Raw genomic sequence first — 55,904 nt, 5'->3', positions numbered from 1 at the left:
CGTGGCGCGCATAGAAGGCGCTGGTCTTCTCCAAGTGATCGCGGCGGAAGATCTTCGAGTGGGGATTTTGAAACAGCTTCTCACCGAAGAAGTGGCCGATGGTGTAGTTGACCACGTTGCCGAGCACCGCAGCGATGATCAGCACGGTAGCTAGGGTGTGCACGTCCAGCACGCTACCCACCGTCAGGGCGCCGGCGGCGAACAGCAGGGAGTCACCCGGCAGGAAGGGGGTCACCACCAGGCCAGTCTCACAAAAGATGATGAGAAACAAGATGGCGTAAACCCAGATGCCATAGTTCTCGAACAACTCCCTGAGGTGGACATCCACGTGGAGAATGAAATCGATAAGAAAGAGGATCAGATCCATGGTGCTCACTCGCTAAAAAACCGCAGCAGAGTCTACCCCGCCCCCTGCATCCCAGCAATCGCCCTCCCAAGAGAATTTTCCCCTGCCCGAATGGGGGAGCCCACGATCCCTGCCGGATCCGGCAATTGCGTCACAGGGCAGGGAGTGAGAAGGTACAGAGATTCCATCGAGGACTGATTTCATGAACCGCTTCGAGATTTGGAGCCAACGCGGCCAGAGCTGGGTCTATGACGTGGCGGCCCTGCGCCGTCAGGTGCTGGCCCTTGAGGGTGAGGTGATGGTGCGCTACGTCAACCGCCTCGGTGCCCCGTGCAGCCTATTTCTGGTGATTGAAGGGCAGACGGCGAGGCAGCGTTTCAAGCCGGGCATGCCCCCCCTCGACTGGGAGTGGCTGCGTCAGGCGCTGCACGAGCCGGCACTGCCCCTGAGTCTGGCCCCCCGCAACCCCTACCCGCGTCAGCCCTAGCCTCTCTCGCTATCCCAGGTGCAGCGCCAACCAGACCGCCAGTGGAATGATCACCAGCGAGAGCGCGTTGCCCCCCAGCACGATACTGGCCACCTTCTGCGGCTGGCACTGGTACTGCTCGCACAACATGTAGTTGAGCACGGCCGGTGGCAGTGCCACCGACACCAGCAGCAGTGGCACCCACTCGGGATTCAGCGGCAGCAGCCACCACACCAGCAGCAGTGACATGCCTCCTGCCGCCAGATAAAGCAGATTGACCCGGATGGCGAGCCCCAGATCGTCCCATCCCCCGTCCAGCAGCCGGATCCCCAGCGCAAACAGCATCAAGGGCACCGAGATCTGGCCAAGCAGAGAGGCCGTCGTCACCACGAAGGCCGGCAACGAGATCCCCAGATTGGCCACCAGCAAGCCGGCCGCCGCCGCCCACAACATGGGGCTGCGCAGCCAGAGCCAGCGGCTCCCCTCCCGGCCCCCGGAGAGCAAGGCGATCCCCACCGAGAAGTGCAGCAGGTTGGAGAGCACGAACAGGATCACGATGGCGCCGAGCTGCTGCTCGCCGAAGGCCAGCACCATCAGCGGAATGCCGAGATTGCCGGTGTTGCGGAACATGGCGGGCACCATGCGTGCCGGCCGAGAAAGGCCGCCAATGGGGCACAGGGCCAACAGCAGACCGGGCAGCAGGATCACCAGGGTGCCGGCCAGCAGCAGCGCCATATGCTCGCCGAGGGCCAGCGGGTATTTCACCAGCGCCGAGAAGACCAGGGCCGGAGTAAACAGCTCGATGTTGGCACGATTGACGAACCCGAGCTCCCCTCCCGGCCGGCGATGGCCGTAGAGGGCGCCAAGGGCCACCACGGCAAACACCGGGACTACGATGTCGAGCAGGGCGGCCAGCATATCAGGCGTGGCTGGGGTGGCGTTGCAGGAACTGGGGGTCCAGGGTCACCTCACCATGACCATTGCTCAGCCAGAGCTGCCCCTCGCTGATGGTGCAGGTGAGCTGCATGGTGCGCTCGGCCAAGGCCGCCAGCGCCTGGCTCTGCTCATCGGACAGCTCGATCACCGTCAGGTTGTCGTGCTGGGCGAGCTTGCCCTGATTTTGCTTCCACCACACCGATACCCCGCGCCCGCCATAGGCATAGAGCACCACTTCACGGGCGCGGTTGCACGCCTTCTTGAGGCGGCGCTCGTCGGGCAAGCCGAGCTCGACCCACAACTCAATCTCGTCGCTGTAGCTTTTGATCCACAGCTCCGGCTCGTCGTCGGCAGACAGCCCTTTGGTAAATTCGAGACGCTCGGCCGCATGCCAGGCAAAGGCCGCCAGGCGGATCATCATCCGCTCGTCGGTTTCGGAGGGGTGGCGGGCCAGGGTGAGGGAGAAATCCTGATAGAGGCCCCTGTCCATGTCGGAGAGGGAGAGATGGGCCTTGAATACGGTTGCCTTGAGGGCCATAACGCACCTGGGTCAGTGGGAACGCCCGGCAGTGTACCCGATTGCGGCGCGCCTGACGATGGCACTCAAGGCAACAAGGGGATCAACGCTCGACCGGCTTCACGCCGAAGGCATTGAGCAGGACGCAGCTCACCACCGCCACGGCAAGAAAGCCGCTTAAGAAGATGAAGGGCATCACGCCGTATCCCAGCACGGTCCAAATGGTTTGCTCAAGCAGGCTCATGGTTTTCTCCTCGTTCGATTGCGCCTTCATTGTCACCCTAGTCCGATGGCGTGAGCCATGCCACCAAAGGAGTAAACCCGACCCGGTTTGCGCTGGATCAAGGACGCTGGCATAAAAAAGGCGGCCCGCAGGCCGCCGATCCGATGAGAGGGCTCAGTAAAAGGTGCGCCCCTCGGCCGCCATGCTTTTAAGCCGCTCGCACGGGGCGAAACGATCGCCAGCGCGCTGTTGGTAGTGCTCAAGCCGCCCGACCAGATGGGCGATACCGAGGCAGTCCATATAGCGGAACGGGCCACCGAGGAAGGGGGGAAAGCCGATGCCGAAGATGGCGCCGATGTCACCGTCACGAGGCGAGGCGATCACCCCGCCATCGAGCGCGATGGCCGCCTCGTTGAGCATCATCAGCACGCAGCGCTCGGCCAGCTCCGCCTTGGGCAGCTTGGCCTGCGGCTTGACCCCGAGCAGATCGTAGACACTCTCGTCCACCTGTTTCTTGCCCTTCTTGGCCGCCTTGCCATAGAGGTAGAACCCCTTGCCGTTCTTGCGCCCCTTGCGATCGGCCTTGAGCAGCTTGTCAAACGCCGCCGGCGCCTGGAAGCGCTCGCCGCCGAGCTCCTGCTCCAGGATCGGGGAGATCTTGGCCCCCACGTCGATGCCCACTTCGTCGAGCAGGTTGATGGGGCCAACCGGAAAGCCAAAATCGAGCAGGGCCCCGTCGAGCACCTCCACCGGCTCCCCTTCCAGCACCAGGCGCGCCGCCTCGTTCATGTAGGGGGCCAGGATGCGGTTGACGTAGAAGCCCGCCTCATCCTTGACCACGATCGGGGTCTTACCCTGGGCCCTCGCGAACGCCAGGGTGGTGGCCACCGTCTCGGCACTGGTGCCGGCGTGGGGGATGATCTCGGCCAGCGGCATCTTGTCGACCGGGCTGAAGTAGTGCAGCCCCACCACCCGCTCGGGATGCGCCGCCTTAGCGGCAATCTGGCCGATCGGCAGCGACGAGGTGTTAGAGGCAAAGATGGCCTGCTGGGTCTCGCGCTCGATGTCCGCCACCATCTGCTGCTTGAGGGCGAGATCCTCAAACACCGCCTCGACCACCATGTCGATACGATGAAAGCCCGAGTAATCCACGGTGCCCGACAGCATGCTCATCTGCTTTTCCAGCTCGCTGCGCAGAATGTGGCGGCGCTTGAGCTTTTTGGCCAGCAGATCGTAGCTGTAACGCAGGGCATTGCTGATCCCGCCCTGGGCCACGTCCTTGATCCGCACCGGCAGCCCCGCCTTGCTGGTGGTGACATACGCGATGCCGCCCCCCATCAGGCCGCCGCCAAGCACGCCCACATGACCCACCTTACGCGGGGCGGCCCCCTGGTAGCTCACCTCTTTTTTCATCTCTGTGGTGGCAAAGAACAGGGAGCGCAGGGCGGCGGACTCCGGCGTCATCACCAGCTCGCCGAAGCGGCGCGCCTCGGCGGCCAGCCCGGCCTGCATCCCCTCCTCCACCCCGATGCGGATCACCTCGAGGATGCGCTCCGGCGCCGGGTAGTTGCCGCGGGTCTTGGCCATCACCCCCTTGCGGGCCTGATCAAACAGCACCTTGCGGCCCAGCTTGTTGGTCTCGAGCAGCTTGCCTTGCAGATCGCGCTTGAGCTCGCGCTTGGGCTTGCCCTGCTTGACTCGCTTGATGGCGGCTTCGAGCAGTATGCTCGGCGCCACCACCTCATCGACCAGACCGAGCTTCTTGGCCTGCTTGGCACGCACCTGCTTGCCGGTGAGGATGAGATCGAGCGCCTTGGCCACGCCGATGAGACGCGGCAGGCGCTGGGTGCCGCCGGAGCCCGGCAGCAGGCCGAGTTGCACCTCAGGCAGGCCCAGCACTGTCTTGCCGTGATCGGTGGCGATCCGGCCGTGGCAGGCCAGCGCCAGCTCCAGCCCGCCGCCAAGGCAGGGGCCGTGGATGGCGGCGATCACCGGGATCGGCAGCGCCTCGATCTCGCCAAACAGGAGCTGCCCCTCACGGGCCAGCTGCTCGGCGTCATCGGCGCTCTGGCAGGCTGCCAGCATGCCGATATCGGCGCCGGCGATGAAGGAGTCCGGTTTGCCGGAGCGGATCACCAGGCCGATGAGATCCTTGTTGGCCCGGATCTGGGCCAGCACGCCACGCACCTCGTCAGCGAAGGCGGCCTTGAGGGTATTCATGCTCTCGCCCGGCACATCCATGGTGAGCAGGCCGATGCCGTCTTTGCGGATCTCGAGGGTAAAGCTCTTTTGTTCCATCTTGGTTCTCCTGCCCTTATTCCACTTCCAGCACCATGGCGGCGCCGAGGCCACCCGCCGCACAGGCGGTGTTGAGCCCCAACCCGCCGCCACGACGGCGCAGCTCGTTGAGGGTCTGGGTGATCATGCGCGCGCCAGTGGCGGCGAAGGGGTGGCCATAGGCCAGCGACCCGCCCAGCACGTTGAACTTCTCCATGTCCACCTCGCCGATGGCCTGATCCCGGCCCAGCTTGTCACGGGCAAACTCGTGGCTGGCGAACATCTTGAGGTTGGCCAGGGTCTGGGCGGCAAACGCCTCGTGCATGTCGATGAGGGTGAGATCGCTTAAGGTGATGCCGGCGCGATCCAGCGCGAGCGGGGTAGCGTAGGAGGGGCCCATCAGCATGTCTTGCCACACGTCGATGGCCGAGAAGGCGAAGCTGCGGATGTAGCCAAGCGGCTCGAGGCCAAGCTCGCGGGCGCGCCCCTCGCGCATCAGCATGACGGCGGCGGCGCCGTCGGTGAGCGGGGTAGCGTTGGCGGCGGTCACCGAGCCATGCACCCGGTCAAACACCGGTTTGAGCTTGGCGTAGCTGGCCAGATCCGACCCTTCGCGGATGTTGTTGTCACGCTCGAGGGCGGCGCGGTAAGGGGGCACGTGGGCGGCGAACACCTCGCCGGCCAGCTTGCCTTCGGCCCAGGCCTGGGCGGCCAGGGTGTGGGAGCGGTGGGCCAGCTCATCTTGCGCGGCGCGGCTGATGCCGTGGGTCTTGGCCATCTGCTCGGCGGTCTGCCCCATGGAGAGGCCGGTGGAGTACTCGGCCACCGCTGGCGGCACCGGCAGCAGATCCTTTAGGCGCAAGCGGCGCAGAATATTGAAGCGCTGCTGGAGGTTGCGCGCCTTGTTGAGATCGACCAAGGCACGCGCCAAAGACTTGCTCACACCGATGGGCAGCACGGAGGAGGAGTCGGCGCCGCCAGCGATGCCGATGTCGATGGTGCCGGCCATGATCGACTCGGTGACGTTGGCGACCGCCTGGAAACTGGTGGCACAGGCGCGCGACACGCTATAGGCATCGGTCGAGACGCTCATGCCGGTACCGAGCACGATTTCGCGGGCGATGTTCGGCGCCTCGGGCATCTGCACGACCTGACCAAAGACCAGTTGTTCGATGAGGGCGGGATCGAGATCCACCCGGGCGAGCATCTCGCCCACCACCAGCTTGCCGAGATCCACTGCCGGCACGCCGTGGTAGGCGCTGGCCTGTTTGGCAAAGGGGGTACGCAGCCCCGCCACAACGGCAATCCGTTCGCCCTGGCGGGTGGTCAGTTTCAATGGCTTGTTCATCCTGGCTCCTTGTTGGAAGAGGTCTGACCTCACGGGCGACATGTTAACAATCCAATCACAAGTTTCATACAGGTGATTGAAACAATTTTGCCATCGATCACTCTATGCCGATTGCGCGGCTCGGCACTGGTGATGCGAGGGGCCCTGGAGTATAAAAAGAGCAACCCCGATAAAAAACAACGAGTTCCACTATGCCTCAGCCCCAGTTCAGCCAACTGCGCCAGCGCCTCAACGAACAGGTGCTGGGGCAGCCCGATCTTGTCGACGGCCTGCTCATCGCCCTGTTGTGCGAGGGGCACGTGCTCATCGAGGGGGCGCCTGGTTTGGCCAAGACCCGGCTGGTCAAGGCGCTCGGTGCGGCGCTTGAGGGGCGCTTCGCCCGTATCCAGTTCACCCCGGATCTGCTGCCGGCGGATCTCACCGGCTCCGAGGTGTTCCACCCCCAGGATGGCAGCTTCGTGTTTCAACCCGGCCCCCTGTTTAACCACCTGATCCTCGCCGACGAGATCAACCGAGCGCCCGCCAAGGTGCAATCAGCCCTGCTCGAAGCCATGGCCGAGCGGCAGATCACGGTGGGCAAGAAGAGCTGGCGCCTGCCGCCGCTGTTCATGGTGGCGGCGACCCAAAACCCCATCGAGCAGGAGGGCACCTACCCCCTGCCGGAGGCCCAGCTCGACCGCTTCCTGCTCAAGCTCAAGGTGAACTACCCGGATCCGGCATTGGAGCTGGCCATCCTGCGCCAGCACCGCCAGGGGGAGCCCGCCCCTGACGCCAGCCGCCAACTGGGACTCGAGAGCCTGCAAGAGGCGCGCCGCCAGGTGCTCGCCGTCGAGATGCAGCCGCGCCTCGAGCAGTACATCGTCCACTTGGTGTGCGCCAGTCGCCAGGACCCGAGCGGCCTCATCGCCTACGGGGCCAGCCCGCGGGCTACCCTGGGGCTGGCCCGCGCCGCCCGTGCCCGCGCCTGGCTCGAAGGGCGCGCCTTCGTGCTGCCCGAGGACATCTCGACGCTGGCGCTCCCCCTGCTGCGCCACCGGCTGCTGCCCAGCTACCCGGCGCTGGCCCAAGGGCTCGACGGGGACGCGCTGGCCCGCCAACTGCTGGAGCGGGTGCCATGCCCCTGAGCGAGGCGGCCCTGCTCGGCGATCCCCTGCTGGCCCTGCCGCTGGCGCGGCTGCTGGCCACCCGCTCGCTGGCTCGCCTCGCCCCCGAGCGGCATACCCCGCAGCACAGGGGGCGCTTCGCTCGCCAGCCCGGCCTCACCTTCAAGGAGCTGCGCCCCTACCAAAGCGGCGACGAGGTGCGCCACATCGACTGGCGGGTCACCGCCCGCCTCGGCCGCCCCCACACCCGCCTCTATCACGACGAGCAGGAGCAGACCTGCGCCGTGTGGCTCGACTTGGGGCGCGACATGTATTTCGGCTCCCGCGTGCAGCTAAAAGCGCGCCTCGGCGCCGAGCTGGCCGCCGCCCTGCTCTGGCAGGGGCTGGGGCGCCCGCTCTGGTTGCAGGCCGGGGATGGCCCAGCCCTGGCCCACGCCCGCCGCCCAGAGCCACTGCTAGCCGAGCTGTGCGCTCGCTACACCCAAGGGCTGGCCCACCGCGAGGCGGCCCAAGCCCTGCCAGCGCACCAACGCCTGCCCGATGGCTGCGCCCTGCACCTCATCACCGACCGGCGCACACCTCCCCCCTTATTGCACTGGATGGGCCAGCTAGCCCGGCGCCACCCGCTGCGGCTGTGGCAAATTGTCGATCCCCTCGAGCTGGCGCTGCCGCCCCACGCCAGATTGCCGGTGACCAGCCACACCGGGCGCGGCTGGCTCGATGGCGAGCGCCGCCATGACTATGCGGCGGCGGCCCGCGCCCAGGATGAGGCGCAACTGGCACAACTGCTGCCCTTGGTCAAGCGCCTCTATCGCCTCGACAACGGCCGGCCGCTGGCCGAGCAGTGGCAGGAGGGGCCATGTCGACTGATCTGAGCTGGCTCGCCCAGCTGCGCGATATCCACCCAGCCCCTCCGCTCGACGAGGGGCGCCTCACGGCGTTATCACTCCTGCTGGTGCTGCTCGCCTTGCTGCCGCTGCTCATCCGGGTGCGCCAATGGCGGCGCCGACGTGCCTGGCTGCGACACTGGCAGGCGGCCACCTGGCCCGAGCGCCACGCCGCCCTGCGCCGCCTCACCGCCAGCCGCTGGCCCGATCTGGCCACCCAGCCGACCCCGGCTTGGCTCGCCGCCCTCGAGACCCGCTGCGGCGCCCGCCTCAGCGGCTGGGCTCCCGAGTGGGATCGCTGGATCTATGGCGCCCTGCCGGTGCCACCTTCGGCGGCGCAGGCGATCGAAGCCGCCCTGCCGCGCCTGCTGGCGGCCTGCCCGGCCCCGCTCAGGTGGCAGCCATGAGCGGCGCCCTCACCCTGGCCTGGCCGTGGGCGCTGCTGGCGCTGGCCCTGCCGCTGCTGATCCGCTTTGGAGCGCCGCCACGGCGCCACGACGCCCTACACCACGACGGCTTTGCCCGTCTGTGGCGCGCCCCGGATGGCCGAGAGTGGCCTGCCCTGCTCGCCTGGTGCGCCCTGGTGCTGGCCCTGTGCCGGCCGCTGTGGCTGGCGCCGCCACAGACCGAGTGGACGCCCAGCCGCGATCTGCTGTTGGCGGTCGATCTCTCCGACAGCATGCGGGCCGAAGACATGCTCGACGGCGCCCGTCAGCAGAGCCGACTTGAGGCGGTGCGTCGACTGGTGGGGGAGCTGATCCGCGCCCGCCCCGGCGATCGCATCGGCCTCATCGTGTTTGCCGATCACGCCTACCTGCTGGCGCCGCTGACCCGGGACCATGCCGCCCTGCTCACCCTGGCCGACGAGCTCGACTTCGATCTAGCCGGGCGCACCACCGCCATCGGCGAGGCGCTCGCCGTGGCCCGCCAACACCGCACCCGCGCAGCCCCCACCGCCGTGCTGCTCATCACCGATGGGCGCAACACGGCTGGGGATGCCGATCCCCTTGAGCAGGCCAGGGCGGCGGCCCAGGAGGGGCTACGCCTTTACACCCTGGGGGTGGGAGCCGATCCCGACGCCCCCTTGCTGCCCCCCGAGCAGCGCGATCCTAGCAGCGAACTGGACGAGCCCCTGCTGCGCGAGCTGGCCGCCATCGGCCAGGGACGCTACTTTCGCGGCCGCTCGGCCGGGGATCTCGGCGCCATGAACCGTACCCTGACCCACCTCGAGCCCACCGCCGCGCCGCGACTGCGCGCCCAGCCAAGCCAGGAGCTCTACCCCTGGCCACTGGCGCTGGCCCTGCTGCTGCTCACCCCCGGACTTGGCCGCTGGCCGAGGAGGCATCATGGGTGATCTCACCTTGCTGCGCCCCCTGTGGCTGCTGGCCCTGATCCCCTGGCTGATCTGGTGGTGGCAGGCTCGCCGCCGCCCTCCCCTGTTTGCCCCTGTGCTGGCCCGTTACCTGCGCGCCCCCGAGCAGGCCACCCCACCCTGGCGCCCGCTGGCCGCGCTGCTGATGATCCTGGCCCTCAGCGGCCCCGCCCTGCCCGGCGCGGCGCCCCCCCAAGCCGCGCCGCCTCTCGATATCTGGCTGCTCGATCTCTCCCGCTCCATGCTGGCGACCGATCTCTCGCCCGATAGAGCCACCCGGGCCCGCCTGCTGCTGCAAGCCCAGCTCGATCAGCCGCAGGCGCGGCGCATCGCCCTCATTCTGTTTGCCGCCGACGCCTATCTGGTGCAACCGCCAAGCGAGGACAGGGAGGCGCTGCGCCGCCTCCTGCCGGATCTGCGCCCCGACGTGATGCCAATAGCCGGCAGTGCCCCCGAGCGCGCGGTGCAGCTGGCCCTGGCGCGCTTTGCCGATCAGGCCCCAGCGCGCCTGCTGCTGGTGACCGACGCCATCACCGCCCCCCAGCGCGACGCCATCCGCGCCAGCTGGCCCTGCCGGGGGCTCAGCCTGCTGCGCTGCCAGGCGCCACGCCTCGATATCGTGCTGCTTTCGGGCGACGGGCCGGTGCGTCTGGCGGGTGAGCCGGGCCGCCCCCGCCTGCCGGCGCCGGATCGCGCCGCCATCGCCGCCTTGGCCGAAGAGACGGGCGGGCGCCTTATCACCGATCCCCAGACGCTCACCCTCACTAGCGCCGGCCCCCTGAGCGCCCCCCCGCAGCAGGGCTGGCGCGAGCTCGGCCCCTTCCTGCTGCTGCTGTTGCTCCCCTTTGCCTTACTGGCCCGCCGTGGCCAGCTCTGGCTCCTGCTGGCAGCGCTGCTGCCGCTGGGAGTGCCCCACGCCGATGATGCCCATGGCCTGCTTTTTTATCAGGAGGGGCACTACCGGGCCGCTGCCGAGGCCTTTGATGACCCCCTCTGGCGCGGCAACGCCTGGTACCGCGCCGGGGAGTATCAGCGCGCCGTTACCGCTTACGGCATGAGCCAGAGCGTCACCGCCCACTACAACCGGGGCAACGCGTTGGCCCGCCTCGGTCGGCTCGACGAGGCGATCGCCGCCTATCTGGTGGCGCTGGCCCTCGACCCCGCCCACACCGATGCCCGCTTCAACCTCGCCCTGCTGCAACGCCGTCAGCAGCAACAGGCGCACAGCGCCGCCACAGCGCCATCCGATCAACCCGAGCCCGCCACGGCCAAGGGGGCTCCCCCCCTGTCGGCACCGCCGGTCATCCTGCTCAAGGAGCGACTGCGCAAGCTGGCCGAGCGAGCAGCGCCACCCCCCAAGGGGGAGCCATGGTGAGGCGCCTGCGGCTGTGCGCCCTACTGCTGTGCGTCCTGACGCTCCTGGCGCCCGCCGAGGCGCGCCTGCTCAGTCAGGTGATCCCAAACCAACAGGGCTGGCTGCTGGTGCTGGAGCAAGAGGGCCGCGCCGCCCCCGATGCCCTTCAAGTGACGCCGCTGCTGCGCCACTTCGTGGTCGGGCGCGTCAGCCGCAGCGACATCATCACGGCGCAGCGCCACTTCACCCGCTGGCAGATCCCGCTCAGCCTGCCGCCGGGCCGGGCAGAGCCTTGGCCGCTCATTCCCCCCCTGCGGGTCGGCAACGAGCAAACCCCTTCCCTGTCGCTGCCCCCCCTGCAAGGGGTGACGAGCGCACCGGCGCCAGCCCCCCGCATCAGCCAGCAGGCCGTGCTGGAGGAAGGGGATCGCTTCTGGGTCGGGCAGCCCTTTGTCTACCGGCTCACCATCACCCTGCCCGAGACGGTGGAGCGCCCCGGCCTCGACGAACTGCACGCCGCCGGCTTTCGGGTGCGCCGCCTCGGCGAGGATCGCTGGACCCCGCCCTCCATGCCGGGCCAAGCGGGCCAGATTGAGCGGCGCTGGCTGGTGCAGGCCCTGCAAAGCGGCCGCTTCTGGCTCGAGGCGCCGCGCCTGAGCGCCACCCTGCCCGCCGGAGAAGACCAGCCGGCGCAGCAGTTGAGCGGGCGCGCCGCGCCGCTGCCGGTCACCATCATGGCCACCCCGCCGCTGCCGGTGGCGGCCCGGCTCACCCTGAGCCAGCAGATAGCACCCCCGGCCGCGCTGCACCCCGGCGAGCCGCTCATTCGCACCCTGCGCATCGACTGGCAGCAGGGGGACATGAGTGCACTGCGCCTCCCTGCGCCGCAGCTGCCCGATCTTCTGGTGCTGCCCGATGGCGAGCAGACCCACGAGCGCTACCTGGCCAGCGGCCAACTGGTCGGCCAGCGCACCCTGCGCCAGGCCATCACCGCCCGCGAGCCGGGCGAGTACCATCTGCCGGCCATCGCCCTGCGCTGGTTCAATACCGCCACCGGGCAAATCGAGACGGCGCGGCTGCCTGCCGTGCCCTTCACCGTGCTCGCCGCCCCCGATCAGTCCGCCTCCCGCCACTACGGACTGCTCGAGCTGGTCGCCCTGCTGCTGCTCATCAAGGGATTGCGCCCCTGGCTCATCCCCTGCTGGGATGCCACCCGCCTCTATGGCGCGCTGAGCGACTCACCCGAGCAGAGCCGCGCCGCCTGGCGCACTTGGCTCAGGCGCCGCGCCCTGCCCCCCTATCCGTCGCTGCCAGAGGCTCTGGCCGGCGCCGTCGATGAGCTCGAGCGCGCCTGCTTCGGCCCGCCCGCCCCCTGGGAGCCCTCTCGGCTGCGCCGGGCGCTGCGCCGCCACTGGCGTTGGCTGCTCACCCCCACCAAGGCTGCTGACACGGCGCAGGAGCAGGGATAGACTGGGCCATCACCCTAGGAGTCTTCCCCATGTTCGGCATCCATGATCTGGCCCTTTTCATCGCCTCGTCCCTGCTGCTCAACCTGATGCCGGGGCCCGACTCCTTACTGGTGATGCTGCGCACCGCAGGTCAGGGCTGGCGCGCCGGGGTGGCCGCCACCTGGGGGATCGGCAGCGGCATCATGGTACATGTGCTGTGCGCCACCCTCGGGCTTTCGGCCCTGCTCGCCGCCTCGGCCCAACTGTTTGCGCTGGTCAAGCTGGCCGGCGCCCTCTATCTGGTCTATCTCGGCCTCACCCTATTGCGCCACCACGCCGCCGTTCGCGATAGCGCCCCCCTGCCCGCCATGCCCCTGTGGGCCATCTACCGCCAGGGCATGCTGACCAATGTGCTCAACCCCAAGGTGGCGCTCTTTTTTCTCGCCTTCATGCCCCAGTTCATCGATCCGAGTGGTCAGCAGCAGGGGCTGGCCTTCATCCTGCTTGGGGGTATTTTCAATCTGGGGGGCATGATCTGGTGCCACCTGCTGGTGCTGATCACCGCGACCGCCCGCCACCGGCTGCACCTGCCGGCTCGCTTCAAACGCGCGCTCGAGCGGCTGATCGGCGCCCTGTTTCTCGCCTTCGGCATCCGGCTGGCCATCAGTTAGCCGCCGCCAGCGGGCAATTCTTTCGCCAATTGGGCCCGACTGCTTAATAACCCTGCACCCGCAGAGTTGTTTAGCTCTGCCTAACATCAGATAATACCGGCCGCATTCACTCCGGATATCCCATTACTCTGATGACTGAATATCTGCTCCTGTTGATCAGCACAGTGCTGGTCAACAACTACGTTCTGGTGAAATTCCTGGGGCTGTGTCCCTTCATGGGGGTGTCGAGTAAGCTCGAGACCGCCATCGGCATGGGGCTGGCCACCACCTTCGTCATTACCCTGGCCAGCGCCTGCGCCTATCTGGTCGAGCACTACATTCTGCTGCCCCTCGGCATCGGCTACCTGCGCATTCTCGCCTTCATCCTGGTCATCGCCGTGGTGGTGCAGTTCACCGAGATGGTGGTGCACAAGACCAGCCCAAGCCTCTATCGCCTGCTCGGCATCTTCTTGCCGCTCATCACCACCAACTGCGCCGTGCTCGCGGTGCCGCTGCTCAACGTCAACAGCAACCACGACTTCATCCAGAGCGTGCTCTATGGCTTTGGCGCCGCACTGGGCTTCTCCCTGGTGCTGGTGCTGTTTGCTGCCATGCGCGAGCGGCTGGTTGCCGCCGACGTGCCTGCGCCGTTTCGCGGCGTCTCGATTGCCATGATCACCGCCGGTCTGATGTCGCTCGCCTTCATGGGCTTCACCGGCCTCATCAAGATGTAACCTCATGATCCATATTTTGTTTGTCATTCTGGTGCTGACCCTGCTGGCGCTCGCCTTCGGGGTCATACTGGGCTTCGCCGCGGTCAAGTTCCGCGTCGAGGCCGACCCCATCGTCGACCAGCTCGACGCCCTGCTACCCCAGACCCAATGCGGTCAGTGCGGCTACCCCGGCTGCAAGCCCTACGCCGAGGCGGTCGCCGGCGGCGACGCCATCAACAAGTGCGTGCCCGGCGGCGAGCCGACCATGCGCAAGATTGCCGAGCTGATGGGGGTCGAGCCCCAGCCGCTCGGTGGCGATGAGAGCGCCGTGCCCGTCAAGAAGGTGGCCTTCATCCATGAGGATCAGTGCATCGGCTGCACCAAGTGCATCCAGGCCTGCCCGGTCGACGCCATCATCGGCGCCACCAAGGCGATGCACACCGTCATCAAGGAGGAGTGCACCGGCTGCGATCTCTGTGTCGCCCCCTGCCCGACCGACTGCATCGAGATGATCCCGCTGCCGACCACGGTCGATAACTGGAAGTGGAACCTCGCAGCCGTACAGATCCCGGTCAAGGTGGTGGAGTAGTCATGCAAGCTATCATCGAACGCATCAAGGCCGGGGCCATGTGGGATTTCCATGGTGGCATCCATCCCCCAGAGAACAAAGCGCAGTCCAGCCATCAGCCAATCCGCGAAGCGGGTCTGCCCCCTGAGTTGATCATCCCTGTGCGTCAGCACGCCGGCCCCGCCGGTGAGCTGCTGGTTCAGGTGGGAGATCGGGTCAAGAAGGGGCAGCCCCTGACCAGCTGGCAGGGTGGACGAACGGTGCCGGTGCATGCCAGCACCTCGGGCACCATCACCGCCATCGGCGAGCAGACCGTGGCCCACCCCTCCGGCCTCTCGGATCTCTGCATCACCCTGGTTCCCGATGGGGAAGAGAGCTGGTGCCCGCGCGATCCGCGCCCGGATTACTGGAACCTCGAGCGCAGCGAGCTGCTGGCGCGCGTGCAGCAGGCGGGGATCGCCGGCCTTGGTGGCGCCGTATTCCCGACCCACAGCAAGCTCGACGGGCGCGGTCAGCGCACCGAGATCCTCATCATCAACGGCCTCGAGTGCGAGCCCTACATCACCACCGACGATCGCCTGATGCGCGACTACGCCACCGAGGTGATCGAGGGGATCCGCGTGCTGCGCCACCTGCTTGGGCCCAAGCTCTGCCTCATCGGTATCGAGGACAACAAGCCCGAGGCGATTGCCGCCCTCACTGCCGCCATCGGCGAGCATGACCAGGACATCATGGTGCGGGTCACCCCCACCAAGTACCCCTCGGGGGGCGCCAAGCAGACTATCGAGATCCTGACCGGGCGCCAAGTGCCCAAAGGGGGCCGGGCGGTCGACATCGGCATCATGGTGCTCAACGTGGCCACCGTGTTCGCCATCAAGCGCGCCATCGTCGAGGGAGAGCCCCTCATCGAGCGGCTGGTCACCCTGACCGGCGAGACCTTCCGCCAGCCCGGTAACGTCTGGGTTCGCCTCGGCACCCCGGTGCGCTGGCTGTTGCAGCGCTTCGAGCTGCAACCCGAGGCCGAGCAACGGGTCATCATGGGCGGCCCCATGATGGGCTTTACCCTGCCCCATGCCCGGGTTCCCGTGGTCAAGGCGACCAACTGCCTGCTCGCCCCGAGCCGGGCCGAGCTGCCGCCCCCCGGCCCCGAGCAGGCCTGTATCCGTTGCAGCGCCTGCGCCGATGCCTGCCCGGCCACCCTGCTGCCCCAGGAGCTTTACTGGTACAGCCGGGCCCGCGAGTACGACAAGGTCGAGGCGCTCAACCTGTTTGACTGCATCGAATGCGGCGCCTGCGCCTGGGTCTGCCCAAGCGAGATCCCGCTGGTGCAGTACTACAAAATTGCCAAAGACGACATCCGCGAGAGCCGCGCCGAGGCCGAAAAGGCCGAACGGGCCAAGGCCCGCTTCGAAGCCAAACAGGCCCGTTTCGAGCGCGAGAAGGCGGCCCGCGAGGCGCGCCACGCATCCGCTGCCGCCAACCGCCGCCAAGTGCTGACCGAGGCGGCGGGCGGCGACGATCCGGTGGCCGCCGCCCTGGCCAGGGTCAAGGCCAAGCAAAGCGGGCTCACTACCCAAGGTGCCCTGCCCGGCGGCGCACCGGATAACGAGGCGGTGATCGCCGCCCGCGCAGCCCGCAAGCGCGAGGCCGAGGCCCGCCGCGCCGCCAAGCTGGCCGAGCAAGGCACCGCCGCCACGACGCAGGCCTCTGACGCGGCCCCCCTCGATGCTGACGCAGCCAAGAAGGCGGCGCTCGCCGCTGCCCTGGCCCGTGCTAAGGCCAAGAAGGCCGCCAGTGCGCACAGCGAGACGCCTGCCGACGTGCCGAGCACAAGCCGCGACGCGGCACCGGCGCAGCCGACTCCAGCCCCCGCTTCAACCGAGAGCGAAAGCCACGACGATCCCGAGGCGCGTAAAAAAGCGGCCGTGGCCGCCGCCATCGCCCGTGCCAAGGCCAAGAAGGCCGCCAGTGCGCACAGCGAGACGTCTACCGACGCGCCGAGCGCAAGCCGCGACGCGGCACCGGCGCAGCCGACTCCGGCCCCCTCTTCAACCGAGAGCGAAAGCCAGGACGATCCCGAGGCGCGCAAAAAAGCGGCCGTGGCCGCCGCCATCGCCCGCGCCAAGGCCAAGAAGGCCGCCAGTGCGCAGAGCGAGACGCCTGTCGACGCGCCGAGCGCAAGCCGCGACGCGGCACCGGCGCAGCCGACTCAGGCCCCGGCCCCCACTTCAACCGAGAGCAGCGACGATCCCGAGGCGCGCAAAAAAGCGGCCGTGGCTGCCGCCATCGCCCGCGCCAAGGCCAAGAAGGCCGCCAGTGCGCACAGCGAGGAGCCTGCCGACACGCCGAGCGCAAGTCGCGACGCGGCACCGGCGCAGCCGACTCAGGCCCCGGCCCCCGCTTCAACCGAGAGCAGCGACGATCCCGAGGCGCGTAAAAAAGCGGCCGTGGCCGCCGCCATCGCCCGTGCCAAGGCCAAGAAGGCCGCCATGACCCAATCCAATCCAACGACTGCTGACCACGAGGTGGGTGACTGATGTTCAAAATTGCGAGTGCCCCCTTTGCCCATAACCGCAAGCAGACCAGCACCATGATGGGGCTGGTGCTGCTGGCCTGCCTGCCGGGGCTGCTGGCCCAGAGCTGGTTCTTCGGCTGGGGTACCCTCATCCAACTGCTGCTCGCCACCCTCACCGCCTGCGTGAGCGAGGCGCTGATCTTGCGCCTGCGTCGCCGCCCTGTGCTACCGGCACTGTGGGACGGCAGCGCCGTGGTCACCGCCGTGCTCATCGGCCTTTCCCTGCCCCCCTTCGGCCCTTGGTGGCTGGTGGTGCTCGGCACCGCCTTTGCCATCATCGTCGCCAAACAGCTCTATGGTGGGCTCGGCCAGAACCTGTTCAACCCGGCCATGGTCGCCTACGTGCTGCTGCTGGTCTCGTTCCCGGTGCAGATGACCAGCTGGCTGCCCCCTGAAGGGGTGCGCGCCATGGAGCTGGGCATGGGCGATGCGCTTGCCACCATCTTCAGCGGCCACAGCCTCGACGGCTACAGCATGGCGCAGCTGCGCATGGGGGTGGACGGCACCACCATGGCCACCCCGCTCGATACCCTCAAGACCGGCCTCACCCAAGGGCTGACCGTGCCCGAGATCATGCGCGCCCCCCTCTATGAGGGATGGGGCGGCATCGGCTGGAACTGGGTCAACCTCGGCTATCTGCTGGGCGGCCTGTTCCTGTTGCAGCAGAAGGTGATCAGCTGGCGCATCCCGGCGGCCGTACTCGCTGGCCTGCTCGGCGCCGCCGTGCTGGGCTGGCTGGTGACCCCGGATACCACCGCCTCCCCCATGCTGCACCTGTTTAGCGGCGCCACCATGCTGGGGGCTTTCTTCATCGCCACCGATCCGGTCAGCGCCAGCACCACGCCGCGTGGGCGCCTCATCTATGGCCTCCTCATCGGTGTCACCGTCTACCTTATCCGCCGTTTCGGCGGCTATCCGGATGCGTTTGCCTTCGCCGTGCTGCTCGCCAACCTGTGCGTGCCGCTCATCGATAGCCTGACCCGTCCCGCCGTCTATGGCCAACGCAAGGGGGCGCGCAAATGATCGGCAGCATGAGTAAGAACGGCGCCATCCTCGGCGCTTTTGCCTTGGTCTGTACCGCCGTGGTAGCACTGACCAATGAGCTCACGGTCGAGCGCATCGAGCAGCAGCGCCAGCAGGAGAAGCTGGCGACCCTGTCGGCCCTGCTGCCGGCCGGCAGCTATGACAACGATCTGGTAGGCAGTTGCCGCCTGGTGACCAGCGCCGAATACCTCGGCAGCCCCAAGCCGATGCCCCTCTATGTAGCCCGGCAAGGGGACACCATCACCGGCTATGCGCTGGAAACCATCGCCCCCGACGGCTACAGTGGCGCCATCCGCCTAGTGGTCGGCTTCACCCAGGAGGGCACCATCACTGCGGTGCGCACCCTGGAGCACAAGGAGACACCGGGCCTTGGTGACAAGATTGAACTGAAAAAATCCAACTGGATCGAGCGCTTCAAGGGCCGCTTCTTACGCCCCGACAACGAGGCCAGCTGGGCGGTGAAAAAAGATGGCGGCGAGTTTGACGCCTTCACCGGCGCCACCATCACCCCGCGCGCCGTAGTCAAAGCGGTCAAGCGGGTCTTGATGCTGCAAGCCCGTCACCCCGAGCTGCTCGAGCGCGCACCGGCCTGCGCTCAGGGAGAGTAACGATGAACCAAGAGATCAAGAATCTGTGGCAACAGGGGCTGTGGAAGAACAACCCGGCTCTGGTGCAGGTGCTGGGCCTGTGCCCCACCCTGGCCGTCACCTCGACCCTGACCAATGCGCTGGGGCTGGGGTTGGCCACGCTGGCAGTGTTGACCTGCTCCAACCTCGCCATCTCCCTGGTGCGCCACCTGGTGCCCAAGGAGATCCGCATCCCGGTCTATGTGCTGATCATCGCCGCGCTGGTGACCTGCGTGCAGCTGCTGATGAACGCCTATACCTACAGCCTCTATCAGGCGCTGGGCATCTTCATCGCCCTCATCGTCACCAACTGTGTCATCATCGGTCGCGCCGAGGCCTATGCGGTGAAAAACGCCCCCCTCTATGCGGCCATCGATGGCTTCATGATGGGGCTGGGCTTTACGCTGGTGCTCTGCACCCTGGGCGCCATGCGCGAGATCATCGGCATGGGCACCCTGTTTGACGGCGCCGATCAGCTGCTCGGTAGCTGGGCCAGCGTGCTGCGCATGCAGATCCTGCCGGCCGACTCGGCCCTGATGATCGCCATCCTGCCCCCCGGCGGCTTCATCGGGCTGGGGCTGCTCATTGCCGCCAAGAACGCCATCAACGACTGGCGCGGCAAGCAGGCCGTCACCGAGCGAGCCCACTGCGCCGTCCCAGCATCTGGGGCGCGTGCTACCGAGCTGTAACGGAGAAGACGTGAACAACCAAAAACGCAGACAGATCCTGGAGCGACTGCGGGAAGCCGAGCCCCACCCGACCACCGAGCTGCACTTTAGCTCGCCGTTCGAGCTGCTCATCGCCGTACTGCTGTCGGCCCAGGCCACCGACGTGAGCGTCAACAAGGCCACCGCCAAGCTCTACCCCGTCGCCAATACCCCGGCCGCCATGCTGGCGCTCGGCGTGGAGGGGGTGAAGGAGTACATCAAGACCATTGGCCTGTTCAATACCAAGGCCGAGAACGTCATCAAGACCTGCGCCATTTTGCTCGAGCGCCACGGCGGTGAGGTACCGGAGAACCGCGAGGCGCTGGAAGCCCTGCCCGGCGTCGGCCGCAAGACCGCCAATGTGGTGCTCAACACCGCTTTCGGCTGGCCCACCATCGCCGTCGACACCCACATCTTCCGCGTCTCGAATCGAACCGGTTTCGCGGTGGGCAAGAACGTCGATCAGGTGGAAGAGAAACTGCTCAAGGTGGTGCCAGCCGAGTTCAAGCTCGACGTACACCACTGGCTGATCCTGCACGGGCGCTACACCTGTCTGGCTCGCAAACCCCGCTGCGGCTCCTGTATCATCGAGGATCTGTGCGAATTTAAAGAAAAAATCTACCCGGAGGGATAACCATGAGAATCCTGCACACCATGCTGCGCGTCGGCGACCTGCAACGTTCCATCGACTTCTACACCCGCGTGCTGGGCATGAAGCTGCTGCGCCAGAGTGAGAACAGCGAGTACAAGTACACCCTGGCCTTCGTCGGCTACGGCGACGAGAAGGATCAGGCGGTCATCGAGCTGACCTACAACTGGGGGGTGAGCGAGTACGATCTGGGCTCCGCCTATGGTCACATCGCCCTGGAAGCGGATGACATCTACGCCACCTGCGAGGCCCTGCGTGCCGCCGGTGCCAAGATCACCCGTGAACCGGGCCCGGTCATGGGCGGCACCACCGTCATCGCCTTCGTCGAAGATCCGGACGGCTACAAGATTGAGCTGATCGCCAAGAAAGATGCCGGTATGGGACTGGGCCAAAGCGCCTAATCTTCACACCACAGGGGCGCCATCATGGCGCCCTTTCTGTGACTGGCCGAGCCCCATTCGATGATCGGCCCTCTTTTTCTCTTCCCACCCGCCTCCTGCGTCACGCCATAAAAAAACGGGGCCCTGAGGCCCCGTCTGCATCTATCGGTTACGGCTTGTTCACCAGATTAGTGAACTCGTCGCCCTTGGTGTGGCGCACATCCTTTCCTTTAACGAAGTAGATGATGTACTCGCAGATGTGCTGGCAGCGATCGCCGACCCGCTCGATGGCGCGCGCCGCCCACAGGACGTTGAGCACCTGGGGGATGGTGCGCGGATCTTCCATCATGTAGGTCATCAGCTCGCGAATGACCGACTCGTAGTCGCGATCCACCTTGTCATCTTCCTGATAGACGGCGATGGCGGCGTCGAGATCCATGCGCGCGAAGGCGTCGAGCACGTCGTGCAGCATCTTGATGGTGCGCCGGCCCATGCTCTCCAGCGACACCAGCGGCGGCTGCGGCTTGTTGGCGTTGTCGGTCAGCATGCGGGCGATCCGCTCGGCCACATCACCGATGCGTTCGAGCTCGGCGATGGTCTTGATGATGGCCATCACCAGACGCAAGTCAGACGCGGTCGGCTGGCGCTTGGCGATGATGCGGGTGCACTCCTCGTCGATGGCCACCTCCATGGCATTGACCTTGTGGTCGCTGCCGACGATGCGGCGCGCCGCATCGAGATCCTGATCGTGAATGGCCGCCAGCGCATCGGTCAGCTGCTGCTCGACCAGCCCCCCCATCACCAGCACCTGGTTGCGCACGTTTTCCAGCTCGGTATTGAACTGCCCCGAGATATGTTTGCCGAGATTCATATTGTCCATGTCGAAATCCTTAAACCGGGTGCGATTATGCCTTAGCCGTAACGGCCGGTGATATAGTCCTCGGTCTTCTTCTTGGCCGGGGTGGTGAAGATGGTGTTGGTGTCGGTGTATTCGATCAGCTCGCCCATGTACATGAAGGCGGTCTGATCCGACACCCGGGCCGCCTGCTGCATGTTGTGGGTGACGATCACCACGGTGAACTGCTTCTTGAGCTCGTTGATCAGCTCCTCGATGGTCAGGGTCGAGATGGGATCGAGCGCCGAAGTCGGCTCATCGAGCAGCAGCACTTCCGGCTCGATGGCGATGGCGCGGGCGATCACCAGACGCTGCTGCTGACCGCCGGAGAGGCCGAAGGCGTTCTCGTGCAGGCGATCCTTGGCCTCCTCCCACAGGGCGGCGCCACGCAAGGAGCGCTCTACCGCCTCGTCCAGGGTGCGGCGATCGTTGATCCCTTGCAGGCGCAGGCCATAGACCACGTTCTCGTAGATCGACTTCGGGAACGGGTTAGGGCGCTGGAACACCATGCCGACCCGGCGGCGCAGGGCGGCGACATCCACGCTCTTGTCATAGATGTTGTTGCCATGCAGCAGGATCTCCCCCTCAATGCGGCAGCTCTCCACCAGATCGTTCATCCGGTTGATGCAGCGCAGCAAGGTCGACTTACCGCAGCCGGAGGGGCCGATAAAGGCGGTTACCTGCCCCTTGGGGATCTTCATCTCAATGTTGTAGAGCGCCTGCTTGTTGCCGTAGTAGAGATCCAGCCCCTTCACTTCCAGCGCGGTCTGCTCGGCCGGCAGGTTGGCCAGATCCAGCGCCTTGGGCTGCTGCATGGTGGTATTGACGTTGATCATGGTTACCTCGAATCAGTGCTAGGGGGCCGGATTAGTTATCCAGCGCCTTGAATTTTTCACGCAGGTGGTTACGGATGGCGATGGCGGAGAGGTTGAGCCCCACGATCACGGTCACCAGCAGGAAGGAGGTGGCATAAACCAGCGGGCGCGCCGCCTCCACATTGGGGCTCTGGAAGCCCACGTCATAAATATGGAAGCCCAGGTGCATGAACTTGCGCTCCACGTGCAGGTACGGGAAGTTGCCATCCATCGGCAGGGTCGGTGCCAACTTCACCACCCCTACCAGCATCAGGGGGGCCACCTCGCCGGCAGCCCGGGCGATGGCCAGGATGAGGCCGGTCATGATGGCCGGGCTCGCCATGGGCAGCACGATGCGCCACAGGGTCTCGGCCTGAGTGGCGCCGAGCGCCAGTGAGCCGTGACGGATGGCGCTCGGGATACGGGCCAACCCCTCTTCGGTCGAGACGATCACCACCGGCAGGGTGAGGATAGCCAGGGTCAGCGCCGACCAGATGACGCCGGGAGCGCCGAAGGTGGGGCTCGGCAGCGCCTCGGGGTAGAACAGCCGATCGATGCTGCCGCCCAAGGTGTAGACGAAAAAGCCGAGGCCAAATACGCCGTAGACGATAGAGGGGACGCCGGCGAGGTTGATTACCGCGATACGGATGAACTTGGTCATCACGTTCTTGCCGGCGTACTCATGCAGGTAGACCGCCGCCACCACCCCGAGCGGAGTGACGATGATGGCCATCAGGATCACCATGAAGACGGTGCCGAAGATGGCTGGGAACACCCCACCCTCGGTGTTGGCCTCGCGCGGCTCGCCACCGATGAACTTGCCAATCTGGTGGAACCAGTGGCCAATCTTGGCCAGCAGGCTCATCTGGTTCGGCCAGGTGACGTCGAGCACCTTAGAAAGCGGCATGGTGACCGCCTCACCGCGCATGTCGGTGACGGTCACGCTGTCGCGCCCGGCATCGGCGCGCAGGGCAAACAGCTCCTTCTCCAGCACCTGATAGTCCGCCTGCAACTGAGCCCGCTCGGCGCTCAGCTCGCGCTTGAGCTCGTCGCTTAACCGCCCTTCCAGCTCGGCCTTGCGCTCCTTGAGGCGCAGCTTCTCGAGCTGGTAGTTGATGGCCCCTATCTTGCCCTTTTGCAGGCTGTCCGCCTGGGCGTTGAGGCCGACGGCGCGGTTAATGGCCGCCACGAACGGCTGGTGCAGATCGCCGCTGACCGCCTGACCGTCGACGGTCAGCGCCGTGACGGTGCCGTAGAAGTTACCGTTGGTGGTGCGCTCGATCACCGCCAGCTCGGCCGGCTGACGGCGCGCTGCGATGTCGCTCTCCAGTATCCAGCGAAAGTCGAGGTCGACAAATTCGCGGTTACCGGTCTTGATGAGGTAGCGGGTGAGCCACTCGCGGCTCTCCCCCTCGGGCAGCAACCGACCGGCATCACGCAGCCGCTCGGTCGGCACCTGCTCTTGATCGTAGAGCTCACCAATCACCAGATGGGGCTGCCCGTTCTGATCCTTGACCTGCCACTCATAGATGGGGTGCGGCCAGAAGTAGACCAGACCACGCCAGCCGATGAGCAGCAGCAGGCCCAATACCGCCACCAGACTCATGCTCACGGCGCCACCGGTCATCCAGATCCAGGGAGCCCCTGTTTTAAACCACTTTCCCATTGCTTGATTCCTCGCCCTTACAGGGAGCTGTATTTTTCACGCAGACGCTGACGGATGAACTCGGCGAGCGTGTTGAAGACAAAGGTGAAGACGAACAACACGAAGGCCGCAAGGAACAGCACCCGGTAGTGGGAGCTGCCAACCTCGGACTCGGGCATCTCGACCGCGATGTTGGCGGCCAGAGTACGCAGCCCCTGGAACATGGAAAAATCCATGATGGGGGTGTTGCCGGTGGCCATCAGCACGATCATGGTCTCGCCCACGGCGCGGCCAAGGCCGATCATCACCGCCGAGAAGATGCCGGGGCTGGCGGTGAGGATCACCACCCGGCTCAAGGTCTGCCACGGGGTGGCGCCGAGAGCGAGCGACCCCAGCGTCAGGTGCTTGGGCACCGAGAAGACGGCGTCTTCGGCGATGGAGAAGATGGTCGGGATGACCGCAAAGCCCATGGCAATCCCCACCACCAGCGAGTTGCGCTGGTCAAACTTGACGCCCGCCTCGTTGGTCAGCCAGATACGGGTATCACCGTGGAAAAAGAGGGTCTCGAGCAGCGGGCTCAAGCCAAACGCGCCCCACCCGATCAAGATCAGCACCGGCACCAGCAAGATGGCCTGCCACCCCTCCGGCACCCGCTGGCGCATGCGCTCGGGCAGGGTCTGCCAAGCCATGGCGGTCAGCAACATGCCAAGGGGCAGCACGACGAGCAGCAGCACCACGCCGGGCAGGTTGTCTTCTACCAGCGGTGCCAGCCAGAGCCCGGCTAGGAAACCCAGGATCACGGTCGGCAGGGCCGCCATGATCTCGACCGTGGGCTTGACCACCTTGCGCAGACCCGGCGACATGAAATACGCGGTGTAGACGGCGCCCGCCACCCCGAGCGGCACCGCAAACAGCATGGCGTAGAAGGAGGCCTTGAGGGTCCCGAACGCCAGCGGCACCAAGCTCAGCTTGGGCTCGAAATCGTTACTGGCGGAGGTGGACTGCCACACGAACTGGGGCTCAGGGTAGCCTTCGTACCACACCTCCTGCCACAGGGCCGACCAGGTCACCTCGGGGTGGGCATTATCCACCGTGAACGCCCTGATACCGCTGCCCTGCTCCACCAGCAGCAAGTTATTGCGCGGCGAGAGGGCCACCCCGTTGAGATCGCGGGCGTCGAGCTGCTCGCTCAGCAGGCGGGTCTCACCCGTGGTGTGGAAGAAATCGACCGTCCCCTTACTGGTGGTGGCCACAAACCCCTTACGGTGGGTCTCAACCGCCAACTCGCTGACCGGGCCGGAGGCCGCAAAGTCGCGGATATGGGTAAACTCGCGCTTGCCCCCCTTGGCCACCTCGAACCACTGGGAGATGACGCCGTTGTCATTGCCCACCAGCAGCGAAGAGGCGCCGGAGAGCAGCGCCACCTTGGTGACGTTGCCGCCCTGGGCGTTGATCTCCAGCACATTGCGCAAGGTGATATCGTCGGGTTTGCTGATGTCATAGACCGACAGACGGTTGCCCTCGCGCAAAAACAGGGTGCGCAGGTTCGGGGTCATCAACATCTGATCGACGTGGCGCGGCAGGGTCGGGATGGTGTAGTTGCTGCTGCTCCACTCCACCTCGCCAGAGAGGAAGTTCTGCTCGCCACTGAGCACCGTCATCACGCCGCGCCCATCTTCCGTTAGCGCCGCCGCCACCATCTTGTCGCTACCGGCCTCAAGGGCCAGCAGACGCAGCGGCTTGCCTTGGGGATCGATCTGCATCGGCTCGTCGCCAAACGGGTGCTTGAGCTCGGGGACGATCACCCGGGTGTCATTGGGATAGCTGACAGCAAAACCGGGACGCAGGATCTCGACCCTTCCGTCCGCTCGGCCATAGGCGATCACCTCTTCATCACCATGGCTACGCGCCACACTGCTGATACCGCCAGCCAGTTGCTGTTTGGTAATCAACTGACCGGCAGTGAAGCCATTGCCCGCCTTGAGGGCAAAGAAGCTCACCTGCCCCTGGTCACCGAAGCGAAAACCGATCTCATTTTGCTCTTCACTACCTAGCCAGGCAGTGCGATCACTCGCCGGTACCTGCACCGTGCTCAGCGGCTCGATGGAGGCCCCATGAAAGAGGGGTTTGACCACATAGAGGAGGTAGAAAAAGATGAGCAAGAGCGCCACCAGCACCAGGGAGCCCCCGGTGGTGACGCCGTACTTCATCAATAAGTCCTTGATCCGACGCTTCTTACTGCCGGTCATGACCAAGGCGATGGATTCCGATGACATGCAAGACCTCAAGATGGTTTGGGCATGGGCGCGATTATATGGCGGTAAAATGACAGTAATGTTACATGACGTGCGAACACTCGGGGCCTCTCCCCCGATTGGGTCAGTCACAGGGGGCTCCCTGGGTGTTACGCTCCTCCTCACGGCCCCCCTTCCCACCAACCTCAGCGGACGGTGGCTCACGAGCCGATCCCCCCCGCCCCGTCTGGAGCAAGGGATTGTAGCGCAATAGCAGGCGGCGCTTGTGCCCCTCACCCTGCCGGCGCCCCTATTTTGTGAGGAGTAAGATGGAGATCATCACCCTACCCGAGCGCACTGTACTGGCCCAGACCCACACCCTGACCCTGGCCCTGGCCGAGGTGGGCCTGCGCAGCGCAACGACCTGCCCTGCCCTCGAGCAGCTCGCCCGGCAGCTTGGGCTGACCATCGACGGCCCGTGGCAGTTTGTGGCCGAGGGGCTGCCCGAGCGCGCCGATCACCCCTTCACCCTGCGCATCTGCCTGCCGGTACAAGGGGAACACCCGGCGCTAACCCGACTCCCGGCCTGCCGCTGTGCCCGCCGCCTCTATCAGGGGCCGCTCAACGCCCTGTTTGAGCAGGGCTACTCACCGCTGCTGGCGGCCATTCGGGCCGAGGGGCGGCCCCTGATCGGCGAGAGCCGCGAGGTGTACCACCACTGGGCGGGGCCCGATAGCCCCGACAACCGCATCGAGATCCAGTTCGTGCTGGCCTGACGCCTGCTCAAGGCAGAGTGAGCAGGGTCGGCACCCGCCCCCATGCACTGAGCAGGGTGCGCAGATCGGCCTGCTCCAGCACCCAGGTCTCGGTGTTGATGAGTGGATGGCACTGCACCAGAGGGGCCTCCCACACCCGGCGCTCCAGCACCAGCTCCACCTGATGGGCCCCGTCGTTGACCAGCGCGAGCAGGGTCACGGCGCCAGGCTCGACCCCAAGATGGCGGCGCAGCCGCTCGGGCGAGGCAAACGAGAGGCGGCGGGTGCCTAGCCGCTCGGCCAGCGCCACCAGATTGACCGGCGCCTGTTCGTCTGCCACCACCAGCAGCAGGCGTTGACCACGGCTCTCTTTTAAAAACAGATTCTTGACCCTCAGCCCAGGCAGATCTCCCACCAGGGCGCTGGCCTGCTCGCAGGTCATGGCCGGTGCGTGCACCCGCCCCTCGACCCGGACGCCAAGATGCGCCAGTTGCGCCGCCAGTTGCTCCCTGTCCACCCTCACTCCTTTTTGCTCATGCCCATAAACAAGAGGGCGCCCCGTTCGGGAGCGCCCTCATTAATGCGGTACCGTCAGGGACGTGCCGCTCAGCGTGACAGCTCACCGTCGAGTTCGGCAATCTTGGCCGACCAGTAGGCGGGGCCGGTCTCGTGGATGTTGTTGCCTTGCGAGTCGACCGCCACGGTCACCGGCATGTCTTCCACCTCGAACTCGTAGATGGCCTCCATGCCGAGATCGGCAAAGGCCACCACCCGGGCCTTCTTGATGGCTTTCGCCACCAGGTAGGCGGCGCCACCGACGGCCATCAGGTAGACGGCGCTGTGCTCCTTGATGCTCTGCACCGTCTTGGGGCCACGCTCGGACTTGCCAATCATGCCGATGAGGCCGGTTTCACCCAGCATCATGTCGGTGAACTTGTCCATCCGGGTGGAGGTGGTGGGGCCGGCCGGGCCGACCACTTCGTCACGCACCGCATCGACCGGGCCGACGTAGTAGATGAAGCGGTTGGTGAAATCGACCCCTTCCGGCAGCCCCTCGCCGCGCGCCAGCATGTCGGCAATGCGCTTGTGGGCAGCGTCGCGGCCGGTGAGGATCTTGCCAGAGAGCAGCACGGTGTCACCGCTCTTCCAACTGGCCAGCTCCGCCTTGGTGATGCCATCGACGTTGACCCGGCGCACGTTGCCGCCCGCCTCGCGGGTGATCTCGGGCCAATCTTCCAGCTTGGGCGGGGTCAGCTCGGCCGGGCCGGAGCCATCGAGCTCAAAATGCACGTGGCGGGTAGCGGCGCAGTTGGGGATCATCACCACCGGCTTGGAGGCCGCATGGGTCGGGGCGGATTTGACCTTCACGTCGAGCACTGTGGTGAGACCGCCGAGCCCCTGGGCACCGATGCCGAGCTTGTTGACCTTGTCATAGAGCTCGACGCGCAGCTTCTCTTCGGTGGTTTCGGGGCCGCGGGCGATCAGCGCCTGGATGTCGATGTGCTCCATCAGGGCCTCTTTAGCCAGCACGGCCGCCTTCTCGGCGGTGCCACCGATGCCGATGCCGAGCATGCCGGGCGGGCACCAGCCGGCCCCCATGGTCGGCACGGTCTTGAGCACCCACTCGACGATGTCGTCGGAGGGGTTGAGCATCACCATCTTGGACTTGTTCTCAGAGCCACCGCCCTTGGCGGCGATGCTCACCTCGACCTTATCGCCGGGGATCATGTCGATGTGCACCACGGCCGGGGCGTTGTCACGGGTGTTCTTGCGACTGCCGGCCGGATCGGCCAGCACCGAGGCGCGCAGGGGGTTGTCCGGATTGGTGTAGGCACGGCGGGTACCCTCGTCCACCATCTCCTGCACCGTCATGTCGCTGTCCCACTGCACCTGCATGCCGATCTTCACGAAGCAGGTGACGATGCCGGTATCCTGGCACAGGGGGCGATGCCCCTCGGCAGACATGCGGGAGTTGATCAGGATCTGGGCCAAGGCATCCTTGGCGGCCGGGTTGGCTTCCCGGTCGTACGCAGCCTTGGCGGCCTGGACGAAATCGAGGGGATGGTAATAGGAGATGTACTGTAGGGCATCCGCGATGGAGTCGATGAAATCCTGTTTTCTTATAATGCTCATAATGGCCTCACTGGTCCTTGCGAGAGCGATGTACCGGCCAAAAAGGGCTGGCACGGGCAAGGGCGTCCATGATGAACCGCAGGGGCGAAGGGGGGATCCTGATCCGCATCCTGCGGCGACTTTGCTCGTTTTTGCCGGCCTATGATACGCTTCTCACCCCGAAGCCGACTAGGGATCAGCTCTCAATTCTGCCGATTACCCTATTTAAAGCCTTAAACCGCATGAAAACACCGCTTTACATCGCGCCATTGACCGGCTGTGAGTTGCTGATCCTCTTCGCTGCACTGGCCCGGCAACCCTGGGCCATGCTGCTCGACTCCGCCGGGGCCGAAGGCGCGGACAACCGCGTTGACATCCTGGTGGCCGACCCGATCGCCACCTTGGAGACCCGGGGAGCGACGACCTTTATTCGTCACCCCGGCGGTGAGCTGCGTTCGGAGGATGACCCCCTCACCTTGCTGCGCCAGTGGCAACAACGCCTGCTGGGGGACGCCGACGAGCCCTCTACCCTCCCCTTCACCGGCGGGGCGCTGGGACTGTTTGGCTACGATCTCGGGCGCCGCTTCGAGCGCCTGCCCCAGCGGGCGCAGGCCGATGTCACCGTCCCCGACATGGCGGTGGGGATCTACGACTGGGCGCTGCTGCGCGACCATCAGCAGGCGCAGACGCGGCTGCTAGTGCGCGGCGACGAAGCGGCATGGCGGGCGCGCCGCGACTGGCTGCTGTCACAAACCGCCGCCCCGGCAGCCCCGTTTGCCCTCACCAGCCCCTGGCAGTGCGACCTTGACCGGGCCCAGTACGCCGAGAAGTTTGCCGCCATTCAGGATTACCTGCGCGCCGGCGACTGCTATCAGATCAACCTCACCCAGCGTTTTCACGCCGCTTACCGAGGCGATGAGTGGCAGGCCTATCTGCGCCTGCGCGAGGGCAACCGCGCCCCCTTCTCAGCGTTTTTGCGCCTGCCGCAGGCGGCCATCTTGAGCCTCTCCCCCGAGCGCTTCCTGCTGCTCGATGGCCGCAGCGTCGAGACCAAGCCCATCAAGGGCACCCGTCCGCGCAGCCCGGATCCGGCTCTGGATGCGGCGGCCGCCCGCGAGCTGGCCCAGGCACCGAAAGACAGGGCCGAAAACCTGATGATCGTGGATCTGCTGCGTAACGACATCGGCCGGGTCTGTACCCCCGGCTCGGTACAGGTGCCCCACCTGTTTGCCATCGAGAGCTTCCCGGCGGTGCACCACCTGGTCTCCACCATCCACGGCACCCTGGCCGAGGGGCTGCATGCCAGCGATCTGCTGCGCGCCTGCTTCCCGGGGGGCTCGATCACTGGCGCCCCGAAGATCCGCGCCATGGAGATCATCGAGGAGCTCGAGCCGGTGCGCCGTAACGCCTACTGCGGCAGCATTGGCTACCTGAGCCAGCACGGCCGGATGGACACCAGCATCACCATCCGCACCCTGATCGCCGAAGGGGGTCGCCTCTACTGCTGGGCCGGCGGCGGTATCGTGGCCGACTCGGACGTGGCCAGCGAATACCAAGAGACCTTCGATAAACTCTCGCGCATCCTACCCCTGCTGGAGACCCCATGACCCGCGACGAACTGCTGACCCGTTTTCTGCTCACCCTGCCGCCTGCGGCGGCCATTGCGCGCACCGGGCTGGATCAGGCGGCAGTACTGCTGCCCCTGGTGGAGCGCGACAACGGCCTGCACCTGCTGCTCACCCGTCGCTCCAGCCAGCTACGCCACCACGGCGGCCAGGTGAGCTTGCCCGGCGGGCGGCGCGACCCGGGTGATGAGAGCCTCATCGCCACCGCCCTGCGCGAGACTCGCGAGGAGCTCGGCATCGCCGCGAGGCAGTTGCAGATCCTCGGTTGCCTGCCGCCACGCCCGACCGTCTCGCGCTTCTGGGTGCAGCCGGTGATCGGCCTGCTCGACTCCGACTACGTGGCCACCCCTAATCCTGACGAAGTTGCGCGGGTATTTGAGGTGCCGCTTGACTGCCTGCTCGACCCCCGCCACTACCATGCTTGGACCTTCCCCCGTGAAGGGCGTGCCCACACGGTCTGGTTCCTCCCTTGGCAGGATGAGCTCATCTGGGGGGCGACGGCGGCCATCATTCGCCAACTGGCCGAGCAAACCACAGGGTGGCGGCAGCACTGGCCGGCCAACGAACCGGGCTAGACTCAATTAAGTTTTAAAAAATTCAAAACGCGTTTAAAAAATATAGAATCGATCACAATTTCAAATATTATTTGATATTTCATCCGGTAAAGTTCGGCATTGGTCAACATTTCACGCTACCCACTATGGGTATGCTTGCCCCCATTACAACTATCACGCTAGATGGGGTGTTCACATGACCAACAACATAACCGACGCGCAGCGTCTTACCACACAACAGGAGCCGCTGGCCCCGGCCCGCGTGGCGCAGGGATGGACCCGGCAGGATACCACCTGGGTCATCAGCCTGTTTGGTACCGCCGTCGGTGCCGGCATCCTCTTTTTACCGATCAACGCCGGCATGGGAGGCTTCTGGCCCCTGGTAGTGATGGCGCTACTGGTCGGCCCCATGACCTACTTCGCCCACCGTGGTCTCTCACGCTTCGTGCTCTCCTCCCAGCAGCCCAAGGCCGACATCACGCAAGTGGTGGAGGAGCACTTCGGTGCCGGCGCTGGCAAGCTCATCACCCTGCTCTACTTCTTCGCCATCTATCCCATCGTGCTCATCTATGGCGTGGGGATCACCAACACGGTCGAGAGTTTCATGGTGAACCAGTTGCAACTGGCTGCGCCGGCGCGCTGGCTACTCTCCATCGTGCTGATCATGGGTATGATGTCGGTGATGCTGGCCGGCGAGCGGCTGATGCTCAAGGTCACCGAATGTCTGGTCTACCCGCTGATCGCCATCTTGGCCGGTCTCTCCCTCTATCTCATCCCGGACTGGACCGGCGCCGCCCTGAGTGAAGTGCCAAGCGCCAAGGATTTCGCCACCACCTTGTGGCTGACCATCCCTGTGCTGGTGTTTGCCTTCAACCACAGCCCGGCTATCTCCAGCTTCGCCCTGGCCCAGCGCCGCGACCACGGGGATAATGCGGTGGCCAAGTCCGACGCCATCTTGAAGCGCACCGCCATGGTGCTGCTCGGTTTCGTGATGTTCTTCGTCTTCTCCTGCGTGATGAGCCTCACCCCGGCCCAACTGGCCGAGGCCAAGGCCCAGAACATCCCCGTGCTCTCCTACCTGGCCAACCAGCACGAGAGCCCGCTCATCTCCTACTTCGGCCCGCTGGTGGCATTCGTAGCCATCGTCTCCTCCTTCTTCGGCCACTACCTGGGGGCGCGCGAAGGCCTCAAGGGGCTGGTGGTGCAGCAGATGCGCAGCGCGGGCAAGGAGCCGAACATGAAGAAGCTCGAGGTGTTCATCATCGCCTTCTTCATCCTGACCTTGTGGGGCACCGCCGTGGCCAACCCCTCTATCCTCGGCATGATTGAGTCCCTTGGCGGCCCCATCATCGCGACCATCCTGTTCATCATGCCCATGTACGCCATCAAGCGAGTGCCGGCGATGGCCAAATATCAGGGAGCCATCAGCAACCTGTTTGTCGCCGTGATGGGAACCGTGGCCATCTCTGCCATCCTGTTCCAGCTTTTCGGCTGATCTTTTCCTGTCATTTCAAGGGGCTGCTTTGGCAGCCCCGCTTTGTTTTTGGGCCCTGGCTCACACCCGCCTCTATTCCTTTCACCTCAAAAAAATTACAATATTTATACAAATCCTATAGTGGAGCTCTGCCCCATGATCAGCGTGTTCGATCTCTTCTCCATCGGTATCGGCCCCTCCTCCTCCCACACGGTCGGCCCGATGCGCGCCGCTCACGCTTTCGTCTCCCAACTCAGGGCCCAAGGGGTGCTGACGCGCACCGATCGGGTCGAGACCGAGTGCTACGGCTCGCTCGGCCAGACCGGCAAGGGGCACGGCACAGGTAAAGCCATCATACTGGGGCTGGCCGGCTTTGAGCCCGACACGGTCGACATCGAGGCAATCCCCGCCTTCCTGGCCGAGGTGGAGCGCCGCGAGCAGCTCACCCTCGGCGGCGAGCAGCCCAGCGCCTTCCCGCGCCAGGGGGCGATTATCTTCAACCGCCGAAAGAGCCTGCCGCTGCATGCTAACGGCATGACCCTGCGCGCCTTTGCCGGCTCGACCCTGCTGTGCGAGCAGACCTACTACTCCATCGGCGGCGGCTTCATCATCGAGGAGAGCCGTTTCATCAACGCCCGTGACGAGGCGCAGGCCTTCGATCTGGCCCATCCCATCCCCTATCCGTTTGATTCGGGTGCCGACCTGCTCGGTCACTGCCACGAGACGGGGCTGTCGGTGGCCGGTGTCATGCTCGCCAACGAGCGGGTATTTCGTACCGACGCCCAGATCAAGGCGGGGCTGCGTCGGATCTGGGAGGTGATGCAAGCTTGCGTGGTGCGCGGCTGCCAGAGCGAAGGCGTGCTGCCGGGGGGGCTCAAGGTGAAGCGCCGCGCCCCGGCGCTCTATCGCCAGCTCACCAGCGAGACCGGCTTTAACAAAGATCCCCTGATGGTGATGGAGTGGGTCGATCTGTTTGCGCTGGCCGTGAACGAAGAGAACGCCGCCGGAGGGCGGGTAGTGACCGCGCCGACCAACGGGGCGTCGGGCATCATCCCGGCCGTGCTGCACTACTATGACCGCTTCGTGCATCAGGTCGACGACGACGCCTTGGTGCGCTACTTCCTCACCGCTGCCGCCATCGGCATCCTCTATAAGAAGAACGCCTCGCTCTCCGGCGCCGAGGTGGGCTGTCAGGGTGAGGTGGGGGTGGCCTGCTCGATGGCCGCCGGCGCCCTGACCGCCCTGCTCGGCGGCAGCCCGGAGAACGTGGAGAACGCCGCCGAGATCGGCATGGAGCACAATCTGGGGCTCACCTGCGATCCGGTAGGGGGCCAGGTACAGGTACCCTGCATCGAGCGCAACGCCATGGGGGCGGTCAAGGCAATCAACGCCGCTAAGCTGGCCCTGCGTGGCACTGGTGAACACAAGGTGTCGCTCGACAAGGTGATCAAGACCATGTGGGAGACCGGCAATGACATGAAGACCAAGTACAAGGAGACGGCCCGGGGCGGGCTGGCGGTCAACATCACCGAGTGTTAACAATCACATGGATTCAAACCGGCCACTGGCCGGTTTTTTTATGTAAATCGTTTAACAAAATGGCTTCGGCTCAAAATTACTTTTATACTCCGCGCCGAATTTCAACAAAAATAGATCTAATTCAACTTTTTTTAAGTGCGAAGTAGGTAGACTCGCAGCATGTGGTTCACATTGCCGTGCCAGTCCTCTTCCCGAGTCGCACGTCAACAAGAACGGTCAGTGGCACGCCACTCTATCCCTGAGGTAATTCATTCATGATCAGCGTTTTTGACATCTTCAAAATCGGTGTTGGCCCCTCCTCCTCCCACACTGTGGGCCCCATGAAGGCCGCCAAACAATTTGTGGATGATCTGCGTGCCAGCGGCAAGATCCGTGACATCACCCGGGTACAGGTGGATGTCTACGGCTCCCTCTCCTGGACCGGCAAGGGCCACCACACCGACACCGCCATCATCATGGGTCTGGCCGGCAACCTGCCGGAGAACGTCGACATCGACGCCATCCCGGAATTTATCTCCCGTGTCGAGCAGACTGGGCGCCTGCCGATCGGCCTGCACTGCCACACCGTCAGCTTCCCGCGTGAGGCCATGGTGTTCCACGACGAGGCGCTGCCGCTGCACGAAAACGGCATGAAGCTGACCGCCTTCATCGAAGATGAGATCGCCTACGGCAAGACCTACTACTCCATCGGCGGCGGTTTCATTGTGGACGAGGAGAATTTCGGCAAGGCCGACAGCGGTGACATGCCGGTGACCTATCCGTTCAAGAGCGCCGCCGAGCTGGTAGCCCACTGCAGCCAGAGCGGCCTCTCCATCTCCGCCCTGATGATGGAGAACGAGAAGTGCTTCAACACGCCGGAAGAGATCTACAAGAAGTTCGGCAAGATTTGGAACACCATGCGTGAAGGCATTGAGCGCGGCTGCCGCACCGAAGGGGTGCTCTCCGGCCCGCTGCGCGTCCCACGCCGCGCCGCCCCCCTGTTCCGCCAACTGACCACCAACGAGAGCCTGTCGAGCGATCCGATGAACATCGTCGACTGGGTCAACATGTTTGCGCTGGCGGTGAGCGAGGAGAACGCCGCCGGTGGCCGCGTGGTGACCGCCCCGACCAACGGCGCCGCCGGCATCATCCCGGCCGTGCTGGCTTACTACGACAAGTTCATCCAGCCGGTGGGGCGTGACGAGTACACCCGTTTCTACCTGGCAGCCGGCGCCATCGGCATCCTCTACAAGACCAACGCCTCCATCTCCGGCGCCGAAGTGGGCTGTCAGGGTGAGGTGGGCGTCTCCTGCTCGATGGCCGCCGCCGGCCTGACCGAGCTGATGGGCGGCAGCCCCGAGCACGTCTGCGAAGCCGCCGAGATCGCCATGGAGCACAACCTCGGTCTGACCTGCGATCCGGTCGCCGGTCAGGTGCAGGTGCCCTGCATCGAGCGTAACGCCATCGCCTCCATGAAGGCGGTTAACGCCTCGCGCATGGCGCTGCGCCGCACCTCCAAGCCGCGGGTGTCGCTCGACAAGGTGATCGAGACCATGTACATCACCGGCAAGGACATGGACTCCAAATATCGGGAGACCTCCCGTGGCGGCCTCGCCATCAAGGTGATGCAGGTCGCTTGCGAATAAGCGAGTCAGCACCAGAGACGAGAAAAGGCGGGGAACTTCCCCGCCTTTTTCATGACTGAACCTGCCCGTCTATTGGTCGCGGCTACGCCCGCGCTGGCGCCACAACTGGCCTATCAGCAGCAAGCCGAGCAGCGGCGGCAATAGCAGCAACGACGTCCACAGCCAGGGTAGCTCGACTAAACGGGCGCACACCAAAATAGCCACCATCACCAACACGATGGCCACCAGCATCAGGATCAGACCATCCCGCGACGGCTGGACGTGGGGGTCGGACGTTCTGACGGTCATAGGGGCTTCCTCATAGTCTCTCGACTAGAAGTAAGCAAACCCTGCGCCATCTTGGCATGGCGCCGCTCAAGTGCCCCCTACTGAGCCCATGACAGCGCGCAAGGTGCAAGAAAATGCATTTTGCCACGCAAAATGAAAATCGCCCCCTCTCCCTCCCCTACGCGCAGTGGTGCCGCAAGCAGATGCCCGCCCCCTTCCCTCGTCATACCACAACGAGTAAAAAAAAGACCGACTCACGCCAGCCTGCGACAGGCACAAACGCCTGATAATCCAAGATGTAGGGCCACAGCCGCCCTATGCCTCCTCGGCGACGTCTCTTCTTTTAACCCTCTGCGCGCATTCACCATAAAAAATGCCACCCGAGGGCGGCATTTTTACAGTGGCAATAACAGGCGGGATCACCAGCCGGTGACCTCACGCAGCGCCTTGCCGATCTCAGCCAGCGAGCGCACGGTTTTCACACCGGCGTCTTCCAGGGCAGCAAACTTCTCGGCGGCGGTTCCCTTGCCACCGGAGATGATGGCGCCGGCGTGGCCCATGCGCTTGCCCGGAGGAGCGGTGACCCCCGCGATGTAAGAGACCACCGGCTTGGTGACGTGGGCCTTGATATAGGCCGCCGCGTCCTCCTCGGCGTTGCCGCCGATCTCGCCGATCATCACGATGGCTTCGGTCTGCGGATCGTTTTGGAACATCTCCAGAATGTCGATGAAGTTGGAGCCCGGGATCGGGTCACCACCGATGCCGACACAGGTGGACTGGCCGAACCCTTCGTCGGTGGTCTGCTTGACCGCCTCGTAGGTCAGGGTACCGGAGCGCGACACGATCCCAACCTTGCCCGGCTGGTGGATGTGGCCCGGCATGATGCCGATCTTGCACTCGCCCGGGGTGATGACACCGGGGCAGTTGGGGCCGATCATGCGCACGCCGGTCTCTTGCAGCTTCACCTTCACATCGAGCATATCCAGGGTCGGGATCCCTTCGGTGATGGTGACGATGAGCTGAATGCCGGCATCGATGGCTTCGAGGATGGCGTCCTTGCAAAAAGGCGCCGGCACATAGATGACGGAGGCAGTAGCGCCGGTCGCCTCGACCGCGTCACGCACTGTGTTGAACACCGGCAATCCTAAGTGAGTGGTGCCCCCCTTGCCCGGAGAGACGCCGCCCACCAATTGGGTGCCATACGCCAGCGCCTGCTCGGAGTGGAAGGTGCCCTGGCCGCCGGTGAACCCTTGGCAGATCACCTTGGTATCCTTGTTGATCAGTACGCTCATTTACTTCGCCTCCGCTGCGTTAACCACTTGCTGTGCGGCGTCGGTCAGACTGGTGGCCGCGATGATATTTAGGCCGCTCTCGGCCAGCTTCTTCGCACCCAGATCGGCGTTATTGCCCTCCAGGCGCACCACGACAGGCACCTTGACGCCCACTTCCTTCACCGCACCGATGATCCCTTCGGCGATCATGTCACAGCGCACGATACCGCCGAAGATGTTGACCAGTACCGCCTTCACGTTATCGTCGGAGAGGATGATCTTGAACGCCTCGGTCACGCGCTCCTTGGTGGCGCCACCGCCCACGTCGAGGAAGTTGGCAGGCTTGCCGCCGTGCAGGTTGACGATGTCCATGGTGCCCATGGCCAGGCCCGCGCCGTTGACCATGCAGCCGATGTTGCCATCGAGCGCCACATAGTTCAGCTCCCACTGGGCGGCGTGCGCCTCGCGCGGATCGTCTTGGGAGGGGTCGTGCATGTCACGCAGCTTGGGCTGACGGTACATGGCGTTGGAGTCGATGTTGATCTTGCCATCCAGGCAGTGCAGGTTGCCTTGGGCGGTGATGACCAGGGGGTTGATCTCGAGCAGGGCCAGATCGTAGTCGAGGAACATCTGGCCGAGGCCCATGAAGATCTTGGTGAACTGCTTGATCTGATCGCCGGTGAGGCCCAGCTTGAAGGCCAGCTCACGCGCCTGATAGGGCTGCGGGCCGACCAGCGGATCCAGGGCTGCCTTGTGGATGAGGTGCGGGGTCTCGTGGGCCACCTTCTCGATCTCCACGCCACCTTCGGTGGAGGCCATGAAGACCACGCGGCGGCTGCCACGATCAACCACGGCGCCCAGATAGAGCTCCTTGGCGATGTCGGTGCAGGATTCAACCAGGATCTTGGAGACCGGCTGGCCGTTGGCGTCGGTCTGGTAGGTGACCAGGTTCTTGCCGAGCCAGTTCTGGGCAAAGGCACGGATCTCATCCTTGCTATTGGCCAGCTTGACGCCGCCCGCCTTGCCACGGCCACCGGCGTGGACCTGGCATTTCACGACCCATTTGGTGCCGCCAATCTTGTCGGCCGCTTCGGCGGCTTCTTGTGGGGTAGAGCAGGCATAGCCTTCGGAGACCGGCAGGCCGTATTCGGCAAACAGCTGTTTTGCCTGGTATTCGTGCAGATTCATAGAGGTTCTATCCGTGTTGTATGTATTTCCATCCGGGGGGGTGTTTCTCAATCCCCAGTAAGAGGGGGCCGGGGCCCCCTATTCGGGTGTCGATCAGACGTCCAGCAGCAGACGGGTCGGATCTTCAAGCAGCTCTTTGATGGTCACCAGGAAACCGACCGACTCACGGCCGTCGATGAGACGATGGTCATAGGAGAGGGCCAGGTACATCATCGGCTGGATCTCCACCTTGCCGTTCACCGCCATGGGCCTGTCTTGGATCTTGTGCATGCCGAGGATGGCGCTCTGGGGCGGGTTGATGATGGGGGTCGACATCAGGGAGCCAAACACGCCACCGTTGGTGATGGTGAAGTTGCCACCGCTGAGCTCCTCGACGGTCAACTTACCATCGCGGCCCTTGCCGGCCAGCTCCTTGATCCCCTTCTCGATGTCGGCCAGCCCCAGCACGTCGGCGTCGCGCAGCACCGGGGTCACCAGACCGCGCGGGGTGGAGACGGCAATGCTCACGTCGAAGTAGTTGTGATAGACGATGTCGTCACCGTCGAGGGAAGCATTCACCTCGGGGTAGCGCTTGAGCGCCTCAACCACCGCCTTGACGTAGAAGGACATGAAGCCGAGCTTGATGCCGTGCTTTTTCTCGAAGATCTCGCCGTACTGCTTGCGCAGGGCCATGATGGGGCCCATGTTCACCTCGTTGAAGGTGGTCAGCATGGCGGTGGTGTTCTTGGCTTCCAGCAGGCGCTCGGCGATGCGCTTGCGCAGACGGGTCATCGGCACCCGCTTCTCGCTGCGACCGGCCAGCGGGGCGATCGAGGCGGTGGCTGCCGCCACCGGCGCCGCAACGGCAGCCGGCTTGTCACCCCCCTTCATGAAGGCTTCCACGTCTTCCTTGGTGACGCGTCCCCCCTTGCCAGTACCGGCGACCTTGCTCACGTCGATGCCGTGCTCGGCCACCAAACGGCGCACCGAGGGACTCAAGTCGCTGGCCTCATCGGCCACCTGGGTCTCGACCGGCTTGTCGCGGGTCTCTTCACCGGCCACGGCGGCGGGCTTGAGCTTGGCGATCAGCTGGCGGGCCAGGACGGTTGACCCCTCCCCTTCGAGGATTTCGGCCAGGATGCCGGCATCCGGCGCCGGGACTTCCAGCACCACTTTATCGGTTTCGATGTCCACCAGGACTTCGTCACGGGCCACCATATCGCCCGGTTGCTTGTGCCAGGTGGCGATGGTGGCGTCAGCCACGGATTCCGGCAGGTCAGGGACCTTGATCTCGATAGTCATGTTATTGAGTTCCTTTTACTTCTTTCCTGTGGCTGCATTAAGCAAGGGTCAGAGCGTCTTCCACCAGCGCCTTCTGCTGCTTGATGTGGACAGACATATAACCGACCGCCGGTGAGGCGGAGGCCGGACGACCGGCGTAGCGCAGGGTGGCGCCGGCCGGCAGCACATCGTCGTAGTGGTGACGGGTGCAGTACCAGGCGCCCTGGTTCTTCGGCTCTTCCTGACACCAGACAAAGTCGGTGACGTGGCTGTAATCGGCCAAGATGGCGCGCACTTCTTCCTCCGGGAAGGGGTAGAGCTGCTCGATACGCACCAGCGCGACATCCTTCTGCTCGGCCTTGCGGCGGGCCTCAAGCAGGTCGTAGTAGACCTTGCCGGAGCAGAACACCACGCGCTTGACTCCCTTCGGATCGAGCGGATCTACCTCGCCGATGGCGTTGTAGAAGCGCCCTTCGGCCAGCTCGTCGAGCTTGCTCACCGCCTGCGGGTGACGCAGCAGGGATTTGGGCGACATCACCACCAGCGGACGGCGCATCGGGCGCACCACCTGACGGCGCAGCATGTGGAACACCTGGGCCGGGGTGGAGGGGACACACACCTGCATGTTGTGCTCGGCGCACAGTTGCAAATAGCGCTCGAGACGAGCAGAGGAGTGCTCGGGGCCCTGCCCCTCATAGCCGTGCGGCAGCAGCATGGTCAGCCCACACATGCGGCCCCACTTCTGCTCACCAGAGGAGAGGAACTGGTCGATCACCACCTGGGCGCCGTTGGCAAAATCACCAAACTGGGCTTCCCAGATGGTCAGACCGGCCGGCTCGGCAGTGGCGTAGCCATATTCAAAGGCCAGCACCGCCTCTTCCGAGAGCACCGAGTCATAGACCTCAAACGGCCCCTGCCCTTCACCGATGTTGCACAGCGGGGTGTAGGTACTGGCATCGTTCTGGTTGTGCAGCACCGCATGGCGGTGGAAGAAGGTGCCACGGCCGGAGTCTTGGCCGGTGATCCGCACCCGCTCGCCGCGCTCTACCAAGGTGGCGTAAGCCAGGGTCTCGGCAAAGCCCCAGTCCACCAGCTTCTCGCCGGCAGTCATGGCGCGGCGGTCTTCGTAGATCTTCTCGACCTGGCGCTGCAACACATGGGAGGCCGGGTACTGGGTCACCTTCTCACCGAGCGCACGCAGCGCCTCAATGGGCAGGGTGGCGTCGTAGTTCATGTCCCAGCTGTGGCCAAGATATGGAGTCCAGTTGACGGTGTGCTGCTCCATCGGGCGCCACTCTTTCACCACCCGCTCGCCGCGATCGAGGGCATCCCGGTACTCGTTGACCAGGGCGGTCGCCGCCTCTTGGGACAAGGTGCCCTCGGCCACCAGCTGATCGGCGTAGATCTTGCGCGGAGTTGGGTGCTGCTTGATCTTCTGGTACATCAAAGGCTGGGTGGCGTTCGGCTCGTCGGCCTCGTTGTGGCCATGGCGGCGGTAGCACACCAGCTCGATCACCACGTCGCGCTTGAAGGTGTTGCGGTAATCCAGCGCAATCTGGGTCACCAGCACCACGGCTTCCGGATCGTCACCGTTAACGTGCAGCACCGGCGCCTGCACCGCCTTGGCGATGTCGGTGCAATATTCGGTGGAGCGTACATCGCGGTGGTTGGAGGTGGTAAAACCGACCTGGTTGTTGATGACGATGCGCACCGTACCGCCGACGCCGTAGGCGCGGGTCTGCGACATGTTGAAGGTCTCGGCCACCACCCCTTGACCGGCGATGGCGGAGTCACCGTGGATGGTGATGGGGAGCACGGAGCTGCCGTCGAGATCGCCGCGCCTGTCCATGCGGGCCCGTACCGAGCCGATCACCACAGGGTTGACTATCTCGAGGTGGGACGGGTTGAAGGCCAGCGCCAGGTGGACGTTGCCGCCCGGGGTGGCGAAGTCCGATGAGAAGCCCATGTGGTACTTCACGTCCCCGGTGCCCCAGGATTCGCCGTGCTTGCCGGCAAATTCGTCGAACAGATCCTGGGCGCGCTTGCCCAGAACGTTGATCAGCACGTTGAGACGGCCGCGGTGGGCCATGCCGATCACGGCCTCCTTGCAGCCCTGCTCACCGGCGCGGCGAATGAGCTCCTTGAGCATGGGGATCATGGCGTCGCCCCCTTCCAGGGAGAAGCGCTTGGCCCCCGGGAACTTGGCCCCCAGGTAACGCTCCAGCCCTTCGGCGGCGGTCAGGCTGTCGAGGAAACGGGTCTTCTCCTCGGTGCTGTAGCTCCCCGTCCCCTCGATGGACTCGAGGCGCTGTTGCAGCCAGCGCTTCTCCTCGGTGGAGGTCAGGTGCATGTAATCGGCGCCGATGGAGCCGCAGTAGGTCTTTTTCAGCGAAGCGTAGAGATCCGACAACACCATGGTCTCGCGGCCGATGGCATAGGAGCCCACATTGAAGGTGGCATCAAGATCGGCCCCCTGCAGGTTGTGGAACGCCGGGTCCAGCTCAGCAATGACGTCGCGTTGCCACAGGCCAAGCGGATCAAGATTGGCATTCTGGTGGCCGCGGAAACGGAAGGCGTTAATGAGTTGCAGGACTCGCACCTGCTTGGCGTCGACGTCTGGATCCGACACCGGCGCACTGAAGCGGGAGGTGTCCTTGGCGAGGCGACGGAAGTAATCCTTGACGCGGGAGTGGGGTTGTTCGACCGCATGGCCATTGACCTGGGGCAGCCCGTCGAACAGGGTGCGCCATTCATCGGCAACGGAGTCGGGATTGTCGAGATAGGATTCGTACAAATCCTCTATATAGCTTGCATTCGCACCAGCCAGGTGAGATGACTCCAACCAGGCCTTCATCACGCCGTTATGCATTTCGATCCCTTTTGTACTTCTTCTCTGTCTAGCAGCTTGTAGGGTTTGGAAGATAGCCATCCTACACGGTCGGATGGCTATCCAGAGGTCGGGCCAGTGGCCCTGGGCTCACACGGCCCGATTCAGCAGCATCGACTTGATATGGCCGATGGCCTTGGTCGGGTTGAGGCCCTTGGGACAGACGTTCACACAGTTCATGATGCCGTGGCAGCGGAAGACGCTGAAGGCGTCGTCCAGATTGCCAAGGCGCTCATCGGCCGCACTGTCGCGGCTGTCGGCCAGCCAGCGATAGGCGGCGAGCAGGCCGGCCGGACCGATGAACTTGTCCGGGTTCCACCAGAAGGAGGGGCAGGAGGTGGAGCAGCAGGCACAGAGAATACACTCGTACAGGCCGTCCAACTTGGCGCGCTCCTCGGGGGATTGCAGGTGCTCACGCACCGGCGGTTGCTTATCGTTATTGATGAGGAAGGGTTTAACCTTCTCCCACTGGGTGTAGAACTGGGTCATGTCGATGACCAGATCCCGGATGACCGGCAGACCCGGCAGCGGCCGGATCACCACCTTGTTGCCCTTCTTGAGCAGGTCGGAGAGCGGCGTGATACAGGCCAGGCCGTTCTTGCCATTCATGTTGATACCGTCCGAGCCACACACCCCTTCGCGGCAGGAGCGGCGGAAGGCGATGGTGGGATCCAGCTCCTTGAGCTGGATCAGGGCGTCAAGCACCATCATGTCGGAACCTTCAGGAATATCAAGGTGATAATCCTTCATGTGCGGTGCGTTATCAATATCCGGGTTGTAGCGATAGACCGAGAATGTGACTTTCATGTGAACCTGCTCCGCAATCAGTAAGTCCGAACCTTGGGCGGGAACGCCTCACGGGTCTTGGGTGCCATGTTGACGCTGCGCCGGGTCATGGACTCGGTATCCGGATGGTAGAGGCTGTGGCACAACCAGTTCGCGTCATCGCGATCCGGGTAGTCGAAGCGACAGTGAGCGCCGCGGCTCTCGGTGCGGAAGTTGGCCGCGACCGCCGTGGCAAACGCCGTCTCCATCAGGTTGTCCAACTCCAGGCACTCGATGCGCTGGGTGTTGAACTCCTTCGAGGTATCGTCCAGACGGGCGTGCTTGAGACGCTCGCGGATGGTCTTGAGCTCCTCGAGCCCTTCGGCCATCGCCTTGCCTTCACGGAACACGGAGAAGTTGTTCTGCATGCAGCGCTGCAAGTCTTTGCGGATCTGCACCGGATCTTCGCCGCTGCGGGTGTTCTCCCAACGGTTGAAGCGGGCCAGTGCAGCGTCGAGGTCAGATTCGGAGGCCTCACGACCGTGCTCCATCTGCCCCAAGGTGTTGACCAGATGCATGCCGGCCGCCCGGCCGAACACCACCAGATCCAGCAGGGAGTTGCCACCGAGGCGGTTGGCGCCGTGCACCGAGACGCAGGCGATCTCCCCCACCGCAAACAGGCCAACTACCGGCACGTCGTTGCCGTCCTTGTCCTGGGTCAGGCACTGGCCGTTCACGTTGGTCGGCACGCCGCCCATCATGTAGTGGCAGGTCGGAATGATGGGGATCGGCTCTTTGACCGGGTCTACGTGGGCAAAGGTGCGCGACAGCTCGCAGATCCCCGGCAGGCGGGATTCGAGCACCTCCTTGCCCAGGTGATCGAGCTTGAGCTTGATGTGCGGGCCCCAAGGGCCGTCACAGCCGCGCCCTTCGCGAATTTCGATCATGATGGAGCGGGCCACCACGTCGCGACCGGCCAGATCCTTGGCATTCGGCGCATAACGCTCCATGAAGCGCTCGCCATCTTTATTGAGCAGGTAACCGCCTTCACCGCGGCACCCTTCGGTAACCAAGACCCCCGCCCCAGCGATGCCGGTCGGGTGGAACTGCCACATCTCCATGTCCTGCACGCCAACCCCGGCACGCAGCGCCATGCCCACCCCGTCACCGGTGTTGATGTGGGCGTTGGTGGTGGACTGGTAGATGCGACCGGCGCCGCCGGTGGCGAGCACCGTGGCCTTGGCCTTGAAATAGACCACCTCGCCGCTCTCCATGTCGATGGCGGTACAGCCCACCACATGGCCGTCCTGGTTCTTCACCAGATCCAGGGCGTACCACTCGGAGAAGACGGTGGTCTCGTTTTTGACATTCTGCTGATACAAGGTGTGCAGCAGAGCGTGGCCGGTGCGGTCGGCAGCGGCCGCAGTACGCGCGGCCTGCTCACCACCGAAGTTCTTGGACTGGCCACCGAACGGACGCTGATAGACACGGCCATTGTCGAACCGGGAGAAGGGCAGACCCATGTTCTCTAGCTCGAGAATGGCAGCAGGGCCGGTCTTGCACATGTACTCGATGGCGTCCTGATCTCCGATGTAATCGGAGCCCTTGACGGTGTCGTACATGTGCCACTCCCAGTTGTCCTCATGGGCATTGCCCAAGGCCACCGTGATGCCACCTTGGGCAGAGACGGTGTGGGAGCGGGTTGGAAATACTTTGGAAAGCAGGGCGCAGCTCTTACCGGACTGGGCAATCTGCAATGCAGCACGCATGCCGGCGCCACCGGCACCGATCACGACCGCGTCAAACTCACGAACAGGAATCATCATACCCCCCACAACACGACGAAGCCGGTCATCAGATAGGCCAGCAGTACGACCACCACCACAAATTGCAGGGCACCGCGCAGACCGACCGGTTTGATGTAGTCAGTCAGCACCTGCCACAGACCGATCCAGGCGTGGATCAGCACACAGAGCAGGGCCAGCAGGGTGAACACCCGGGTAAAGGTCGAGGCAAAGAACTCGCCCCACACCTCATAGGTGATGTCGTTGCAGGCGATGAAGCCCACCAGATAGAGGGTATAGAAGGTCATAATGAGCGCACTGGCGCGGAGCAAGATGAAATCATGCACTCCGCTGCGCCCGAAGGTTGCAGAATTGGTTACCATACCAGCACTCCCGCCAATACCGCCAGAACCCCGGTAATGACAAAGGCCACACGGGCACTCTGCTTGCCGGATTCCAGCTCTTCACCGTAGCCAAGATCCATAATGAGGTGCCGTATGCCACCCACAATGTGGTAGGCCAGCGCCGTCAGGATCCCCCACACCACCAGCTTGACCAGGACGTTGTCCAGAATGGACACCACCTGTTCAAAACCATCCGGCGAGGAGAGTGAAGTACCCAGCATCCAAAGCAGGATCGCCAGCGACACGAACATAATGACGCCGGAAACACGATGCAGGATGGATGCAATGGCAGTAACAGGAAAGCTGATCGTTTGTAGGTCGAGGTTGACCGGTCTCTGTTTGTTTTTCACGGCTTTGCCCACTCAGCTCCATTGAGCACGTTAGTTATTGTTTTCACAATCGCTGATGGGCGTTGGGCGGGGTTTGTGAGGCTTTTGTTATCAATGGATACAGGGAAGCCTTAATCCTGCAGCTGGGGTGTCTTCCAGCGTTTCCGAAAGCGTTTCAAACACCGACGTCCATCACCCACGAGCGGCAGTATATCGGTGGGGTTAACCGATGACAATCAAACATCTACACAGTATTTCAAAAACTACCACCCAGATCTCATAACTGATTTCACAATGCATTAACCGTAAGCCAGCAAAATTGACAATAGTCCCTGCTTCTGGTTCAAATATGGCGTCCAGCCGCCCGGTCGCCTTGGTATTGGGAATAGAGCCTTTGCCAGCGCTCCCCAACTCGCATAGAGTGGACAACTGGAAACAAATTAAAATAAAGAGCAAAGGAGACGTGCTATGGCTGATAAGATAGCCACCCTGCATCTACCCGGTCAGGATCCGGTTGAACTGCCGATCCTGTCTGGTTCCATAGGCCCTGACGTGATCGATGTGCGCAAACTGGGCGCCCACGGTTACTTCACCTATGACCCCGGCTTTATGGCGACCGGATCCTGCAAATCCGCCATTACCTACATTGATGGAGATCAGGGGGTGCTGCTGCACCGCGGTTACCCGATCGCCAACCTGGCCAAACAGGCCACCTATCTGGAAGTGTGTTACATCCTGCTCTACGGCGAAGCCCCCTCCAAGGCCCAATTCGCCGAGTTCCAGCGCACCGTGACCCGTCACACTATGGTGCACGAGCAGATCGCTTTCTTCTTCCGTGGATTCCGTCGCGACTCCCACCCCATGGCCATCATGTGCGGTGTGATCGGGGCGCTCTCCGCCTTCTATCACGACGCACTCGACATCAACAACGAGCAGCACCGCGAGATCTGTGCCTTCCGCCTGCTCTCCAAGATGCCGACCCTGGCGGCCATGTGCTACAAGTACTCCATCGGCCAGCCCTTCATGCATCCGCGCAACTCCCTCTCCTACGCCGCTAACTTCCTTTATATGATGTTTGCGGTGCCGAGTGAGGAGTACAAGGTCAACCCCGTAGTCGAGCGCGCCATGGATCGCATCTTCACCCTGCACGCCGATCACGAGCAGAACGCCTCCACCTCGACCGTCCGTCTGGCCGGCTCCTCGGGTGCTAACCCGTTCGCCTGTATCGCTGCCGGGATCGCCTCCCTGTGGGGCCCGGCGCACGGCGGTGCCAACGAAGCCTGCCTGCGCATGCTCGAAGAGATCGGCTCGGTTGAGCGCATTCCTGAGTACATCGCCCGCGCCAAGGACAAGAACGACGCGTTCCGCCTGATGGGCTTTGGTCACCGTGTCTACAAAAACTATGACCCGCGTGCCCAGGTGATGCGTGAGACCTGCCACGAAGTGCTCAAAGAGCTGCAGATCAAGGATCCGCTGCTCGACGTGGCCATGGAGCTTGAGCGTATCGCCCTCTCCGATCCCTACTTTGTCGAGAAGAAGCTCTACCCGAACGTCGACTTCTACTCCGGCATCATCATGAAGGCGATCGGTATTCCGATGAGCATGTTCACCGTGATCTTCGCCATCTCCCGTACCATCGGCTGGATTGCCCACTGGAACGAGATGCACTCCGATCCGGACAACAAGATCGGCCGTCCGCGCCAGCTCTACATCGGCGAGGCGCAGCGCGAGTTCGTTCCCATCGATCAACGTTGATCCTGATGGCGTATTGATTGAGGGCGGTCATTGACCGCCCTTATTTTTGCGCGCTCTAATGACGTCCTCATGCCAGCCGGGTCTGCCCGGCGGCGCCATGCCAGGAGACCCCAGATGAAATGCATTCTTATCGACAAGCCCGAAGGCCACTATCAAAGCCACCTGACCGAGGTGGATGAGGCCTCCCTGCCGTCCGGTAACGTCACGGTTCAGGTGCACTACTCCACCCTCAACTACAAAGATGCCCTCGCCATCACAGGCCAGGGGCCGGTGGTGCGCAGCTTCCCCATGGTGCCGGGTATCGACCTGGCCGGCCGCGTCATCGAGAGCAGCCATCCGGCTTACCGCCCCGACGATCTGGTGCTACTCAACGGCTGGGGGGTAGGCGAGAAGCATTGGGGGGCGCTGGCGGAGACCTGCCGCCTCGATGGTGACTGGCTCATTCCCCTCCCCTCGCGCCTGACCGCCCGCGACGCCATGGCCATCGGTACCGCCGGCTACACCGCCATGCTCTGTATCATGGCGCTGGAGAAAGCCGGTGCCCGTCCCGAGCAGGGGCCAGTGCTGGTGACCGGTGCCAGTGGCGGCGTCGGCAGCTTTGCCGTGGCCCTGCTGGCGCGCAAAGGGTTCGAGGTGGTGGCCTCCACCGGCAAGCTCGATGAGCGCGACTACCTGAAGGCACTGGGGGCACGCGAGGTGATCGACCGCGCCGAGCTCAGCCAGCCCGGCAAGCCCCTTGCCCGTGAGCGCTGGGCTGCCGCCGTCGATACAGTGGGCAGCCACACCCTGGTCAATGTTTGCGCCGCCATGCGCTACGGCGGCCTGGTGGCAGCCTGCGGCATGGCCCAGGGTCTCGACTTCCCGGCCTCGGTCGCCCCCTTCATTCTGCGTGGGGTGCACCTTATCGGGGTCGACAGCGTCATGTGTCCACGCGACACCCGGGTTCGCGCCTGGGAGCGGCTGGCCGCCGAGGTCGACGGGCCGCTGCTGGAGACCATAGCCCGGGAGATCACCCTAGCCGAAGTCATCGAGACGGCCGGCGACATCATGGCTGGGCGCCTGCGCGGCCGGGTACGCGTCAAGATAGCCTGACTTGCTGCATAAACTCGCTGCATAAAAAAGACCCGCCACTCGGCGGGTCTTTTGCATCATCAGGATGAAAGGCTTACACCCGCACGGCGGTGCCGCTGATGCTCACCATCAACATGGAGCCGTGCTGCCCCACCACCTCGTAGTCGATGTCGATACCGACCACGGCATTGGCCCCCAGTGCCATGGCGCGCTCCTTAAGTTCGCCAAAGGCGATGTCGCGGGCACGGGCCAGCTCCTTTTCATAGGCGCCGGAGCGCCCGCCTATGATGTCGCGGATCCCGGCAAAGATATCCTTGAAGATATTGGCTCCGAGGATCGCCTCGCCGACCACGATACCGCGGTACTCGAGGATGGTCTTGCCTTCCAGGGTGGGAGTGGTTGAGAGGATCATACGTGCTCCTGCATGCGAGGGGATGAGCCCAGTCTAAGGGGGAATAACAAAAAAGGAGAGGGTCTCCCCTCTCCTTTTGCTTGGTGGCCGCCTGCTTAGTGCAGCTTCAACGTCGGGCGCAGCACCCGGTTGATGCGGCCCACCAGCATGATGAGGCCGGTCTTGATGTAGCCGTGCAGGGCGATCTGGTGCATCCGGTACAAGGAGATATAGACCAGACGAGCGATGTAACCTTCGACCATCATGGAGCCGCGCATCAGGTTGCCCATCAGGCTGCCCACGGTGGAGAAGCGGCTGAGCGACACCAAAGAGCCGTGATCGTGATAGCGGTAGGGCTTCATCTCGCCGCCGTTGATCTTAGCCAGGATGTTCTTGAAGCACTGGGTCGCCATCTGGTGAGCGGACTGGGCACGGGGCGGCACAAACTTGCCATCCGGCTGCGGACAGGCGGCGCAATCGCCGATGACGAAGATGTGCTCGTCACGGGTGGTCTGCAAGGTGTCATGCACCACCAGCTGGTTGATGCGGTTGGTCTCCAGCCCCGCCAGATCCTTCATGAAATCCGGCGCCTTGATGCCAGCGGCCCACACCATCAAGTCCGCTTCAATCAGCTCGCCATCCTTGGTGTGCAGCCCCTCTTCGGTCGCCTGGGTGATCATGGTGCCGGTACGCACGTCCACACCGAGCTTGACCAGCTCCTGATGGGCGGCGCCGCTGATGCGCTCGGGCAGGGCCGGCAGAATACGCGGGCCCGCTTCCACCAGCGTCACCTTGAGGCTGTCGGTGGTGAGGTTTTTAAAGCCATAGGCATAGAGCTGCTCGACGGCGTTATAGAGCTCGGCCGAGAGCTCTACCCCAGTGGCGCCGCCACCGACGATGGCGATCTTGACGGTGTCACCCGGCTTGTATTCGGTGGCGAACTGCAAGAAACGGTTCATCATCCGGTTATGGAAGCGGTGAGCCTGGGAGGGGCTATCGAGGAAAATGCAGTGATCCTTGATGCCCGGTGTATTGAAGTCATTGGAAACCGACCCGATGGCCATCACCAGGTAGTCGTAAGGCAGCTCACGCTGGTTAACCACCACGTCGCCCTTGTCGTCGACGATGGGGGCCAACACGATGCGTTTCTCATCGCGCTTGATGTCGGTCAGGGTGCCGAGCTGGAAGTCAAAGCCGTGGTTCTTGGCATGGGACTGGTAGCTCAGGGCGTCGATGCCCGCGTCCATGGAGCCGGTGGCCACCTCGTGCAGCAGAGGTTTCCACAGGTGGGTCCGGTTGCGGTCCACCAGGGTGATCTTGGCCTTGTTCTTGCGACCAAGCTTGCGCCCCAGACTGGTGGCCAGCTCCAAACCACCCGCGCCGCCACCTACAACGACAATATTCATCATGGATCTTATTTCCTTGGTTTCTCAAAACGAAAGGGAGCCAGGAGGCTCCCTAAAGACAAATCGTTCGACGTGATAAACGTCAGGCGTCCTTGAATGCCTTCATCCGCTGCAGGTGCCGAGACAGGTTTTTAAACTTGTGCGTCTCGCGCTCGTCCCACACGATGTCGTAATAGTTCTTCAGTTCACGCTCAGTGTCCCGATTATCTCGCACTTCGTCCTGAACGGAAAGGATGCACAGACAGTTTCCTGAATTTTTCTTACGAAACTCGGTTACACACTTGGTGGCAATGTCGTTGTACTCCTCGGGCCGCTCTATCTTCCCCTGCATGTTCTCCTCCGGGTGGAGGTTGGGGTTAAACAGCACCTGGCGAATGCCGCACAGAAAACCGATCCGCTCGCTCCAGTAGGCTCCCAGCCCCACCCCGCAGATGAGCGGCTTAGGATCAGCGCTCATGTCGAGCTGTTTTTTCACCTCTTTGAGCAGATGACTCATGTCGTGACGGGGGTGCACCGTGCTGTAGTGCACGAAGCGCACATCGTCATCGATATACTGCAACTGCAGCACCTTTTCGTGATTGCCGGAGCTGGTGGCATCAAACCCGTGCAGATAAATGATCATCGCTTGTTTCCTTACTTCCGAAGCTTGCTTCAATCGACCCTACCGCAGGGATGGCGCGCCTCGCCACCCCAGATTGGTACTTTCTTGCTTTAGATCACCAAACCGTGACGGTTGCGCGGCGGTCACAAGGTGCAGCAGGCCACCCAACAGGCTTGCGGTGCCATCACACCGTGCAACATCATGGTCATGCCCTGATGATGCTTGGCAGGAGCATTCACTCTACCCCCGCCAGCGCAGCGCCATCAACTGGCCTGTGGCGCATCGCCGCGCAAGCGCCCAATCAGGGTCATGACCCCCACCAAAATGAGCCCGGCCAGCACACCGGCCAAGCCACCGATGAGGCTTGGCATCAGGGCCGCAGACAAGGAGCCGACCACCGGCAGCGCACCGACGGCGGCGCTCGCCCCTTCCAGCAGAGGGTGAGCCGCCGGCACACCGTGCAGCAAGATGCCGCCCCCCACCATGAACATGGCGAGGGTACCGACAAAGGCCAGCAGGTGCATCAGCCTCGGCGCCAGCAGCAGCAGGCTGCGCCCCAGCGCCCGCCGGGCCCCGGCCAAGGGGCCACGCTCCCCCTTGTTGACCAGGTGCAGCCCGATGTCATCAAGCTTGACGATCAGCCCCACCAGCCCGTAAACCCCGACGGTCATCAAGAGGGCAATCCCCGCCACCACGCTCACTTGCACCGCAAAAGCGCTGCCCTGCACCGTGCCAAGGGCGATGACGATGATCTCGGCTGAGAGGATGAAGTCGGTGCGCACCGCCCCCTTGATCTTCTCTTTTTCATACGCCACCAGATCCTCTGGGATCGCCTCCTCACGCCCGTGCACGTCCTCCTCATGGGGCCGCCACTTGTGCACCAGCTTCTCGGCCCCTTCAAAGCAGAGATAGGCGCCCCCCATCATCAAGAGCGGCGCGATAAGCCAGGGCACCAGGGCGCTGATGAGCAAGGCCGCCGGCACTAAGATGAGCTTGTTGCGTAGCGACCCCTTGGCCACCGCCCACACCACCGGCAGCTCGCGCTCGGCCCGCACCCCGCTCACCTGCTCGGCGTTGAGGGCCAGATCGTCCCCCAGCACGCCGGCGGTCTTCTTCGCCGCCACCTTGGTCATCAGGGCCACGTCATCGAGCACGGCTGCAATATCATCGAGCAGGGCCAACAGGCTGGTTCCGGCCATCCGGTTTACTCCATCTAACAACAGAAAAGGGCCCCCAGTGTAACCCATGGTTGCCCGGCGGCAACGGGTTGCCATGGCCCCCCCTCTTGCGGTTAGATTCGTCTCTCCTTCCCCTGCTGGAGAATGCACATGTCCCCATGGATCCCACTGCTCGCCGCCTGGTTTGGCGAGCCAGCCGATGATCTCACCCGCGCTCGTCGTCAGGCCCCCCTTTGGTGGGGCAAATCGGAGGAGACTGACGCCTGGCTGCGCCGCGAATTTGGCACCCTGGCCGCCGACGCCGCGGCCGGACGCCTCGATGAGTGGGCCCACAGCCCGCAGGGGCGGCTGGCGCTGATCCTGCTGCTCGACCAGTTGCCGCGCAACCTGCACCGGGGCTCAGGCGCCGCGTTTGCCCAGGATGCCCGCGCCCGCGCACTCTGCCTTGAGGGGTTGGCAAGCGGCGCGGATCAGTCGCTGAGCGCGCTGGAGCGGGTCTTTTTCTACCTGCCGCTCGAGCATGCCGAATCCCTGCCGCTGCAAGATCGCTGTGTCGCCCTGTTCGAGGCGCTCGCCCGCGAGCAGGGGCCGGGACTGTTCGATGAGTACCTCGACTTCGCCCGCCGCCACCAGGCCATCATCGCCCGCTTCGGCCGCTTTCCCCACCGCAATGCCGTGCTGGGGCGAGAGAGCAGCGAGGCCGAGCGCCACTTCTTAACCCAACCCGGCTCCTCATTTTAAGCGGCGCAGATAAAAAAACGCCCGGCATGGCCGGGCGTTACGGTATTGAGGCGGGCCTTAGCCACGCAATCTGGCGGCCACTCCCGCCACTCGCGCCCCGTAGCGGCGAGCACTCTCCAGATCCCCTTGCGGGATCGCCTCAGCCCCGGCATCGGAAGGGCCCTGAGTCAGCAGGCCGACCGAGCCGCCCAAACTGTTGGTGTCGGCACGGGTCGCCGCCTGGGTGCTGGCCGGCAGTTGACCGAGACTGACCCAGATCCCGCCGTGCTGGGAGGCGAGGGTCTGCAAATAGATGAGGGTCACCTGCTTGTCGCCGTTGAGGCTGGCACTGACGGTGAAGCCGCCAAACACCTTGTCCTGCCAGCCACGGTTGAACCACACCTTAGAGCTTTCATCAGCAAACTTCTTGAACTGCCAAGGAACCCCGCCCATGTAGGTTGGTGCACCGAAGATGATGGCATCGGCCTCATTGAGCGCCGTGAAGCCGGCTTCGCCGATCTCGCCCTGCTCATTGACGACGACGAGTTCAGCCTCGGCCCCCTTGGCCACCTCCTCGGCCACCTTGCGGGTATGACCGTAACCGGAAAAGTAGACCACGACTGTCTTGACCATATTAACCTCTTTGTAGATGGGCTGATGAAGCGACGCCTGCTGGTGCCGCGATCCGAGCTGATGGTATCTTTCAGAAACCGCCCGCCACAATGAGTGTCCGGCAAGAACCTTGGTTACCTGGAGGAAACCTATGGACACTGTCCCCTACGACGTTTATTCGCGCCACTGCCCCGCCCGCCTCTTCTTCGATCGGCTGGCCGAGAGCTGGGTGCTACTCATCATCGGACTGCTGCGCAAAGAGGGGGCGCCGCTGCGCTTTAACGATCTCAAGCGCCGCATCGACGGCATCTCCCAGAAGGTGCTCTCGCAAAAGCTCAAGCAGCTCGAACGCGACGGCCTGGTGAGCCGCGAGCTGTTCCCCTGCGTGCCGGTGCGGGTCGAATACGGCCTGACCGAACTTGGGCTCTCGTTTGCCGCCACCATGGAGCAGCTCACCGGCTGGGCACAGCAAAACGTCGAGGCCATGGCGCAGGCCCAACACCGCTATGACGCGGCTCAAGCGGCGCGCGAGGCCGAGCGTGCACGCCCGGCGCTGCGTTTCGTCAATACCCTGCCAGAGCGCTGAGGCGCCCCCCCAACCAGCGGGCCATGGCCCGCTTGCTTCATGCCCCTTCCGGTAGCGCCTCCTCTTTTTGATAGGCGTTTGGCGAAAGACCGAGCAGCTCCTGCACCGGGGTGGCGATAGTGATGGACGACAGCGTCCCCACCAAGATGCCGGTGAACAGGGTGAACGAGAAGCCATAGAGCGCCTCACCGCCGAACAGCAAGAGCGCCCCCACGGTAAACAGGGTGGTGCCCGAGGTGATCAGGGTACGGCTGAAGGTGGCGATCACCGCCCGGTTGGTGCACTCGTGGATTGCCGGCGGCTGGCGCGAGCTCAGGATGTCGCGCAGCCGATCCGAGATGACGATGCTGTCGTTGAGCGAATAGCCGATCACCGCCATCAGGCCGGCGATGACGTTGAGATCGAACTCAATCCCAAACAGGGCGATGAGGCCAAGGGCCACCAGCGCATCGTGCAGCACCGAGACCAGCACCCCGATGGCCTGGCGCCACTCGAAGCGAAACGCCAGGTAGGCGGCGATGGCCACCGAGGCCGCCAAGAGCGCCAGCATCCCCTGCTCGAGCAGCTCGGCCCCCACTTGTGGGCCAACCTGGGTGGTGCGCAGCAGCTCGACCGGCAGATCAAACTGCTGCCCGAGCAAGCTCGCCAGCTCCTGCGGTGTCCAGGCCAGGGCGTGCTCCGGCAACTTGATGAGCCACTCCCCCGGCACCCCGGCCGGGTGTAGCTCGACCGCCCCCTTGAGCGGCGCCGTCAGCAGGGCGTTGAGCTCGTGGGTGCTACGCAGGGTGTCGATGCGAAACTCAAGCAGCGAGCCGCCGGTAAAGTCGAGCCCCAGTTGCAGGCCATGGGCCCACAGCAGCCAGGCGCAGTAAAGGGTCAGGATGACCGAGAGGCCGAGGCCGATATAGCGCCAGCGGGTCAGATCGTGCAGAAAACGGTTCAACATGGCTCAGATCCTCAACAGTTTCAGGCTGCTTTTTCCCCAGATGGGGTTGATGATGGCGCGGGTGCCCCAGATACCGGTGATCATGCTGGAGATAAGCCCCAGGATCAGGGTAATGGAGAAGCCCTGCAGCGGGCCCGAGCCCACCGAGTAGAGGATCACCGCGCTGATGAGGGTGGTGATGTTGGCGTCAAAGATGGTGCGAAACGCCGAGCGATAGCCAAAGTCGATGGCGTTGGCCAGACTCCCCCCCTCGCGCAGCCGATCGCGAATGCGCTCGAAGATAAGCACGTGAGTATCCACCGCCATACCGACCGTGAGCACCAGACCGGCGATGCCAGGCAGGGTCAACACTGCCCCCGGCAACAGGGCCAGCATACCCACCTGCATCAGCAGGTTGGCCACCAGCGCCGTCACAGCCACCCAGCCAAACTTGCGATACCAGAGCACCATGAACAGCATCATGCCGGCCATGCCGAAGGCCAGCGCGGTGAAGCCAGCCTCAATGTTTTGCATCCCAAGACTCGGGCCTATGCTGCGCTCTTCCAGGATCTTGAGCGGAGCGGTGAGGGCGCCGGCGCGCAGCAGCATGGCCAGCTCCTGCGCCTCGCCCATGCTGGCCAGGCCGGTGATGCGGAACTGGTTGCCGAGCGCGGTCTGGATGGTGGCGACGTTGATCACCTCGTTGCTGGCACGCAACTGCCCCTGGGCATTGGTCTTGTACTCGGTGAAGACGGTGGCCATCGGCTTGCCGACGTTGACCCGGCTGAACCGGTTCATCTGGTTGCCTCCGGCCCCGTCGAGCACGATCCCCACCTGGGGCTGGCCGGTCTCACCGAGGCTGGCGCGGGCGTCGACGATGTGATCGCCGGTCAGCACCGGCTTGCGGGTGAGCGGCACCGGCTGACCGGTGCGATCGTTGATGGTGAAGTGGCTCTCGCCGCGCACTTCATAGAAGGCGAGCGAAGCGGTCGCCCCCAGCACA

Annotated in this window: 54 protein-coding genes (2 of these 54 only partly in view); 26 read left to right on the top strand and 28 right to left on the bottom strand. The window is 64.2% G+C overall.

What is annotated here, in order from left to right; all coding sequences use genetic code 11:
• Window positions 1–367, bottom strand: the 5' portion of a protein-coding gene (locus FE240_RS07280) for a DedA family protein (RefSeq protein WP_193003971.1). Its footprint begins 281 nt before the window's first position; only the first 367 of its 648 coding nucleotides appear in the window; it begins with the start codon at window positions 365–367; its stop codon lies beyond the left edge, outside the window.
• 181 nt (window positions 368–548) lie between these two features.
• Here FE240_RS07280 and FE240_RS07275 point away from each other — a divergent pair, with 181 nt between their 5' ends.
• Complete coding sequence (locus FE240_RS07275; protein WP_042047434.1) at window positions 549–833, top strand: hypothetical protein; 285 nt, start codon at window positions 549–551, stop codon at window positions 831–833.
• 9 nt (window positions 834–842) lie between these two features.
• Here FE240_RS07275 and FE240_RS07270 read toward each other — a convergent pair whose 3' ends face one another.
• The 5 genes from FE240_RS07270 to fadI form a co-directional block, all read right to left on the bottom strand.
• Window positions 843–1,730, bottom strand: a complete 888-nt coding sequence (locus FE240_RS07270) for an AEC family transporter (protein WP_193003970.1) — start codon at window positions 1,728–1,730, stop codon at window positions 843–845.
• 1 nt (window position 1,731) lies between these two features.
• A complete protein-coding gene (locus tag FE240_RS07265) occupies window positions 1,732–2,286 on the bottom strand; it encodes a YaeQ family protein (RefSeq protein ID WP_193003969.1) in 555 nt (184 codons plus the stop codon).
• Between the two features lie 82 nt (window positions 2,287–2,368).
• Window positions 2,369–2,509, bottom strand: coding sequence for a TIGR02808 family protein (locus FE240_RS07260; protein ID WP_193003968.1), 141 nt, complete (start codon window positions 2,507–2,509; stop codon window positions 2,369–2,371).
• A gap of 153 nt (window positions 2,510–2,662) precedes the next feature.
• Window positions 2,663–4,786 (bottom strand): fatty acid oxidation complex subunit alpha FadJ, encoded by a 2,124-nt coding sequence (gene fadJ, locus FE240_RS07255; RefSeq protein WP_193003967.1) that lies wholly within the window; start codon window positions 4,784–4,786, stop codon window positions 2,663–2,665.
• Window positions 4,787–4,802: 16 nt separating this feature from the next.
• Window positions 4,803–6,113, bottom strand: coding sequence for an acetyl-CoA C-acyltransferase FadI (gene fadI, locus FE240_RS07250; RefSeq protein ID WP_193003966.1), 1,311 nt, complete (start codon window positions 6,111–6,113; stop codon window positions 4,803–4,805).
• 191 nt (window positions 6,114–6,304) lie between these two features.
• Between fadI and FE240_RS07245 the strand changes: the two genes are divergently transcribed.
• The 15 genes from FE240_RS07245 to gloA all read left to right on the top strand — a co-directional run bounded on the left by FE240_RS07245 (window position 6,305) and on the right by gloA (window position 20,210).
• On the top strand, window positions 6,305–7,237 hold the full coding sequence (locus FE240_RS07245; protein ID WP_193003965.1) for an AAA family ATPase: 933 nt from the start codon (window positions 6,305–6,307) through the stop codon (window positions 7,235–7,237).
• Entirely contained in the window at window positions 7,228–8,091 is an 864-nt protein-coding gene (locus tag FE240_RS07240) for a DUF58 domain-containing protein (RefSeq protein ID WP_193003964.1), read from the top strand. Before FE240_RS07245 ends, FE240_RS07240 begins: the two co-directional genes overlap by 10 nt.
• On the top strand, window positions 8,076–8,510 hold the full coding sequence (locus FE240_RS07235; RefSeq protein WP_193003963.1) for a hypothetical protein: 435 nt from the start codon (window positions 8,076–8,078) through the stop codon (window positions 8,508–8,510). Before FE240_RS07240 ends, FE240_RS07235 begins: the two co-directional genes overlap by 16 nt.
• Complete coding sequence (locus FE240_RS07230) at window positions 8,507–9,457, top strand: VWA domain-containing protein (protein WP_193003962.1); 951 nt, start codon at window positions 8,507–8,509, stop codon at window positions 9,455–9,457. Before FE240_RS07235 ends, FE240_RS07230 begins: the two co-directional genes overlap by 4 nt.
• Window positions 9,450–10,850: a VWA domain-containing protein gene (locus tag FE240_RS07225; protein ID WP_193003961.1), complete on the top strand. Its 1,401-nt coding sequence runs from the start codon at window positions 9,450–9,452 to the stop codon at window positions 10,848–10,850. The genes FE240_RS07230 and FE240_RS07225 overlap by 8 nt, the downstream gene beginning before the upstream one ends.
• Window positions 10,844–12,298: a BatD family protein gene (locus tag FE240_RS07220; protein WP_193003960.1), complete on the top strand. Its 1,455-nt coding sequence runs from the start codon at window positions 10,844–10,846 to the stop codon at window positions 12,296–12,298. The genes FE240_RS07225 and FE240_RS07220 overlap by 7 nt, the downstream gene beginning before the upstream one ends.
• A 29-nt stretch (window positions 12,299–12,327) precedes the next feature.
• Complete coding sequence (locus FE240_RS07215) at window positions 12,328–12,948, top strand: LysE family translocator (protein ID WP_193003959.1); 621 nt, start codon at window positions 12,328–12,330, stop codon at window positions 12,946–12,948.
• Between the two features lie 131 nt (window positions 12,949–13,079).
• Window positions 13,080–13,661 carry an electron transport complex subunit RsxA gene (rsxA, locus tag FE240_RS07210; protein WP_042048150.1) on the top strand — a complete coding sequence of 194 codons (582 nt, stop codon included), beginning with the start codon at window positions 13,080–13,082 and terminating at the stop codon, window positions 13,659–13,661.
• Between the two features lie 4 nt (window positions 13,662–13,665).
• Window positions 13,666–14,229, top strand: coding sequence for an electron transport complex subunit RsxB (rsxB, locus tag FE240_RS07205; protein ID WP_193003958.1), 564 nt, complete (start codon window positions 13,666–13,668; stop codon window positions 14,227–14,229).
• Window positions 14,230–14,231: 2 nt separating this feature from the next.
• On the top strand, window positions 14,232–16,745 hold the full coding sequence (gene rsxC, locus FE240_RS07200) for an electron transport complex subunit RsxC (protein ID WP_193003957.1): 2,514 nt from the start codon (window positions 14,232–14,234) through the stop codon (window positions 16,743–16,745).
• Window positions 16,745–17,806, top strand: a complete 1,062-nt coding sequence (gene rsxD, locus FE240_RS07195; protein ID WP_042048152.1) for an electron transport complex subunit RsxD — start codon at window positions 16,745–16,747, stop codon at window positions 17,804–17,806. The genes rsxC and rsxD overlap by 1 nt, the downstream gene beginning before the upstream one ends.
• Entirely contained in the window at window positions 17,803–18,435 is a 633-nt protein-coding gene (gene rsxG, locus FE240_RS07190; protein WP_193003956.1) for an electron transport complex subunit RsxG, read from the top strand. Before rsxD ends, rsxG begins: the two co-directional genes overlap by 4 nt.
• Window positions 18,436–18,437: 2 nt before the next feature.
• Complete coding sequence (locus tag FE240_RS07185) at window positions 18,438–19,142, top strand: electron transport complex subunit E (protein WP_193003955.1); 705 nt, start codon at window positions 18,438–18,440, stop codon at window positions 19,140–19,142.
• A 10-nt stretch (window positions 19,143–19,152) separates the two neighbouring features.
• Window positions 19,153–19,794 carry an endonuclease III gene (nth, locus tag FE240_RS07180; protein WP_193003954.1) on the top strand — a complete coding sequence of 214 codons (642 nt, stop codon included), beginning with the start codon at window positions 19,153–19,155 and terminating at the stop codon, window positions 19,792–19,794.
• Between the two features lie 2 nt (window positions 19,795–19,796).
• Entirely contained in the window at window positions 19,797–20,210 is a 414-nt protein-coding gene (gene gloA, locus FE240_RS07175) for a lactoylglutathione lyase (protein ID WP_193003953.1), read from the top strand.
• A 148-nt stretch (window positions 20,211–20,358) separates the two neighbouring features.
• Here gloA and phoU read toward each other — a convergent pair whose 3' ends face one another.
• From phoU to FE240_RS07155, 4 genes are read right to left on the bottom strand one after another with little or no spacing between them, the layout of a single operon-like run.
• Window positions 20,359–21,069 (bottom strand): phosphate signaling complex protein PhoU, encoded by a 711-nt coding sequence (gene phoU, locus FE240_RS07170; RefSeq protein ID WP_193003952.1) that lies wholly within the window; start codon window positions 21,067–21,069, stop codon window positions 20,359–20,361.
• A gap of 32 nt (window positions 21,070–21,101) precedes the next feature.
• Window positions 21,102–21,920, bottom strand: a complete 819-nt coding sequence (gene pstB, locus FE240_RS07165) for a phosphate ABC transporter ATP-binding protein PstB (RefSeq protein WP_042048159.1) — start codon at window positions 21,918–21,920, stop codon at window positions 21,102–21,104.
• Window positions 21,921–21,951: 31 nt separating this feature from the next.
• Window positions 21,952–23,604 carry a phosphate ABC transporter permease PstA gene (pstA, locus tag FE240_RS07160; protein WP_193003951.1) on the bottom strand — a complete coding sequence of 551 codons (1,653 nt, stop codon included), beginning with the start codon at window positions 23,602–23,604 and terminating at the stop codon, window positions 21,952–21,954.
• A 17-nt stretch (window positions 23,605–23,621) separates the two neighbouring features.
• Window positions 23,622–25,859: an ABC transporter permease subunit gene (locus FE240_RS07155; protein ID WP_193003950.1), complete on the bottom strand. Its 2,238-nt coding sequence runs from the start codon at window positions 25,857–25,859 to the stop codon at window positions 23,622–23,624.
• A gap of 287 nt (window positions 25,860–26,146) precedes the next feature.
• Between FE240_RS07155 and FE240_RS07150 the strand changes: the two genes are divergently transcribed.
• Window positions 26,147–26,593, top strand: a complete 447-nt coding sequence (locus tag FE240_RS07150; protein ID WP_193003949.1) for a GyrI-like domain-containing protein — start codon at window positions 26,147–26,149, stop codon at window positions 26,591–26,593.
• A 7-nt stretch (window positions 26,594–26,600) separates the two neighbouring features.
• Here the strand turns inward: FE240_RS07150 and FE240_RS07145 are convergent, their stop codons facing one another.
• Window positions 26,601–27,089 carry a prolyl-tRNA synthetase associated domain-containing protein gene (locus FE240_RS07145; protein WP_226799050.1) on the bottom strand — a complete coding sequence of 163 codons (489 nt, stop codon included), beginning with the start codon at window positions 27,087–27,089 and terminating at the stop codon, window positions 26,601–26,603.
• Window positions 27,090–27,178: 89 nt separating this feature from the next.
• Complete coding sequence (locus FE240_RS07140; RefSeq protein WP_193003948.1) at window positions 27,179–28,705, bottom strand: fumarate hydratase; 1,527 nt, start codon at window positions 28,703–28,705, stop codon at window positions 27,179–27,181.
• A gap of 221 nt (window positions 28,706–28,926) precedes the next feature.
• Here FE240_RS07140 and pabB point away from each other — a divergent pair, with 221 nt between their 5' ends.
• From pabB to FE240_RS07115, 5 genes are all read left to right on the top strand, one after another.
• Window positions 28,927–30,291, top strand: coding sequence for an aminodeoxychorismate synthase component 1 (gene pabB, locus FE240_RS07135; protein WP_193003947.1), 1,365 nt, complete (start codon window positions 28,927–28,929; stop codon window positions 30,289–30,291).
• On the top strand, window positions 30,288–30,884 hold the full coding sequence (locus FE240_RS07130; RefSeq protein WP_193003946.1) for a CoA pyrophosphatase: 597 nt from the start codon (window positions 30,288–30,290) through the stop codon (window positions 30,882–30,884). The genes pabB and FE240_RS07130 overlap by 4 nt, the downstream gene beginning before the upstream one ends.
• A 175-nt stretch (window positions 30,885–31,059) precedes the next feature.
• Complete coding sequence (locus FE240_RS07125; RefSeq protein WP_193003945.1) at window positions 31,060–32,358, top strand: serine/threonine transporter; 1,299 nt, start codon at window positions 31,060–31,062, stop codon at window positions 32,356–32,358.
• 135 nt (window positions 32,359–32,493) lie between these two features.
• Window positions 32,494–33,876 (top strand): L-serine ammonia-lyase, encoded by a 1,383-nt coding sequence (locus FE240_RS07120; RefSeq protein ID WP_193003944.1) that lies wholly within the window; start codon window positions 32,494–32,496, stop codon window positions 33,874–33,876.
• A 254-nt stretch (window positions 33,877–34,130) separates the two neighbouring features.
• A complete protein-coding gene (locus FE240_RS07115) occupies window positions 34,131–35,501 on the top strand; it encodes an L-serine ammonia-lyase (RefSeq protein WP_193003943.1) in 1,371 nt (456 codons plus the stop codon).
• Window positions 35,502–35,570: 69 nt separating this feature from the next.
• Here FE240_RS07115 and FE240_RS07110 read toward each other — a convergent pair whose 3' ends face one another.
• The 9 genes from FE240_RS07110 to sdhC form a co-directional block, all read right to left on the bottom strand.
• Window positions 35,571–35,789, bottom strand: a complete 219-nt coding sequence (locus FE240_RS07110; protein WP_193003942.1) for a hypothetical protein — start codon at window positions 35,787–35,789, stop codon at window positions 35,571–35,573.
• Window positions 35,790–36,187: 398 nt separating this feature from the next.
• Window positions 36,188–37,060 (bottom strand): succinate--CoA ligase subunit alpha, encoded by an 873-nt coding sequence (gene sucD / locus FE240_RS07105; RefSeq protein WP_193003941.1) that lies wholly within the window; start codon window positions 37,058–37,060, stop codon window positions 36,188–36,190.
• Window positions 37,061–38,227 (bottom strand): ADP-forming succinate--CoA ligase subunit beta, encoded by a 1,167-nt coding sequence (gene sucC / locus FE240_RS07100; RefSeq protein ID WP_042048174.1) that lies wholly within the window; start codon window positions 38,225–38,227, stop codon window positions 37,061–37,063.
• Window positions 38,228–38,320: 93 nt separating this feature from the next.
• A complete protein-coding gene (gene odhB, locus FE240_RS07095; protein ID WP_193003940.1) occupies window positions 38,321–39,508 on the bottom strand; it encodes a 2-oxoglutarate dehydrogenase complex dihydrolipoyllysine-residue succinyltransferase in 1,188 nt (395 codons plus the stop codon).
• Window positions 39,509–39,545: 37 nt separating this feature from the next.
• Window positions 39,546–42,356: a 2-oxoglutarate dehydrogenase E1 component gene (sucA, locus tag FE240_RS07090; protein ID WP_193003939.1), complete on the bottom strand. Its 2,811-nt coding sequence runs from the start codon at window positions 42,354–42,356 to the stop codon at window positions 39,546–39,548.
• 108 nt (window positions 42,357–42,464) lie between these two features.
• Window positions 42,465–43,181 (bottom strand): succinate dehydrogenase iron-sulfur subunit, encoded by a 717-nt coding sequence (locus tag FE240_RS07085; RefSeq protein WP_042048177.1) that lies wholly within the window; start codon window positions 43,179–43,181, stop codon window positions 42,465–42,467.
• 17 nt (window positions 43,182–43,198) lie between these two features.
• Complete coding sequence (gene sdhA / locus FE240_RS07080) at window positions 43,199–44,965, bottom strand: succinate dehydrogenase flavoprotein subunit (RefSeq protein ID WP_042048178.1); 1,767 nt, start codon at window positions 44,963–44,965, stop codon at window positions 43,199–43,201.
• Entirely contained in the window at window positions 44,962–45,306 is a 345-nt protein-coding gene (gene sdhD / locus FE240_RS07075) for a succinate dehydrogenase, hydrophobic membrane anchor protein (RefSeq protein ID WP_193003938.1), read from the bottom strand. The genes sdhA and sdhD overlap by 4 nt, the downstream gene beginning before the upstream one ends.
• The gene (sdhC, locus tag FE240_RS07070) at window positions 45,300–45,689 is read right to left on the bottom strand and encodes a succinate dehydrogenase cytochrome b556 subunit (protein ID WP_193003937.1); all 390 of its coding nucleotides are present in this window, start codon (window positions 45,687–45,689) and stop codon (window positions 45,300–45,302) included. The genes sdhD and sdhC overlap by 7 nt, the downstream gene beginning before the upstream one ends.
• 435 nt (window positions 45,690–46,124) lie before the next feature.
• Here sdhC and FE240_RS07065 point away from each other — a divergent pair, with 435 nt between their 5' ends.
• Both FE240_RS07065 and acuI read left to right on the top strand, forming a co-directional pair.
• The gene (locus FE240_RS07065) at window positions 46,125–47,411 is read left to right on the top strand and encodes a citrate synthase (protein ID WP_193003936.1); all 1,287 of its coding nucleotides are present in this window, start codon (window positions 46,125–46,127) and stop codon (window positions 47,409–47,411) included.
• A 114-nt stretch (window positions 47,412–47,525) separates the two neighbouring features.
• Window positions 47,526–48,503, top strand: a complete 978-nt coding sequence (acuI, locus tag FE240_RS07060; RefSeq protein WP_193003935.1) for an acrylyl-CoA reductase (NADPH) — start codon at window positions 47,526–47,528, stop codon at window positions 48,501–48,503.
• A gap of 73 nt (window positions 48,504–48,576) precedes the next feature.
• Here acuI and FE240_RS07055 read toward each other — a convergent pair whose 3' ends face one another.
• The 4 genes from FE240_RS07055 to FE240_RS07040 form a co-directional block, all read right to left on the bottom strand.
• On the bottom strand, window positions 48,577–48,894 hold the full coding sequence (locus FE240_RS07055) for a heavy metal-binding domain-containing protein (protein ID WP_042048183.1): 318 nt from the start codon (window positions 48,892–48,894) through the stop codon (window positions 48,577–48,579).
• A gap of 95 nt (window positions 48,895–48,989) precedes the next feature.
• On the bottom strand, window positions 48,990–50,282 hold the full coding sequence (locus FE240_RS07050; RefSeq protein WP_193003934.1) for an NAD(P)/FAD-dependent oxidoreductase: 1,293 nt from the start codon (window positions 50,280–50,282) through the stop codon (window positions 48,990–48,992).
• Between the two features lie 79 nt (window positions 50,283–50,361).
• The gene (ycfP, locus tag FE240_RS07045; RefSeq protein ID WP_042048186.1) at window positions 50,362–50,901 is read right to left on the bottom strand and encodes an alpha/beta hydrolase YcfP; all 540 of its coding nucleotides are present in this window, start codon (window positions 50,899–50,901) and stop codon (window positions 50,362–50,364) included.
• A gap of 242 nt (window positions 50,902–51,143) precedes the next feature.
• Window positions 51,144–52,079, bottom strand: a complete 936-nt coding sequence (locus tag FE240_RS07040) for a DUF808 domain-containing protein (RefSeq protein WP_193003933.1) — start codon at window positions 52,077–52,079, stop codon at window positions 51,144–51,146.
• Window positions 52,080–52,208: 129 nt separating this feature from the next.
• On the opposite strand from FE240_RS07040, the gene FE240_RS07035 reads away from it, so the two are divergent.
• Entirely contained in the window at window positions 52,209–52,799 is a 591-nt protein-coding gene (locus tag FE240_RS07035) for a DUF924 family protein (RefSeq protein WP_193003932.1), read from the top strand.
• Between the two features lie 57 nt (window positions 52,800–52,856).
• Here FE240_RS07035 and FE240_RS07030 read toward each other — a convergent pair whose 3' ends face one another.
• Window positions 52,857–53,411: a flavodoxin family protein gene (locus FE240_RS07030; protein ID WP_193003931.1), complete on the bottom strand. Its 555-nt coding sequence runs from the start codon at window positions 53,409–53,411 to the stop codon at window positions 52,857–52,859.
• 130 nt (window positions 53,412–53,541) lie between these two features.
• On the opposite strand from FE240_RS07030, the gene FE240_RS07025 reads away from it, so the two are divergent.
• Complete coding sequence (locus tag FE240_RS07025; RefSeq protein ID WP_042048190.1) at window positions 53,542–53,976, top strand: winged helix-turn-helix transcriptional regulator; 435 nt, start codon at window positions 53,542–53,544, stop codon at window positions 53,974–53,976.
• Between the two features lie 37 nt (window positions 53,977–54,013).
• On the opposite strand, the gene secF is transcribed toward FE240_RS07025, so the two are convergent.
• A complete protein-coding gene (gene secF, locus FE240_RS07020; protein WP_193003930.1) occupies window positions 54,014–54,922 on the bottom strand; it encodes a protein translocase subunit SecF in 909 nt (302 codons plus the stop codon).
• Between the two features lie 3 nt (window positions 54,923–54,925).
• A protein-coding gene (gene secD / locus FE240_RS07015) for a protein translocase subunit SecD (protein WP_226799048.1) crosses the window boundary here: on the bottom strand, window positions 54,926–55,904 show its 3' portion. It continues 824 nt past the right edge of the window; the window shows 979 of its 1,803 coding nt (coding positions 825–1,803); its start codon lies beyond the right edge, outside the window — the gene reads right to left on this strand; its stop codon occupies window positions 54,926–54,928.

Origin of the sequence: Aeromonas simiae (assembly GCF_014892695.1) — a bacterium.
GTDB classification, from domain to species: domain Bacteria; phylum Pseudomonadota; class Gammaproteobacteria; order Enterobacterales; family Aeromonadaceae; genus Aeromonas; species Aeromonas simiae.
The sequence above is the reverse complement of the archived record's forward strand: the minus strand, read 5'-3'. Positions and strand labels throughout refer to the sequence as shown.

What these genes read in the sequence shown, in the direction of transcription:
- FE240_RS07065 (WP_193003936.1), top strand. Translation starts at nt 46,125, where the DNA reads ATGGCTGATAAGATAGCCACCCTGCATCTACCCGGTCAGGATCCGGTT.
- FE240_RS07230 (WP_193003962.1), top strand. Translation starts at nt 8,507, where the DNA reads ATGAGCGGCGCCCTCACCCTGGCCTGGCCGTGGGCGCTGCTGGCGCTG.
- FE240_RS07235 (WP_193003963.1), top strand. Translation starts at nt 8,076, where the DNA reads ATGTCGACTGATCTGAGCTGGCTCGCCCAGCTGCGCGATATCCACCCA.
- ycfP (WP_042048186.1), bottom strand. Translation starts at nt 50,901, where the DNA reads ATGATCATTTATCTGCACGGGTTTGATGCCACCAGCTCCGGCAATCAC.
- gloA (WP_193003953.1), top strand. Translation starts at nt 19,797, where the DNA reads ATGAGAATCCTGCACACCATGCTGCGCGTCGGCGACCTGCAACGTTCC.
- FE240_RS07125 (WP_193003945.1), top strand. Translation starts at nt 31,060, where the DNA reads ATGACCAACAACATAACCGACGCGCAGCGTCTTACCACACAACAGGAG.
- FE240_RS07025 (WP_042048190.1), top strand. Translation starts at nt 53,542, where the DNA reads ATGGACACTGTCCCCTACGACGTTTATTCGCGCCACTGCCCCGCCCGC.
- odhB (WP_193003940.1), bottom strand. Translation starts at nt 39,508, where the DNA reads ATGACTATCGAGATCAAGGTCCCTGACCTGCCGGAATCCGTGGCTGAC.
- FE240_RS07085 (WP_042048177.1), bottom strand. Translation starts at nt 43,181, where the DNA reads ATGAAAGTCACATTCTCGGTCTATCGCTACAACCCGGATATTGATAAC.
- FE240_RS07275 (WP_042047434.1), top strand. Translation starts at nt 549, where the DNA reads ATGAACCGCTTCGAGATTTGGAGCCAACGCGGCCAGAGCTGGGTCTAT.
- FE240_RS07220 (WP_193003960.1), top strand. Translation starts at nt 10,844, where the DNA reads ATGGTGAGGCGCCTGCGGCTGTGCGCCCTACTGCTGTGCGTCCTGACG.
- FE240_RS07270 (WP_193003970.1), bottom strand. Translation starts at nt 1,730, where the DNA reads ATGCTGGCCGCCCTGCTCGACATCGTAGTCCCGGTGTTTGCCGTGGTG.
- pstA (WP_193003951.1), bottom strand. Translation starts at nt 23,604, where the DNA reads ATGGGAAAGTGGTTTAAAACAGGGGCTCCCTGGATCTGGATGACCGGT.
- sdhD (WP_193003938.1), bottom strand. Translation starts at nt 45,306, where the DNA reads ATGGTAACCAATTCTGCAACCTTCGGGCGCAGCGGAGTGCATGATTTC.
- rsxD (WP_042048152.1), top strand. Translation starts at nt 16,745, where the DNA reads ATGTTCAAAATTGCGAGTGCCCCCTTTGCCCATAACCGCAAGCAGACC.
- FE240_RS07055 (WP_042048183.1), bottom strand. Translation starts at nt 48,894, where the DNA reads ATGATCCTCTCAACCACTCCCACCCTGGAAGGCAAGACCATCCTCGAG.
- FE240_RS07115 (WP_193003943.1), top strand. Translation starts at nt 34,131, where the DNA reads ATGATCAGCGTTTTTGACATCTTCAAAATCGGTGTTGGCCCCTCCTCC.
- fadJ (WP_193003967.1), bottom strand. Translation starts at nt 4,786, where the DNA reads ATGGAACAAAAGAGCTTTACCCTCGAGATCCGCAAAGACGGCATCGGC.
- sucC (WP_042048174.1), bottom strand. Translation starts at nt 38,227, where the DNA reads ATGAATCTGCACGAATACCAGGCAAAACAGCTGTTTGCCGAATACGGC.
- pstB (WP_042048159.1), bottom strand. Translation starts at nt 21,920, where the DNA reads ATGATCAACGTCAATACCACCATGCAGCAGCCCAAGGCGCTGGATCTG.
- FE240_RS07155 (WP_193003950.1), bottom strand. Translation starts at nt 25,859, where the DNA reads ATGTCATCGGAATCCATCGCCTTGGTCATGACCGGCAGTAAGAAGCGT.
- fadI (WP_193003966.1), bottom strand. Translation starts at nt 6,113, where the DNA reads ATGAACAAGCCATTGAAACTGACCACCCGCCAGGGCGAACGGATTGCC.
- FE240_RS07265 (WP_193003969.1), bottom strand. Translation starts at nt 2,286, where the DNA reads ATGGCCCTCAAGGCAACCGTATTCAAGGCCCATCTCTCCCTCTCCGAC.
- FE240_RS07245 (WP_193003965.1), top strand. Translation starts at nt 6,305, where the DNA reads ATGCCTCAGCCCCAGTTCAGCCAACTGCGCCAGCGCCTCAACGAACAG.
- FE240_RS07030 (WP_193003931.1), bottom strand. Translation starts at nt 53,411, where the DNA reads ATGGTCAAGACAGTCGTGGTCTACTTTTCCGGTTACGGTCATACCCGC.
- FE240_RS07150 (WP_193003949.1), top strand. Translation starts at nt 26,147, where the DNA reads ATGGAGATCATCACCCTACCCGAGCGCACTGTACTGGCCCAGACCCAC.
- secF (WP_193003930.1), bottom strand. Translation starts at nt 54,922, where the DNA reads ATGTTGAACCGTTTTCTGCACGATCTGACCCGCTGGCGCTATATCGGC.
- FE240_RS07185 (WP_193003955.1), top strand. Translation starts at nt 18,438, where the DNA reads ATGAACCAAGAGATCAAGAATCTGTGGCAACAGGGGCTGTGGAAGAAC.
- pabB (WP_193003947.1), top strand. Translation starts at nt 28,927, where the DNA reads ATGAAAACACCGCTTTACATCGCGCCATTGACCGGCTGTGAGTTGCTG.
- FE240_RS07260 (WP_193003968.1), bottom strand. Translation starts at nt 2,509, where the DNA reads ATGAGCCTGCTTGAGCAAACCATTTGGACCGTGCTGGGATACGGCGTG.
- FE240_RS07040 (WP_193003933.1), bottom strand. Translation starts at nt 52,079, where the DNA reads ATGGCCGGAACCAGCCTGTTGGCCCTGCTCGATGATATTGCAGCCGTG.
- sdhA (WP_042048178.1), bottom strand. Translation starts at nt 44,965, where the DNA reads ATGATGATTCCTGTTCGTGAGTTTGACGCGGTCGTGATCGGTGCCGGT.
- FE240_RS07120 (WP_193003944.1), top strand. Translation starts at nt 32,494, where the DNA reads ATGATCAGCGTGTTCGATCTCTTCTCCATCGGTATCGGCCCCTCCTCC.
- sucD (WP_193003941.1), bottom strand. Translation starts at nt 37,060, where the DNA reads ATGAGCGTACTGATCAACAAGGATACCAAGGTGATCTGCCAAGGGTTC.
- FE240_RS07240 (WP_193003964.1), top strand. Translation starts at nt 7,228, where the DNA reads ATGCCCCTGAGCGAGGCGGCCCTGCTCGGCGATCCCCTGCTGGCCCTG.
- rsxG (WP_193003956.1), top strand. Translation starts at nt 17,803, where the DNA reads ATGATCGGCAGCATGAGTAAGAACGGCGCCATCCTCGGCGCTTTTGCC.
- FE240_RS07130 (WP_193003946.1), top strand. Translation starts at nt 30,288, where the DNA reads ATGACCCGCGACGAACTGCTGACCCGTTTTCTGCTCACCCTGCCGCCT.
- FE240_RS07140 (WP_193003948.1), bottom strand. Translation starts at nt 28,705, where the DNA reads ATGAGCATTATAAGAAAACAGGATTTCATCGACTCCATCGCGGATGCC.
- sucA (WP_193003939.1), bottom strand. Translation starts at nt 42,356, where the DNA reads ATGCATAACGGCGTGATGAAGGCCTGGTTGGAGTCATCTCACCTGGCT.
- FE240_RS07225 (WP_193003961.1), top strand. Translation starts at nt 9,450, where the DNA reads ATGGGTGATCTCACCTTGCTGCGCCCCCTGTGGCTGCTGGCCCTGATC.
- FE240_RS07035 (WP_193003932.1), top strand. Translation starts at nt 52,209, where the DNA reads ATGTCCCCATGGATCCCACTGCTCGCCGCCTGGTTTGGCGAGCCAGCC.
- FE240_RS07050 (WP_193003934.1), bottom strand. Translation starts at nt 50,282, where the DNA reads ATGATGAATATTGTCGTTGTAGGTGGCGGCGCGGGTGGTTTGGAGCTG.
- rsxA (WP_042048150.1), top strand. Translation starts at nt 13,080, where the DNA reads ATGACTGAATATCTGCTCCTGTTGATCAGCACAGTGCTGGTCAACAAC.
- FE240_RS07110 (WP_193003942.1), bottom strand. Translation starts at nt 35,789, where the DNA reads ATGACCGTCAGAACGTCCGACCCCCACGTCCAGCCGTCGCGGGATGGT.
- rsxC (WP_193003957.1), top strand. Translation starts at nt 14,232, where the DNA reads ATGCAAGCTATCATCGAACGCATCAAGGCCGGGGCCATGTGGGATTTC.
- acuI (WP_193003935.1), top strand. Translation starts at nt 47,526, where the DNA reads ATGAAATGCATTCTTATCGACAAGCCCGAAGGCCACTATCAAAGCCAC.
- rsxB (WP_193003958.1), top strand. Translation starts at nt 13,666, where the DNA reads ATGATCCATATTTTGTTTGTCATTCTGGTGCTGACCCTGCTGGCGCTC.
- phoU (WP_193003952.1), bottom strand. Translation starts at nt 21,069, where the DNA reads ATGGACAATATGAATCTCGGCAAACATATCTCGGGGCAGTTCAATACC.
- FE240_RS07215 (WP_193003959.1), top strand. Translation starts at nt 12,328, where the DNA reads ATGTTCGGCATCCATGATCTGGCCCTTTTCATCGCCTCGTCCCTGCTG.